The 57,671-nt window shown below is 65.5% G+C and carries 54 protein-coding genes and 1 riboswitch (3 of these 55 cut by a window edge); of the genes, 32 read left to right on the top strand and 22 right to left on the bottom strand.

Features of this window, described 5'->3' with window-relative positions; genetic code table 11:
- On the bottom strand, window positions 1-33 hold the start of the coding sequence (locus MB901379_RS24360; protein ID WP_232022180.1) for a hypothetical protein. The gene continues 138 nt to the left of window position 1, outside the view; only the first 33 of its 171 coding nucleotides appear in the window; it begins with the start codon at window positions 31-33; its stop codon lies beyond the left edge, outside the window.
- Here MB901379_RS24360 and MB901379_RS03195 point away from each other — a divergent pair.
- The 8 genes in view from MB901379_RS03195 to MB901379_RS03160 are tightly spaced (at most 54 nt apart) and all read left to right on the top strand, a layout consistent with a single transcriptional unit that may run on beyond the window.
- On the top strand, window positions 1-406 hold the 3' portion of the coding sequence (locus tag MB901379_RS03195; protein ID WP_158018904.1) for an MmpS family protein. The gene continues 14 nt to the left of window position 1, outside the view; only the last 406 of its 420 coding nucleotides appear in the window; the start codon falls outside the window, past its left edge; its stop codon occupies window positions 404-406. The genes MB901379_RS24360 and MB901379_RS03195 overlap by 47 nt on opposite strands.
- Complete coding sequence (locus MB901379_RS03190) at window positions 406-3,300, top strand: MMPL/RND family transporter (RefSeq protein WP_158015334.1); 2,895 nt, start codon at window positions 406-408, stop codon at window positions 3,298-3,300. Before MB901379_RS03195 ends, MB901379_RS03190 begins: the two co-directional genes overlap by 1 nt.
- A 54-nt stretch (window positions 3,301-3,354) precedes the next feature.
- On the top strand, window positions 3,355-4,671 hold the full coding sequence (locus tag MB901379_RS03185; RefSeq protein ID WP_158015333.1) for an NAD(P)/FAD-dependent oxidoreductase: 1,317 nt from the start codon (window positions 3,355-3,357) through the stop codon (window positions 4,669-4,671).
- Window positions 4,665-5,381 (top strand): DUF1365 domain-containing protein, encoded by a 717-nt coding sequence (locus tag MB901379_RS03180; protein ID WP_158015332.1) that lies wholly within the window; start codon window positions 4,665-4,667, stop codon window positions 5,379-5,381. Before MB901379_RS03185 ends, MB901379_RS03180 begins: the two co-directional genes overlap by 7 nt.
- A gap of 20 nt (window positions 5,382-5,401) precedes the next feature.
- Window positions 5,402-6,694: a class I SAM-dependent methyltransferase gene (locus MB901379_RS03175; protein WP_408632356.1), complete on the top strand. Its 1,293-nt coding sequence runs from the start codon at window positions 5,402-5,404 to the stop codon at window positions 6,692-6,694.
- Window positions 6,691-7,485 (top strand): DUF1295 domain-containing protein, encoded by a 795-nt coding sequence (locus MB901379_RS03170; RefSeq protein ID WP_158015330.1) that lies wholly within the window; start codon window positions 6,691-6,693, stop codon window positions 7,483-7,485. Before MB901379_RS03175 ends, MB901379_RS03170 begins: the two co-directional genes overlap by 4 nt.
- A gap of 45 nt (window positions 7,486-7,530) precedes the next feature.
- Window positions 7,531-8,106: a sigma-70 family RNA polymerase sigma factor gene (locus MB901379_RS03165; RefSeq protein ID WP_158015329.1), complete on the top strand. Its 576-nt coding sequence runs from the start codon at window positions 7,531-7,533 to the stop codon at window positions 8,104-8,106.
- Window positions 8,103-8,801: an anti-sigma factor gene (locus MB901379_RS03160; protein WP_158015328.1), complete on the top strand. Its 699-nt coding sequence runs from the start codon at window positions 8,103-8,105 to the stop codon at window positions 8,799-8,801. The genes MB901379_RS03165 and MB901379_RS03160 overlap by 4 nt, the downstream gene beginning before the upstream one ends.
- Before the next feature lie 51 nt (window positions 8,802-8,852).
- Here the strand turns inward: MB901379_RS03160 and MB901379_RS03155 are convergent, their stop codons facing one another.
- Together MB901379_RS03155 and MB901379_RS03150 are read right to left on the bottom strand one after the other, a co-directional pair.
- Entirely contained in the window at window positions 8,853-9,701 is an 849-nt protein-coding gene (locus MB901379_RS03155; RefSeq protein ID WP_158015327.1) for a hypothetical protein, read from the bottom strand.
- Between the two features lie 10 nt (window positions 9,702-9,711).
- The gene (locus MB901379_RS03150) at window positions 9,712-10,227 is read right to left on the bottom strand and encodes a mycothiol transferase (protein WP_158015326.1); all 516 of its coding nucleotides are present in this window, start codon (window positions 10,225-10,227) and stop codon (window positions 9,712-9,714) included.
- 65 nt (window positions 10,228-10,292) lie between these two features.
- Here MB901379_RS03150 and MB901379_RS03145 point away from each other — a divergent pair, with 65 nt between their 5' ends.
- From MB901379_RS03145 to MB901379_RS03135, 3 genes are all read left to right on the top strand, one after another.
- Window positions 10,293-12,041, top strand: a complete 1,749-nt coding sequence (locus MB901379_RS03145) for an N-acyl-D-amino-acid deacylase family protein (RefSeq protein ID WP_158015325.1) — start codon at window positions 10,293-10,295, stop codon at window positions 12,039-12,041.
- A gap of 94 nt (window positions 12,042-12,135) precedes the next feature.
- Window positions 12,136-13,632 carry a PPE family protein gene (locus tag MB901379_RS03140; protein ID WP_158015324.1) on the top strand — a complete coding sequence of 499 codons (1,497 nt, stop codon included), beginning with the start codon at window positions 12,136-12,138 and terminating at the stop codon, window positions 13,630-13,632.
- A 41-nt stretch (window positions 13,633-13,673) separates the two neighbouring features.
- Window positions 13,674-14,099 (top strand): pyridoxamine 5'-phosphate oxidase family protein, encoded by a 426-nt coding sequence (locus MB901379_RS03135; RefSeq protein WP_158015323.1) that lies wholly within the window; start codon window positions 13,674-13,676, stop codon window positions 14,097-14,099.
- A gap of 66 nt (window positions 14,100-14,165) precedes the next feature.
- On the opposite strand, the gene groL is transcribed toward MB901379_RS03135, so the two are convergent.
- The gene (groL, locus tag MB901379_RS03130) at window positions 14,166-15,791 is read right to left on the bottom strand and encodes a chaperonin GroEL (RefSeq protein WP_158015322.1); all 1,626 of its coding nucleotides are present in this window, start codon (window positions 15,789-15,791) and stop codon (window positions 14,166-14,168) included.
- A 246-nt stretch (window positions 15,792-16,037) separates the two neighbouring features.
- Here groL and MB901379_RS03125 point away from each other — a divergent pair, with 246 nt between their 5' ends.
- The 5 genes from MB901379_RS03125 to MB901379_RS03105 all read left to right on the top strand — a co-directional run bounded on the left by MB901379_RS03125 (window position 16,038) and on the right by MB901379_RS03105 (window position 21,753).
- On the top strand, window positions 16,038-16,532 hold the full coding sequence (locus MB901379_RS03125; RefSeq protein WP_158015321.1) for a cupin domain-containing protein: 495 nt from the start codon (window positions 16,038-16,040) through the stop codon (window positions 16,530-16,532).
- Between the two features lie 103 nt (window positions 16,533-16,635).
- Window positions 16,636-17,841, top strand: a complete 1,206-nt coding sequence (moeA, locus tag MB901379_RS03120; RefSeq protein ID WP_158015320.1) for a molybdopterin molybdotransferase MoeA — start codon at window positions 16,636-16,638, stop codon at window positions 17,839-17,841.
- Between the two features lie 125 nt (window positions 17,842-17,966).
- Window positions 17,967-18,713 carry a phosphatidylserine decarboxylase gene (locus tag MB901379_RS03115; protein ID WP_158015319.1) on the top strand — a complete coding sequence of 249 codons (747 nt, stop codon included), beginning with the start codon at window positions 17,967-17,969 and terminating at the stop codon, window positions 18,711-18,713.
- A complete protein-coding gene (gene pssA, locus MB901379_RS03110; RefSeq protein WP_158015318.1) occupies window positions 18,710-19,585 on the top strand; it encodes a CDP-diacylglycerol--serine O-phosphatidyltransferase in 876 nt (291 codons plus the stop codon). The genes MB901379_RS03115 and pssA overlap by 4 nt, the downstream gene beginning before the upstream one ends.
- Complete coding sequence (locus tag MB901379_RS03105) at window positions 19,582-21,753, top strand: AAA family ATPase (RefSeq protein WP_158015317.1); 2,172 nt, start codon at window positions 19,582-19,584, stop codon at window positions 21,751-21,753. The genes pssA and MB901379_RS03105 overlap by 4 nt, the downstream gene beginning before the upstream one ends.
- Here MB901379_RS03105 and MB901379_RS03100 read toward each other — a convergent pair.
- A complete protein-coding gene (locus MB901379_RS03100) occupies window positions 21,750-22,400 on the bottom strand; it encodes an LON peptidase substrate-binding domain-containing protein (protein WP_158015316.1) in 651 nt (216 codons plus the stop codon). The two genes, MB901379_RS03105 and MB901379_RS03100, sit on opposite strands and share 4 nt — an antisense overlap.
- 170 nt (window positions 22,401-22,570) lie before the next feature.
- The gene (locus tag MB901379_RS03095; RefSeq protein ID WP_158015315.1) at window positions 22,571-23,833 is read right to left on the bottom strand and encodes an MFS transporter; all 1,263 of its coding nucleotides are present in this window, start codon (window positions 23,831-23,833) and stop codon (window positions 22,571-22,573) included.
- An 80-nt stretch (window positions 23,834-23,913) separates the two neighbouring features.
- Between MB901379_RS03095 and MB901379_RS03090 the strand changes: the two genes are divergently transcribed.
- Window positions 23,914-24,585, top strand: a complete 672-nt coding sequence (locus MB901379_RS03090; protein ID WP_232021972.1) for a FadR/GntR family transcriptional regulator — start codon at window positions 23,914-23,916, stop codon at window positions 24,583-24,585.
- Window positions 24,586-24,687: 102 nt separating this feature from the next.
- Here the strand turns inward: MB901379_RS03090 and MB901379_RS03085 are convergent, their stop codons facing one another.
- The 4 genes from MB901379_RS03085 to MB901379_RS03070 all read right to left on the bottom strand — a co-directional run bounded on the left by MB901379_RS03085 (window position 24,688) and on the right by MB901379_RS03070 (window position 27,458).
- Window positions 24,688-25,839, bottom strand: a complete 1,152-nt coding sequence (locus MB901379_RS03085) for a glutamate--cysteine ligase (protein WP_158018902.1) — start codon at window positions 25,837-25,839, stop codon at window positions 24,688-24,690.
- The gene (sodC, locus tag MB901379_RS03080) at window positions 25,820-26,536 is read right to left on the bottom strand and encodes a superoxide dismutase[Cu-Zn] (RefSeq protein ID WP_158015314.1); all 717 of its coding nucleotides are present in this window, start codon (window positions 26,534-26,536) and stop codon (window positions 25,820-25,822) included. The genes MB901379_RS03085 and sodC overlap by 20 nt, the downstream gene beginning before the upstream one ends.
- Before the next feature lie 73 nt (window positions 26,537-26,609).
- Window positions 26,610-27,086: a LytR C-terminal domain-containing protein gene (locus MB901379_RS03075; protein WP_158015313.1), complete on the bottom strand. Its 477-nt coding sequence runs from the start codon at window positions 27,084-27,086 to the stop codon at window positions 26,610-26,612.
- A gap of 63 nt (window positions 27,087-27,149) precedes the next feature.
- On the bottom strand, window positions 27,150-27,458 hold the full coding sequence (locus MB901379_RS03070) for a DUF3263 domain-containing protein (RefSeq protein ID WP_158015312.1): 309 nt from the start codon (window positions 27,456-27,458) through the stop codon (window positions 27,150-27,152).
- Window positions 27,459-27,707: 249 nt separating this feature from the next.
- On the opposite strand from MB901379_RS03070, the gene MB901379_RS03065 reads away from it, so the two are divergent.
- The 10 genes from MB901379_RS03065 to MB901379_RS03020 all read left to right on the top strand — a co-directional run bounded on the left by MB901379_RS03065 (window position 27,708) and on the right by MB901379_RS03020 (window position 39,889).
- Window positions 27,708-28,301: a peptide deformylase gene (locus MB901379_RS03065; RefSeq protein ID WP_158015311.1), complete on the top strand. Its 594-nt coding sequence runs from the start codon at window positions 27,708-27,710 to the stop codon at window positions 28,299-28,301.
- 2 nt (window positions 28,302-28,303) lie between these two features.
- Window positions 28,304-29,212 (top strand): N-acetylglutamate synthase, CG3035 family, encoded by a 909-nt coding sequence (locus MB901379_RS03060; RefSeq protein ID WP_158018901.1) that lies wholly within the window; start codon window positions 28,304-28,306, stop codon window positions 29,210-29,212.
- Window positions 29,213-29,229: 17 nt separating this feature from the next.
- On the top strand, window positions 29,230-30,045 hold the full coding sequence (locus MB901379_RS03055) for an exodeoxyribonuclease III (protein WP_174237071.1): 816 nt from the start codon (window positions 29,230-29,232) through the stop codon (window positions 30,043-30,045).
- 147 nt (window positions 30,046-30,192) lie between these two features.
- Window positions 30,193-30,639, top strand: coding sequence for a hypothetical protein (locus MB901379_RS03050; RefSeq protein ID WP_158015309.1), 447 nt, complete (start codon window positions 30,193-30,195; stop codon window positions 30,637-30,639).
- Between the two features lie 49 nt (window positions 30,640-30,688).
- Entirely contained in the window at window positions 30,689-35,278 is a 4,590-nt protein-coding gene (locus MB901379_RS25155) for a cation-translocating P-type ATPase (RefSeq protein WP_174237070.1), read from the top strand.
- Between the two features lie 49 nt (window positions 35,279-35,327).
- Window positions 35,328-35,603, top strand: a complete 276-nt coding sequence (locus tag MB901379_RS03040) for a hypothetical protein (protein ID WP_158018900.1) — start codon at window positions 35,328-35,330, stop codon at window positions 35,601-35,603.
- A gap of 301 nt (window positions 35,604-35,904) precedes the next feature.
- Window positions 35,905-36,654 carry a hypothetical protein gene (locus MB901379_RS24945; RefSeq protein WP_158015307.1) on the top strand — a complete coding sequence of 250 codons (750 nt, stop codon included), beginning with the start codon at window positions 35,905-35,907 and terminating at the stop codon, window positions 36,652-36,654.
- A 63-nt stretch (window positions 36,655-36,717) separates the two neighbouring features.
- A riboswitch (TPP riboswitch) is annotated at window positions 36,718-36,827 on the top strand.
- Complete coding sequence (gene thiC / locus MB901379_RS03030) at window positions 36,817-38,439, top strand: phosphomethylpyrimidine synthase ThiC (protein WP_158015306.1); 1,623 nt, start codon at window positions 36,817-36,819, stop codon at window positions 38,437-38,439. Its footprint overlaps the riboswitch before it by 11 nt.
- The gene (gene thiD, locus MB901379_RS03025; RefSeq protein ID WP_158015305.1) at window positions 38,436-39,263 is read left to right on the top strand and encodes a bifunctional hydroxymethylpyrimidine kinase/phosphomethylpyrimidine kinase; all 828 of its coding nucleotides are present in this window, start codon (window positions 38,436-38,438) and stop codon (window positions 39,261-39,263) included. Before thiC ends, thiD begins: the two co-directional genes overlap by 4 nt.
- The gene (locus MB901379_RS03020; RefSeq protein ID WP_158015304.1) at window positions 39,260-39,889 is read left to right on the top strand and encodes an alpha/beta hydrolase family protein; all 630 of its coding nucleotides are present in this window, start codon (window positions 39,260-39,262) and stop codon (window positions 39,887-39,889) included. The genes thiD and MB901379_RS03020 overlap by 4 nt, the downstream gene beginning before the upstream one ends.
- Here the strand turns inward: MB901379_RS03020 and MB901379_RS03015 are convergent.
- Window positions 39,792-41,105, bottom strand: coding sequence for a TetR/AcrR family transcriptional regulator (locus tag MB901379_RS03015; protein ID WP_408632355.1), 1,314 nt, complete (start codon window positions 41,103-41,105; stop codon window positions 39,792-39,794). The genes MB901379_RS03020 and MB901379_RS03015 overlap by 98 nt on opposite strands.
- 130 nt (window positions 41,106-41,235) lie before the next feature.
- Here MB901379_RS03015 and MB901379_RS03010 point away from each other — a divergent pair, with 130 nt between their 5' ends.
- Entirely contained in the window at window positions 41,236-41,460 is a 225-nt protein-coding gene (locus MB901379_RS03010) for a hypothetical protein (RefSeq protein ID WP_158015302.1), read from the top strand.
- A 46-nt stretch (window positions 41,461-41,506) separates the two neighbouring features.
- Entirely contained in the window at window positions 41,507-41,821 is a 315-nt protein-coding gene (locus MB901379_RS03005) for a hypothetical protein (protein ID WP_158015301.1), read from the top strand.
- 33 nt (window positions 41,822-41,854) lie between these two features.
- Here MB901379_RS03005 and MB901379_RS03000 read toward each other — a convergent pair whose 3' ends face one another.
- On the bottom strand, window positions 41,855-43,363 hold the full coding sequence (locus MB901379_RS03000; protein WP_158015300.1) for an adenylate/guanylate cyclase domain-containing protein: 1,509 nt from the start codon (window positions 43,361-43,363) through the stop codon (window positions 41,855-41,857).
- 538 nt (window positions 43,364-43,901) lie between these two features.
- Here MB901379_RS03000 and MB901379_RS02995 point away from each other — a divergent pair.
- The gene (locus MB901379_RS02995; protein WP_408632330.1) at window positions 43,902-47,057 is read left to right on the top strand and encodes an MFS transporter; all 3,156 of its coding nucleotides are present in this window, start codon (window positions 43,902-43,904) and stop codon (window positions 47,055-47,057) included.
- A gap of 297 nt (window positions 47,058-47,354) precedes the next feature.
- On the opposite strand, the gene MB901379_RS02990 is transcribed toward MB901379_RS02995, so the two are convergent.
- The 5 genes from MB901379_RS02990 to MB901379_RS02970 form a co-directional block, all read right to left on the bottom strand.
- The gene (locus MB901379_RS02990) at window positions 47,355-48,851 is read right to left on the bottom strand and encodes a neutral zinc metallopeptidase (protein ID WP_158015298.1); all 1,497 of its coding nucleotides are present in this window, start codon (window positions 48,849-48,851) and stop codon (window positions 47,355-47,357) included.
- 111 nt (window positions 48,852-48,962) lie between these two features.
- A complete protein-coding gene (locus MB901379_RS02985) occupies window positions 48,963-50,432 on the bottom strand; it encodes a M28 family peptidase (RefSeq protein WP_158015297.1) in 1,470 nt (489 codons plus the stop codon).
- Window positions 50,432-51,934, bottom strand: a complete 1,503-nt coding sequence (locus tag MB901379_RS02980; protein ID WP_158015296.1) for a M28 family metallopeptidase — start codon at window positions 51,932-51,934, stop codon at window positions 50,432-50,434. The genes MB901379_RS02985 and MB901379_RS02980 overlap by 1 nt, the downstream gene beginning before the upstream one ends.
- A 90-nt stretch (window positions 51,935-52,024) precedes the next feature.
- Complete coding sequence (locus MB901379_RS02975; RefSeq protein ID WP_158015295.1) at window positions 52,025-52,450, bottom strand: DUF2752 domain-containing protein; 426 nt, start codon at window positions 52,448-52,450, stop codon at window positions 52,025-52,027.
- A 14-nt stretch (window positions 52,451-52,464) separates the two neighbouring features.
- A complete protein-coding gene (locus MB901379_RS02970) occupies window positions 52,465-52,797 on the bottom strand; it encodes a CD225/dispanin family protein (RefSeq protein ID WP_158015294.1) in 333 nt (110 codons plus the stop codon).
- 546 nt (window positions 52,798-53,343) lie between these two features.
- On the opposite strand from MB901379_RS02970, the gene MB901379_RS02965 reads away from it, so the two are divergent.
- Window positions 53,344-53,865, top strand: a complete 522-nt coding sequence (locus MB901379_RS02965) for a serine/threonine protein kinase (RefSeq protein WP_158015293.1) — start codon at window positions 53,344-53,346, stop codon at window positions 53,863-53,865.
- A gap of 15 nt (window positions 53,866-53,880) precedes the next feature.
- On the opposite strand, the gene MB901379_RS02960 is transcribed toward MB901379_RS02965, so the two are convergent.
- The 4 genes from MB901379_RS02960 to thiO are packed head-to-tail and all read right to left on the bottom strand — an operon-like array spanning window position 53,881 to window position 56,624.
- Window positions 53,881-54,651, bottom strand: coding sequence for an SGNH/GDSL hydrolase family protein (locus MB901379_RS02960; RefSeq protein ID WP_158015292.1), 771 nt, complete (start codon window positions 54,649-54,651; stop codon window positions 53,881-53,883).
- Window positions 54,648-55,406, bottom strand: coding sequence for a thiazole synthase (gene thiG, locus MB901379_RS02955; protein WP_158015291.1), 759 nt, complete (start codon window positions 55,404-55,406; stop codon window positions 54,648-54,650). Before thiG ends, MB901379_RS02960 begins: the two co-directional genes overlap by 4 nt.
- Entirely contained in the window at window positions 55,399-55,596 is a 198-nt protein-coding gene (gene thiS, locus MB901379_RS02950) for a sulfur carrier protein ThiS (protein ID WP_158015290.1), read from the bottom strand. The genes thiG and thiS overlap by 8 nt, the downstream gene beginning before the upstream one ends.
- The gene (gene thiO / locus MB901379_RS02945) at window positions 55,593-56,624 is read right to left on the bottom strand and encodes a glycine oxidase ThiO (protein WP_158015289.1); all 1,032 of its coding nucleotides are present in this window, start codon (window positions 56,622-56,624) and stop codon (window positions 55,593-55,595) included. Before thiO ends, thiS begins: the two co-directional genes overlap by 4 nt.
- A 161-nt stretch (window positions 56,625-56,785) precedes the next feature.
- Here thiO and thiE point away from each other — a divergent pair, with 161 nt between their 5' ends.
- Window positions 56,786-57,448, top strand: a complete 663-nt coding sequence (gene thiE / locus MB901379_RS02940; protein ID WP_158015288.1) for a thiamine phosphate synthase — start codon at window positions 56,786-56,788, stop codon at window positions 57,446-57,448.
- Here the strand turns inward: thiE and MB901379_RS02935 are convergent.
- A protein-coding gene (locus MB901379_RS02935) for an NUDIX hydrolase (RefSeq protein ID WP_174237069.1) crosses the window boundary here: on the bottom strand, window positions 57,420-57,671 show its 3' portion. 372 nt of this gene lie beyond the right edge of the window; only the last 252 of its 624 coding nucleotides appear in the window; the start codon falls outside the window, past its right edge; its stop codon occupies window positions 57,420-57,422. The two genes, thiE and MB901379_RS02935, sit on opposite strands and share 29 nt — an antisense overlap.

The raw sequence follows: 57,671 nt of genomic DNA, 5'->3' as shown, positions 1-57,671 counted from the left end.
GTGGATCGTCCTGGTGATCCTGGCGGTGGTCATCGTCGGGGGGTTCGCCGTCCACCGTGTCCGCGGCTTCTTTGCCTCCGAGAAACGCGAGTCGTACTCCGATAGCAACCTCGACAGCAAACCATTTGACCCCAAACGAATCACCTATGAGGTCTTCGGACCGCCCGGAACCGTCGCCGACATCAGCTACTTTGACGTCAATTCCGACCCGCAACTGGTCGAGGCGGCGGTGTTGCCCTGGTCGCTGCACTTCACTACCAACTTGGCCGCAGTGATGGGCAACCTGGTAGCACAAGGTAATACCAACAGCATCGGTTGCCGGATCACCGTGGACGGCAAGATCAAAGCCGAACGGATTTCCAATGAGGTCAACGCCTACACCTACTGCCTGGTGAAATCCGCGTGATGCCCACATACGCAAACGACCGTGGCCCCGCCACCCACGCCGAGAAGCCATTCATCGCGCGGATCATCCACGCCTTTGCGGTACCCATCATCCTGGGCTGGCTGGCGATTTGCGTCGCAGTCAGCGTGTTCGTCCCATCGCTGGAAGTGGTCGGGCAAGAACGTTCGGTGTCGCTCAGCCCCAAGGAAGCGCCCTCTTACCAGGCCATGAAGCGCATGGGCCAGGTGTTCAACGAAGGGAGCTCCGACAGTCAGGCGATGCTCGTCCTGGAGGGCAACGAACCCCTCGGCGACGCCGCGCACAAGTACTACGACGTGCTGATCCGCAAACTGAAGGCCGATACCAAGCACGTCCAGAGCGTGCAGGACTTCTGGGGCGATCCCCTGACCGCGGCGGGGGCACAAAGCAACGACGGCAAGGCCGCATACGTCCAGTTGAATCTGGCCGGCAACCAGGGTGAGCCGCTGGCCAACGAATCCGTCGACGCGGTGCGCCAAATCGTCTCGGACACACCGGCGCCGCCCGGGGTCACCACCTACGTCACCGGGGCCGCGGCGCTCGTCGCCGATATGCACGACAGCGGCGACAAATCCATGATGAAGATCACCATGACGACGATCGCGGTCATCTTCGTCATGCTGCTGCTGGTCTACCGTTCGATCATCACGGTGGTCGTGCTGCTGCTCACGGTGGGTGTGGAGATGACCGCCGCGCGCGGCGTCGTGGCACTGCTCGGCCACACCGGCGCGATCGGGCTGTCCACCTTCGCGGTCAGCCTGCTCACTTCGCTGGCGATCGCGGCCGGCACGGACTACGGGATCTTCATCTTCGGTCGGTACCAGGAGGCACGCCAGGCCGGCGAAGACAAAGAAGCCGCCTTCTACACGATGTACCGCGGAACCGCGCACGTGATCCTGGGCTCTGGATTGACGATCGCCGGCGCAACTTTCTGCCTCAAGTTCGCCCGCATGCCCTATTTCGAGACGCTGGGCATCCCCTGCGCAGTGGGGATGCTGGTGGCCGTGCTGGCCGCGCTGACCCTGGGGCCCGCGACTCTGACCGTCGGCAGCCGGTTCGGCTTGTTCGACCCCAAACGCCGACTCAGTTTTCGTGGCTGGCGACGGGTGGGCACCGTCGTGGTGCGTTGGCCCGTGCCGGTGCTGGCCGCCACCTTGGCCGTCGCGCTGGTCGGGCTGCTCGCCCTGCCCGGCTACCGGACCAATTACAACGACCGGGCATATCTGCCCAACTTCATACCCGCCAATGAAGGGTTCATCGCCGCCGAACGCCATTTCTCCCAGGCCAGGATGAAGCCCGATGTATTGATGATCGAGTCGGATCATGACATGCGAAACCCGGCGGACTTTCTGATCCTAGATAGGCTGGCTAAAGGCATCTTTCATGTTCCCGGAATATCGCGGGTGCAAGCCATAACTAGACCCGACGGAACGGCGATGGACCACACGTCGATACCGTTTCAGATCAGCATGCAAAACGCCGGTCAGATACAGACCCTGAAATACCAGCGTGACCGGATGAACGACATGCTGACCCAGGCCGAGGAAATGGCCAGAACCATTGCCCTGATGAAGCGCATGTACGGCCTGATGAGCGAGCTGGCAAACAACACTCACAAGATGGTCGGCGATACGATCGAGATGCAGCAGATCACCAAAGAGCTGCGGGATCACATCGCTGACTTCGATGACTTCTGGCGTCCCATTCGCAGCTACTTCTACTGGGAAAAACACTGTTACGACATTCCCATCTGCTGGTCGTTCAGGTCGCTATTCGACGGACTGGACGGCATTGACCAGATCGACGAGAAGCTGGACAACCTGGTAGGCGACATCAAAGAGCTCGACCGGCTGATGCCGGAGATGATCGCGACGTTCCCGCCGATGATCGAAACCATGGAGAGCATGCGCATCATGATGCTCACCATGCACAGCACCATGTCGGGTCTCTACGATCAGATGAGCGAGCTGAGCGAAAACGCGAACGCCATGGGGAAAGCGTTCGATGCCGCCAAAAACGACGACTCGTTCTATCTGCCACCCGAAGTATTCGAAAACGCTGACTTCAAGCGCGCCATGAAGTCGTTCCTGTCCCCCGACGGCCACGCCGCGCGCTTCATCATTTTGCACCGGGGCGATCCCCAATCCGCCCAAGGAATCGCGAGCATCGACAAGATCCGAACGGCGGCCGAAGAATCGCTCAAGGGAACTCCGCTCGAGGATGCCAAGATCTACGTGGCGGGCACCGCGGCCGTATTCAAAGATATTGCCGAGGGCGCCAACTGGGACCTATTGATTGCGGGAATTTCGTCACTCTGCCTCATTTTCATCATCATGCTGATCCTCACGCGCGCCTTTGTAGCGGCCGCGGTGATCGTGGGCACGGTCGCGCTCTCGCTGGGTGCCTCGTTCGGGCTGTCCGTGCTGCTGTGGCAGCACATTCTCAGTATCGATTTGCACTATATGGTGCTCGCGATGTCGGTCATCGTGCTGTTGGCCGTGGGATCGGATTACAACCTGCTACTGGTCTCGCGGTTTAAAGAAGAGATCCATGCCGGGCTGAACACCGGCATCATTCGCGCCATGGGCGGCACCGGCAAAGTCGTAACGAACGCGGGGCTGGTGTTCGCGTTCACCATGGCGTCCATGGCGGTCAGCGATCTGCGGGTGATCGGCCAGGTCGGGACCACTATCGGCCTAGGACTGCTGTTCGACACATTGATCGTGCGGTCGTTCATGACACCGTCGATCGCCGCCCTGCTGGGCCGCTGGTTCTGGTGGCCGATGCGGGTACGTTCCCGGCCCGCCCGAGCCCTGCCACCTACCCGGGACGACCAGCACCTCGATCGGGAAATGGCCCTGAGCGCCGAGCACTAGGGCTATTGGCAGGCCACCCACCATCCAAACAACCGACGGCTCCGAATACCTGATGTGCAACAGACACATCTCGAGGGACGCTCGGTCGCGGTCATCGGCAGCGGCGTCGCCGGCCTGACCGCGGCCTACCTGCTGTCCGGACGTGACCGGGTCACCTTGTACGAGGCAGACTCCCGGCTGGGCGGGCACGCCCACACCCATTACGTCGATCGCGGCGACGGCACGGTTTTCGGCGTCGACACGGCGTTCTTGGTTCACAACGACCGGACTTATCCCACGTTGCGCCGACTGTTCGCCGAACTAGGTGTGGCCACCCAAGAGTCGGACATGTCTATGTCGGTGCGAGCCGACGCCATCGGCCTCGAATATGCCGGGGCGCTGGGGCTGCGGGGACTGTTCGGTTGCCGACAGACACTGCGACCCCGCTATCTGGCCATGCTCGCCGAGATCCTGCGCTTTCACCGCACCGCCACCCGAATGCTGCGCGACGATGCATCCCTCGGCGCGGCGGCGAACCTGGAAACGCTGGACTCATTTCTCAAGCGGCACCGCTTCTCGGCGTTCTTCGTCGACTACTTCATCACGCCTCTGGTGGCCGCGGTCTGGTCGTGCGCCAGCGAGGATGCGTTGCGCTACCCGGCGCGATATCTGTTTGTCTTTCTCGATCACCACGGCATGTTGTCGGTCTTCGGCTCGCCGACATGGCGCACCGTGGTCGGCGGCTCGGCCAACTACGTTCAGGCCATCGCCGCCCGGCTGGCCGAGGTGTCCACGGGCACACCGGTACATGCACTGCGTCGGGTGGCCGACGGCGTACAGATACAGGCCGGTGGCAGCGCCCCGCGCCATTTCGATGCCGCGGTCATCGCCGTGCACCCCGACCAGGCGCTGCTGCTGCTTGCCGAGCCGACCGCGATGGAGCGCCGCATACTCGGCGCGATCCCGTACTCCACCAACCGGGCCCAACTGCACACCGACGACTCGGTACTGCCCCGCCGACACCGCGTCCGCGCGTCGTGGAACTACCTGGTGACACCGGACAGCGATCACGTGGTGGTCAGCTACGACGTCAGCAGGCTAATGCGCATCGACGGGAGCCGACGATTTGTGGTCACCCTGGGCGGCCACAACCGCGTAGATCCCGCGACGATCATTGCCGAAATGACCTACAGCCACCCGCTGTACACACCGGAATCGGTTGCCGCCCAGCGCGAATTGCCGACGCTCGATGACGATCGGCTGGTTTTCGCCGGCGCCTACCACGGCTGGGGATTTCACGAGGATGGCGCCGCCTCAGGTGTGCACGCGGCGCGGCGGCTGGGGGCCGATTGGCCGGCCGAAACTCGGCGACGGGCGGTGGTGGCGTGTTGACTCAAACCCGGCTGCCGACCCCGGCGATCTATCGCACCACCATCACTCATTCACGGCAGGCGCCGGTGCACCACTCGTTCGAATACCGAAGCTATAGCTGGTATATCGACATCGACCACTTGCCCCGGCTGCCGTGGTGGCTGCGACCATTCGCCCGATTCCGCGCCGACGATCATTTCGTCAGCCCGGCTCGTGGCTCATTGCGCGATCGCCTGGAAGCCTTCTTTGCCGACTGCGACATCACCGTTCCCGACGGCCACATCACCGCTCTGGTACAGGCTCGCGTCCTGGGATACATCTTCAATCCGCTGAGCATCTTTTGGTGCCACGACAGCGACGGCCGGGTGCGACACGTGATCGCCGAGGTGCACAACACCTACGGGGGACGCCATGCCTATCTGCTGCCACCGGCCGACCTGCCGGTGGTGACCGCCAAGGAGTTTTATGTGTCGCCGTTCAATCAGGTCGACGGCTACTACCTGGTGCAAGCGCCGCGGCCCGAGGACCAGGCCAACATCACGGTGACGTTACACCGGGAGAACCGACAGGCCTTCGTGGCCAACCTGCACGGGAAGCGACGCAAGGCAACGACCAGACAGGTCGCGATCATGCAGTTCATAGCACCACTGGCCCCGCTGGTGGTGGCCGCTCGTATCCGGATACAGGGGATCAAGTTGTGGTTACGTCGAGTTCCGGTGGTGCCGCGATGAGCGTCGAGGCACTGCAGGAGATGGTCCGAAACGGCACGGCGCCCATCGACGCGCAGCGCTGGCCGGCGGTTGCGACGGTGCCGTCCGGTCCGGTCGCCGCACTGTCGTCGGTCATCGCCGATCGGCTGCTGCGCCGCGCGGCTGCCCGCCTGCCATTGCGTGTACGCTACCCGGACGGAACCGTGGTGGGCGCCGGGGATCCGACCCGCAAGAACCATGGGCCCACGCTGATCATTCACCAACCCGAGTCGATGGCACGACGCATTGGGCGGCACGGATTGATCGGCTTCGGTGAGTCCTACATGGCCGGCGAATGGTCCTCCGACGATCTGGCCGGGGCGTTGACGGTGTTCGCGCAGTCGGTGGCCGAACTGGTGCCACGCTGGCTGCACTGGTTGCGACCGCTCGCCCCGGCGTTCGCGCCGACCTGGCGGGACCCTAGCCGAGAGCAAGCTCGCCGTAATGTCGCCGAGCACTACGACTTGTCCAACGAATTGTTCGCCCACTTCCTCGATGAAACCATGACGTATTCATCGGCGCTGTTCGACGGGCCGCCGGCCGGTCAACCCGTGGGTTGGCCGGATTTGGCTGCGGCCCAACGACGCAAGACCGACCGGCTACTCGATCTGGCCCAGGTTCGGCGCGGCAGCCGGGTTTTGGAGATCGGGACCGGATGGGGCGAGCTGTGCATTCGGGCTGCCTCGCGCGGAGCGCAGGTCCGATCGATAACCCTTTCCGTCGAGCAGCGGCGGCTGGCGCGCGAGCGCGTCGCAGCGGCGGGCCTGTCGAACCTCGTGCAGATCGATCTGTGCGACTACCGTGACGTTGATGCCGGGCAAGACCTCTATGATTCGGTACTTTCGGTCGAGATGATCGAGGCAATCGGGTACCGTTCGTGGCCACGGTATTTCGGCGCGCTGGAGCGGCTGGTGCGGCCGGGCGGCCGAGTGGCGATCCAGGCGATCACGATGCCGCACGACCGAATGCTGGCCAGCCGCAACACCGTCACCTGGATCCAGAAGTACATCTTCCCCGGCGGCCTGCTGCCCTCCGCGCAGGCGATCCGGCGGATTACCGAACGCGACACCGGGTTGCGCACAATCGATACCGCTTCGCTGCGAGGGCACTACGCCGAGACGCTGCGCCTGTGGCGAGAGCGATTCCTACAGCGGCACAATGAGTTGGCTCGGTTGGGATTCGACGATGTTTTCCGACGAATGTGGGAGCTGTACCTGGCCTACTCGGAGGCGGGATTCCGGTCGGGCTATCTGGACGTCTACCAGTGGACGTTCGAACGGCAGGGTGTTCGATGAACGAAGCCGCAATTCTGCTCGTATCCGGCGCTTCAGCAGGGGCGCTGGCCGTGGTGCATTCGATCGCGTTCGCGATCGGCCGCAAGATCGGTCGCTACAACGTCGTCGACGTGGCCTGGGGCTTGGGATTCGTTGCCGTCGCGGCCGTCGCTGCGATACTCGGTACCGGTGATCCGACGAGGCGGTGGCTCCTGCTGGTGCTGGTGTCGATCTGGGGTCTGCGCCTGAGCTGGCACATCTACCGCAAGTCAGCGGGCAAGGGTGAAGATCCCCGCTACGCCGACCTACTGCGGGGCGCCACGGCGGGGCAGGTGCTGCGCAAGGTGTTTCTGCTACAGGCCTTCTTGACCCTGTTCATTTCGTTCCCGCTGCAGCTGTCCGCGGTCACCGGGCCGACACCGAGGCCGTTGCTGGTGGTCGCCGGGATCGGCTTGACATTTTGGCTGGTCGGCGTCTTTTTCGAAACGCTCGGTGACCGCCAGCTGCGGGTGTTCAAGTCCGACCCGGCCAATCGCGGGGCGATTATGGACCGCGGCCTATGGGCTTGGACGCGCCACCCCAACTATTTCGGCGACGCCTGCGTTTGGTGGGGATTGTGGCTCATTACCGTCACCGGCTGGGTGCCGTTGATTACGGTGGGCTCGCCGCTGCTGATGACCTACTTCCTGGTGGACGTCAGTGGGGCACGGTTAACCGAGAAGTATATGAAGGGGCGTCCGGGTTTCGCCGAATATCAGCAGCGCACAGCGTATTTCGTGCCCCGACCTCCGCGACCTGTGCAATGCAGATAACCGGCCTAGCGATTTCGATGCACCCTGGCGATAGGCTACCGATCGATGACCGGACCGCCGCAGCGCAGCAACGACCTCAACGCCCTCTTGCGCCGGATCGCGCGAGGGGACAGCGAGGCGTTCGCGGCGTTCTACGACCACACCAAAACCCGGGTGTATGGACTGGTGACACGGGTGTTGCGTGATGCTGGCTACAGCGAAGAAACCACGCAGGAGATCTATCTCGAGGTGTGGCGGACGGCATCGGACTACGACGCCGCCAAGGGTTCCCCACTGGCCTGGTTGCTGACCATCGCGCACCGGCGCGCCGTCGACCGGGTACGTACCGAGCAGGCCGGTAGCCAGCGGGAATCACGCTACGGCGCGGCCAATGTGGTTCCCACCAGCGCGTCCGGACACGACCCGGTCGCGGACTCAGCGATCGCCGGTGACGAGCGACGTCGGGTCACCGAGTGTCTGGACAGGCTGACCGATGCGCAGCGACAGTGCATCGAGCTGGCCTACTATGGCGGCCTGACTTATGCCGAAGTGTCGCAGCGGTTGGCCGCCAATCTGTCGACGATCAAATCCCGCATGCGCGACGCGCTGCGCGGTCTACGCCAGTGCCTGGATGTGTCATGACCGAGCCGACCGACTTCGAGCTGCTTGAACTGGCAACGCCCTATGCCTTGCACGCGATGTCCGACGATGAGCTAATCGACATCGAGCGGCGGGTCGGCGCGGCACCGGCGGCGGTGGCCGCGGCATTCGACGAGGAAGTCCGCGCGGTACGCCAGACCATGGCGGTCGTTTCGGCCGCGACCGTCGCGCAGCCCCCTGCGCACCTGCGGGCGGCGGTGCTAAGTGCGGTGAATCCGTCTCTCAACAGTCGCCAGACTCGTTGGCGTACAGCTGTTTTCGCGTCTGCCGCGGCAATCGTCGTGGGGCTGGGCGCATTCGGCTTAGGGGTCGTCGTGCGCCCGTCGGCGGCACCCACCGTCGCCGATCAGGTGCTAGCGGCGCCGGATGTGCAGACCGTGTCTCGCCCGCTCGGAAACGGCACGGCCACGGTGATGTTCTCTCGCGACCGCAACGCCGGTGTGCTGGTGATGAACAATGTCCCGCCCCCCTCACCCGGCACCGTGTATCAGATGTGGTTGCTGGGCGCCAACGGCCCGACATCGGCGGGCACCATGGGTCCCTCAGCGGTCGCGCCGTCGACGAAGGCGACGTTGCCCAACCTCGGCGATTCGACGACGCTGGCGTTCACCGTCGAACCCGGCGCCGGCTCGACGAAACCGACGGGCGCGATCCTGGCTGAGCTGCCCCTGCGATAACTGGGGCCGGGCCCGCGAAAGGCAGGACCGGCACCGCGATGTCGCCGGGCGCTATCGCCAAAGGCTGCCCAGCATCGCAGCCAGCACACCCAGCACCACCAGCGCGGCACCAGTAATCAGCGTCATGTCCAGCCACATGTGCAGGCTGGCCTGTGCGGTTCCGACCATGGCGTCGGCGATCCGGCGGATATTTCCCACCGTCCGATCAAGCGCATCGTTGACATACCGGTCGCCGACCTCGATTCCCGCCCAGCCGACAGCACCGACGAGCAACGCCGAGACGCCCAGACTGGTTATCGCCTTGCCGCGACGGCGCGCCGCGGCCAATGTGAGCAGACCGCAGACCGCGCTCACCGATGCCGCGCCGATGCTCACCCAAGGGCCCCAAACCGCTAGCCGATGCAGTTCGCCCTGTCGCACTCGCTGCGGCACCGACACCGTCAAGGGAACCTTCAGCGTGGTGGGCGCCTTCACGTTGTGGGCGCGCAGCACCTCCTGCATAGTGCTGTCTTTCAGCATCGGGGCTACGTCAACCACCCATTGCTCACCGTTGTCACCGAGTCGCGGAGGGCTGAACAACCAGCTGTGCGCAACCCGGTTGGCCTGGGCGAACAATGGCGGAAACGACGGGCTGGCGGTGAATGCGATGGCAGCATCGTGGACCGTCGAGCTGTCGATCGTGGAGTGCCGCGCGCCATGCTCGGCGATGAGCGACATCGCCCGGGCGGTAAGTTCGGCCGCCATGGCCGACTGTAGAGCCGGATCAGCGGCGGCCGTTTGGGCCAAGGCGGCATAGCCGTCCTCATCGACGATGTTCACCTGCGCCCACGCCGCCGGAACCGCCACCGCCAGCGCGACCGTGGTGGCCACCCACAACACCACCGCCGCAAGCCATCGCACGCCGTAAAACCTACTGCGTAATTCCTCGCAGGTAGGCGGCCTGCCCCAGGTGTTGCGCGCAGTCGTCGATGATGCTGACCAACCGCGCGCTTGCGGTCACCGGCGGATCCCAGTTGGTGTCGACAATGCGAGAGAGTTCGGCCGCGGTCAGCCCGGCGACGTACTCGCAGGTGAGCTGGTGCACCGCCCGGTAATAGCCGGAAAGCAGCTCCGGGGATGCCCGCACCTTGGCCACGTCCTCGGGCCGATGACCATAGCCGGTGTCGTGGCGCGGCAGGTCGAGCCCAAACCGGTCCACCCAGCCGTCGCGGGTCCAGACCTCCTCGACCTCGGCCAAATGGGCCACTTGGATGTCTTGCACCCGCGCACTGTGCCAGAGCAACCAGGCGATGCTGTTGGCGCTCGGTGTCGGCCGGTGGTTGGCGATCTGGTCGGTCAGGCCGTCGGTGAGGTCGTCGGCGTGTTCGATCAATCGGGTGAACGCATCACGCAATAGTTCTCGCGCCGCGCCGTCGGTACTGGCCATACCCGCGACTTTACGAGCGCGCACGAGCCTGGCACCAGCAACCGACGCGGTCGTAGATTAGTTAGATGATCTACGACCTCGTCATTCGCAACGGCACCATCGTCGACGGGCTGGGCGGTGAGCCCTACGTCGGCGACGTTGCCGTGCAAGACGGCGTCATCGCCGCGGTAGCAACCACGGCGGGCCCGATTGACGGTCCCGTCGCCAAGCGAGTGATCGACGCGACCGGTCTGCTGGTCACACCGGGCTTTGTCGATCTGCACACGCACTACGACGGCCAGGCCATCTGGTCCGACCGGCTGACCCCGTCGTCGGCGCACGGGGTTACCACGGTGGTGATGGGCAATTGCGGGGTCGGCTTTGCGCCGTGCCGCCAACAAGACCATGACGTCCTGGTCGACGTGATGGCGGGCGTGGAGGATATTCCCGGTGTCGTAATGACCGACGGCCTGCCGTGGACCTGGGAGACGTTCCCGGAGTTCATGGATGCGCTGGATGCCGGCAGTCGCGATATCGATGTGGCCGCCTACCTGCCTCATTCCCCACTTCGGGTTTACGTGATGGGTCAGCGTGGTGCCGATCGGGAGCCGGCCACCGCGCAGGACCTCGCCCGGATGCGGGCGTTGGCCAAGGAGGCGATCGAGGTCGGTGCGCTGGGCTTCGCGTCCTCGCGCCTGGCAATCCATAAGACCGAGAGCGGGTCGCCGATCCCCAGCTACGACGCCGCCCGTGAGGAGATCGAGCAGATCGCCAGAGGCGTCGTCGACGGCGGGGGTGGCCTGCTGCAATTCGTGCCCGACATTCCGGCCGGCGGCTACCAACCGGTGCTGCAGACGGTTTTCGACGTCGCCGACGATGTTGGGCTGCCGGTGACCTTCACCCTGGTCGTCGCCAACTCCGGCGACCCGACCTGGCAGGACGCCATCACCATGATCGAGAAGGCGAACAAGAATGCCGGCGCCGCCGGCGACGTCACCGCCCAGCTGCTGCCCCGGCCGATCGGCCTGATCATCGGGCTGCAGCTCACCGGCAACCCGTTCGTGCTCTATCCGAGTTACCGCGAGATCGCGCAACTGCCGCTGGCCGAGCGGGTGGCCCAGATGCGCAAGCCAGAAGTGCGCGCCCGCATCCTGGCCGACAAACCCGGCGTCGGGCATCCGATCCTGTACGTCGCCCAGGCCTGGGATTGGATCTTCCCGCTCGGCGACGAGCCCGACTACGAGCCCGACCCGTCGACCAGTATCGCCGCCCGGGCCCGGGCCCGGGGGGTGAGCCCGATGGAGGAGGCCTACGACCGGCTGCTCGACGACGACGGGCGCGCCATGCTCTTGGTGGCCACCAGCAATCTGCAGAACAACTCGCTGGATACCGTCGGTGAACTGCTGCACCGCGACGACGTGGTGCTTGGGCTAGGCGATGGCGGTGCTCACTACGGGATGATCTGCGACGCCAGCTATTCAACGTATTTTTTGGCGCATTGGGCACGCGACCGGGAGTCCGGGCGATTCACGGTGGGCGAGGCCGTCCGCGAGCTCACTTCCGTCCCCGCGCGCGTGGCCGGGCTCGCCGACCGTGGGCGCATCGCCGCGGGCTACAAGGCCGACCTCAACGTCATCGACCATGCGGCGCTGCGGCTACACAAGCCGGTCATCAGCTACGACCTACCGGCCGGCGGGCGCCGCTTGGACCAGACCGCCGAAGGCTACGTCGCCACCGTGGTCTCGGGGCACGTAATCGCCGAGAATGGCGTTCCCACCACCGCCCGACCAGGCAAGTTAGTTCGCGGACGGCAGAGCGCCCCGGTCTCCGCCTGAACGACTTGGGACTTCCTGTGGACCGGCTACCGATACGCAGGTTTCCGATGCCGATACCGCCACTTTAACGGGCGCTGGCGGGTAGTTTGAGCTGGTGACAAACCCGCATTTCGCGTGGTTGCCGCCAGAGATTAATTCGGCACAAATGTTCGCCGGTCCCGGAGCGGGGCCGCTCCTTGCCGCGGCCGCGGCATGGGGGGCTTTGGCCGAGGAATTGGCGTCGTCGGTAGCGTCTTTCAGCTCGGTGACCTCCGAGCTGACCAGTGGTTCCTGGCTGGGACCATCCGCGGCGGCGATGATGGCCGTCGCAACCCAGTACATGGCGTGGCTCGGCGCGGCCGCCGCGCAGGCGGAGCAAGCGGCCGCGCAGGCCGCCGCCACGGCTGCCGCGTTCGAGGCGGCGCTGGCGGCCACGGTGCAGCCTGCGGTGGTCGCGGCCAACCGCGGATTAATGCAGGTGCTGGCCGCCACTAACTGGTTGGGGTTTAACACCCCGGCGATCATGGACATCGAGGCCGCGTACGAGCAGATGTGGGCCTTGGACGTGGCTGCGATGGCCGGTTACCACTTCGACGCGTCGGCCGCGGCCGCGCAACTGGCGCCCTGGCAACAAGTCCTGCGGAATCTTGGCATCGACATCGGCAAGAACGGCCAGATCAACCTGGGCTTCGGCAACAGCGGCAGCGGGAACGTCGGCAACAACAACGTCGGCAACAACAACTGGGGCAGCGGCAACACCGGCAGCAACAACCTCGGCAGCGGCAATAGCGGCAGCAACAACCTGGGCGTCGGCAACACCGGCAGCAACAACCTCGGCATGGGCAACCTGGGCAACAACAACGTCGGGTTCGCCAACAGCGGTAATGGGGACTTCGGGTTCGGACTGACCGGCGATCACAAATTCGGCTTCGGTGGCTTCAACTCGGGTAATGGCAACGTCGGCTTCGGCAACTCAGGCACCGGCAACGTCGGCTTTTTCAACTCCGGCACCGGGAACCTGGGCGTCGGCAACTCCGGGGCCCTCAATAGCGGCCTGCTCAACTCGGGCAGCGACAACACCGGTTTCGGCAACGCCGGCTTCATGAGCAGCAGCATGTGGTCGTCGGGGATGCAAAGCGGCGCCATGGCTACCTCGGCCACCACGGGCGCAAGCTTGGCCGCCACCGCCAGCTACGCCACCGGTGGCACCGCAACGTTATCGTCGAGCCTGCTCAGCTCCGCCGCTGCGCACACCGGTGGCCTGAATCCAGCGTTGGCCAGCCCGTACACCCCGACCGCGACGACCCCGGCCGCCGCGGCTCCGGCCGCCGCCGCCCCGGCCGCCCGATTCGACACCGGAACCGCCAACCTCAATAGCACCGCTGCAGCCAACAGCCCCGCGGCCGTTGCAGGCCTGCGGAACGCCACCGCCGGATACCCGGGCGCCTTCAACTCCGGCAGCGACACAATTTCGCGCAGCGCCCCTGGCCGTGAACCGGGCATCGGCAACCCGGATGCCGCCGGTTCAGGCATCCCCAAGTCGACCTTCTACCCCGACCGCGAGACCGGTGAACCTGACCCGGGCCTCAAGCTGCCGTTGCGGTCGGAGTAGGCCCCACCCGGTCGCCACACCGGGGGCCTATCCTCGAATTTGTGGGTGCCAAGAAGGCCAAAAAGGTCGATCTCGCGCGATTAGCCGCCGCCTTAGCCGACTACCCGTTCGGCTACCTGATCACTGTCGATGACGACCATCACGTGCACACGGTGGCCGTTGAACCGGTGCTGCGTGAGCTTCCTGACGGCCCCGACGGGCCACGCGCAATTGTCGACATCGGGCTGATCGGCGGGCACACCTGCACAAACGTGGCTCAGCACCGTGACGTCACGGTGTTGTGGCCCCCGCCGGAGCCGGGCGGCTATTCGTTGATCGTCGACGGCCGGGCGGAGTTATCCGAGGCCGACGCCGGCGCCGCGCGCTGCGCCGTGGTGCCCGGCCGCGCGTTGCTGCATCGCAACGCCGACGCGCCCGCCGCCGCCAAGGGCTGTCTGCACGACTGCGTGGTGCTCAGCCAACCTTAGTATCCGGGCGCGAAAAAGCCCGGTCCCGCAGAGCTTTCGAGGGACCGGGCTTTTCCGCTGAACTTCTTAGAAGTCCATACCGCCCATACCGCCGGTCGGGTCGCCCGCGGGAGCGGCCGCCTTCTCCGGCTTGTCGGCAACGACGGCCTCGGTGGTCAGGAACAGCCCCGCAATGGACGCCGCGTTCTGCAGCGCCGAACGGGTCACCTTGACCGGGTCGGCAACGCCGGCCTTGAGCAGGTCCTCGTACTCACCGGTGGCGGCGTTTAGGCCGGTGCCGGCGGGTGAGTTGCGGACCTTCTCGGCCACCACGCCGGGCTCCAGCCCGGAGTTGAAGGCGATCTGCTTCAGCGGAGCCTCCAGCGCCACCCGGACGATGTTGGCGCCGGTGGCCTCGTCGCCGGCGAGGTTCAGCTCGTCCAGCGCCGGAACCGAGTGCAGCAGTGCCACGCCGCCGCCGGCGACGATGCCCTCCTCGACGGCCGCCTTGGCGTTGCGGACCGCGTCCTCGATGCGGTGCTTGCGCTCCTTGAGCTCCACCTCGGTGGCAGCCCCGGCCTTGATCACCGCAACACCGCCGGCCAGCTTGGCCAGACGCTCCTGCAGCTTCTCGCGGTCGTAGTCGGAGTCGCTGTTCTCGATCTCGGCGCGGATCTGGGCCACCCTTCCGGCGATGGCGTCGGAGTCACCGGCGCCCTCGACGATGGTGGTCTCATCCTTGGTGATGACGACCTTGCGGGCCTTGCCCAGCAGCGAGATGTCGGCGGTCTCCAGGGAGAGGCCAACCTCTTCGCTGATGACCTGGCCACCGGTGAGGATGGCCATGTCCTGCAGCATCGCCTTGCGGCGGTCACCGAAGCCGGGGGCCTTGACCGCCACCGACTTGAAGGTGCCGCGGATCTTGTTGACGACCAGGGTGCTCAAAGCCTCACCCTCGACGTCCTCGGCGATGATCAGCAGCGGCTTGCCGCCCTGAATGACCTTCTCCAGCAGCGGCAGCAGGTCCTTGACGGTCGACACCTTGGAGCTGACCAGCAGGATGTAGGGATCCTCCAGGACGGCTTCCTGACGCTCGGCGTCGGTGACGAAGTAGCCCGAGATGTAGCCCTTGTCGAACCGCATACCCTCGGTGAGCTCGAGCTGCAGGCCGAAGGTGTTGGACTCTTCGACGGTGATGACGCCCTCGTTGCCCACCTTGTCCATCGCCTCGGCGATCAGGTCGCCGATCGACTGGTCACCAGCCGAAATGGCCGCGGTGGCAGCGATCTGCTCCTTGGTCTCGACCTCCTTGGCCGACTTGAGCAAGGTCTCGGTGACCTTCTCGACCGCCTTCTCGATGCCGCGCTTCAGGCTGAGCGGGTTGGCGCCGGCTGCGACGTTCCGCAGACCCTCCTTGACCAGCGCCTGGGCCAGCACAGTTGCCGTCGTCGTGCCGTCACCGGCGACGTCGTCGGTCTTCTTGGCGACTTCCTTGACCAGCTCGGCGCCGATCTTCTCGTACGGGTCCTCCAGCTCGATCTCCTTGGCGATGGATACACCATCGTTGGTGATCGTGGGAGCACCCCACTTCTTCTCCAGGACGACGTTGCGGCCCTTGGGACCCAACGTGACCTTTACCGCGTCGGCGAGGGCATTGAGGCCCCGCTCGAGGCCGCGACGGGCCTCTTCGTCGTACGCAATTGTCTTGGCCATTGCGAAGTGATTCCTCCGGATTGGGAATGAAACTGGGGTCACCGGGTGACGGCCACCCCATTACTTACGCTGGCCGGGTGCAGTGCCCGCGACGGACGACCAAAGTTGGCCTCACCGTCCCGACCTAGCACTCGCGGGTCGCGAGTGCCAAAGTCATTCTTAGCACTCGCCTATGCCGAGTGCAAGGACACCCCGCCCGCGGGACCAAGACCACCGGTAAGCCAGGGGCTGCGGCAGACTGGATTGATGTCGCTTGCGCTGCCGCCCTACCCGCCGTCCCGCTACTCCGGCGACGAAGGAGAAGTCAGTGCACGGCTCAAACACGCGGATGAACCGCCGGACTACGAGCTAGGCGGCACCAAATACCGCTACCTGGCCACCCAGGCCTCTACAGACGGCGACTTCGGCTTGTTCCGGGTAGATATCGCCCCAGCTGGCGGCGGGCCCGGTCCGCACTTCCACAAGACGATGTCCGAGTCGTTCTTCATCTTGTCCGGAACGATGCGCATGCATGACGGCCGGGACTGGGTGCACGCATCCGCCGGTGACTACCTCTACGTTCCGCCCGGTGGCGTGCACGGTTTCCGTAACGACGCCGACGAGCCGGCATCGATCTTGATCCTGTTCGCTCCTGGCGGACCCCGTGAAGCTTATTTCGAAGGTTTGGCGGGCCTGGGCGACATGACCGACGAGGAGCGCAGCGAGTTTTTCATCCGCCACGACAACTACTGGGTTCAGTAATTTTGCTGCGGGCGCCAGTCTTCCACCTGGGGCACCCCACCGCGGCCACGCCCGGCACGCGGCCACGTCAAGGCGCCAAATGGCCGGGACCGATAATGGCCGCATGCGGTCGGTCGATGAGCACCAGCGGGTCGTAGGGCAGACGATTCGGGCGCGTCCCGCGGCGACGGTGTCGCTCACCGACGCACAAGGCCTGGTACTGGCCGATGATGTGGTCGCCCGGCTCTCGTTGCCGGTGTTCGACAACTCCGCAATGGACGGGTACGCGGTGCGCGCCGAGGACACCGCACCGGCGACGCCGGAACATCCGGTGGTGCTGCCGGTGACCGAGGACATTCCCTCAGGACGCATCGACACGTTGACCCTGCAGCCGGGAACCGCGCACCGCATCATGACCGGGGCGCCGGTGCCGACCGGCGCGACCGCCATCGTGCCGGTGGAGGCCACCGACGGCGGCCTGGGGTCGGTGCAGATTCGCCAGCATGCCACTGCCGGCAAGCACATCCGCCGCGCGGGCGAAGACGTCGCGGCGGGCACCACCGTCCTACAAGCCGGCCAGCGGGTGACACCGGCAGCACTGGGTTTGGCCGCCGCCCTGGGACAATCCGAGCTGACCGTGATTCCGCCCCAGCGCGTGCTGGTGATCTCCACCGGGTCGGAGTTGGTCTCGCCGGGCACCCCGCTTCAGCCGGGACATATCTACGAATCCAACTCGGTCATGCTGGCCGCCGCGGTCCGCGAGACGGGCGCTGTCGTGGTGGCCACCGGCACCGCCGGAGACGACGTCGCGCAGTTTCGCGCGCTCCTGGAGAAATATGCCAGCGACGCCGACCTGATCGTCACCACAGGCGGCGTCAGTGCGGGCGCCTATGAGGTCGTCAAAGACGCTTTCGGCCGCGAGGGTGCCCAGGGCGTCGAATTCGTCAAGGTGGCGATGCAGCCGGGAATGCCGCAGGGCCTCGGTCACGTCTCGGGCACGCCGATCGTCACCCTGCCGGGCAACCCCGTCAGCGCACTGGTGTCCTTCGAAGTGTTCATCCGACCCGCGCTGCGCAGGGCGATGGGGTTTCCGGATCCCCAGCGTCCACTGCGGGCCGCAGTGCTCACCGAGACGGTCACATCGCCGCGCGGCAAGCGGCAGTTCCGGCGCGCAATACTCGACTCCAGCACCGGGCACGTCACCAGTTACGGCCCGCCGGCATCACACCATCTGCGTTGGCTGGCTTCAGCCAACGCACTGCTGGAAATCCCGGAGCACGTGGAGGAAGTGGCGGCCGGAACCGAGCTGCTGGTATGGGATCTGACCTGACTCCCCATCGTGGGCGCGCCGACCGTCGCTTCCTGCAACCGCCATAGCGGCGCAATTCGGCCGGGAGGTCCGACCGAGTGGATTGCCGTGACACATCGGATTCCCGCCTTCCGTAAGATGACCGCGTGGCACGACGCCCCCGCCTCGACGGCCCGTCCTCCGCGGCACCGACTCTTAGCCCGCAACACCTGCTGGCGCTGATTCGCTCCACCATCCCGCCGGTCCACCCCGCCGGACGCCCGTTCATCTCCGCAGGCCTCGCCGTGGCCTCGGCCGGGGTTCTGGGCCAGGCCGCGACCGGACGCAGCCTGCGTTGGATACGCGGGGCGGGCTTGCTCACGGCGGCGGCCTGCGCGGGCTTCTTCCGTCATCCCCCACGGGTCCCACCCAGTCGGCCCGGCGCCATCGTCGCGCCCGCCGACGGAGTCGTCTGCGTGATCGACGCCGCGGCACCGCCCGCCGAACTCAGCATGGGCGACACACCGCTACCCCGGGTGAGCATCTTCCTGTCGGTGTTCGACGCTCACGTCCAGCGCGCGCCGGTGAGCGGGGAGGTGGTCGCCGTACAACATCGCCCCGGTCGGTTCGGATCCGCCGACTTGCCGGCGGCGAGCGACGACAACGAGCGCACCAGCGTGCGCATCCGCACGACCAGCGGCACGGAGGTGGTTGCCGTGCAGATCGCCGGGCTGGTGGCGCGCCGCATCGTCTGCGAGGCGCACGTCGGCGACAAGCTCTCGATCGGTGACACCTACGGTCTGATCCGATTCGGCTCGCGGCTGGACACCTATCTCCCACCGGGCACCGAGCCGGTGGTCAGAGTCGGCCAGCGGGCAATCGCCGGCGAGACCGTGCTGGCTGACCTGCCATGACGACCAAGCCTCGGGGCCGGCGAGCGGTGAACCTGCAGATACTTCCGAGCGCGATGACGGTGCTTTCCATCTGCGCGGGAATGACGTCGATCAAGTTCGCGCTGGAGCACCAGCCGATACCCGCCATGGCCCTGATTGCCGCGGCGGCCATCCTCGATGGCCTGGACGGTCGGGTGGCGCGCATCCTGGACGCACAGTCACGAATGGGCGCGGAAATCGACTCATTGGCCGACGCGGTGAACTTCGGCGTGACACCCGCGCTGGTGCTCTACGTTTCAATGCTGTCGAAATGGCAGGTCGGTTGGGTCGTGGTGCTGCTCTATGCGGTGTGCGTCGTGCTCCGACTGGCTCGCTACAACGCGCTGCAGGACGACGGAACCCAGCCCTCCTACACGCGTGAATTCTTCGTCGGAATGCCCGCCCCCGCCGGTGCGGTCTCCATGATCGGTCTACTGGCCCTGAAAATGCAGTTCGGCGAGGGCTGGTGGACGTCGGTGTGGTTCCTGTCCTTCTGGGTCACCGGGACCTCGATACTGATGGTCAGTGCGATTCCGATGAAGAAGATGCATGCCGTGGCGGTGCCACCCAAATACGCGTCCGCGTTGCTGGCCGTGCTGGCGATTTTCGCGGCAGCCGCGGTCCTGGCTCCCTACATCTTGATCTGGGTGATCATCATCGCCTACGTGTGCCATATTCCGTTTGCGGTGCGTAGCCAGCGCTGGCTGGCCGCGCATCCCGAGGTGTGGGACGACAAGCCCAAGCAGCGGCGTGCCGTGCGGCGCGCAATTCGCCGAGCGCAGCCGAGCCGGCGGTCGGTGGCTCGTCGTTCGGTGGCACGGCTGGGGCTGCGCAAGCCCGGCGGGCGGTTGTGATCAACCCAGCCGGGGCCCCGCGGCTTACGCTGACCGCCCGATTGAACACCTCAGCAGTCGATTCGCGGCGCGGCGTCGCCCGGTTACACCCCAGCGCCATAGCGGCCCTCGGCATCCGGGAGTGGGATGCGGTGTCGCTGACCGGCTCCCGCACGACCGCGACGGTGGCCGGCATGGCAAGCCTACAAATCCCGGTCGGCACCATATTGCTCGACGATGTCACCCTGTCCAACGCGGGGCTGCGAGAGGGAACCGCGGTGCTCGTCGACTCGGTCACGGTCTGCGGCGCCCGAACGGTGACGCTGAGCGGCTCGTCGCTGGCCACCCAGTCGCTGTCGCCGGTGACGCTGCGCCAGGCCCTGCTGGGCAAGGTGATGACCGTGGGCGACGCGGTTTCGCTGCTGCCACGCGACTTGGGGCCCGGCACCTCCACCTCGGCCGCCAGCCAGGCATTGGCGGCGGCGGTGGGCATCAGTTGGACATCGGAGCTGTTGACCGTGACCGGCGTCGATCCCGAGGGACCGGTCAGCGTGCAGCCGAACACACTGGTCACTTGGGGTGCCGGGGTACCCTACCGCGCCTCGACGGCTGCGGAAAAGGCCAGTGTCGCCACCCCGGAGATCCAAGTCGAAGAACTAAAGGGCACCCAACCTCAAGCCGCGAAGCTCACGGAATGGCTCAAGCTTGCCCTCGATGAACCGCACCTACTCAAGAGCTTGGGGGCCGGCGCCAACTTGGGCGTGCTGGTGTCGGGTCCGGCCGGAGTCGGGAAGACGACCCTGGTGCGCGCGGTCTGCGCCGGCCGCCGGCTGGTTGAGCTCGACGGCCCGGAAGTCGGGGCACTAGCCGCCGACGATCGGCTCAAAGCGGTGTCCTCGGCAGTGACATCGGTCCGTAGCGGCGGCGGGGTGCTGTTGATCACCGATGTCGACGCCCTGCTGCCGGCGACCGCAGAACCGGTGGCGACGCTGATTCTCGGTGAGCTGCGCACGGCGGTGGCCAGCGATGGCGTGGTGCTGATCGCCACCACCGCTCGGCCTGACCAAATCGATCCGCGCCTACGTGCGCCCGACCTTTGCGATCGGGAACTGGGCTTGCCGCTGCCCGACGCCGCCACTCGCAAGGCACTGCTGGAAGCGCTGCTGAAGCCGGTGCCTGCTGGCGACTTGGATCTCGACGAGATTGCCAGCCGTACACCGGGTTTCGTTGTTGCTGATCTGGCTGCGTTGCTTCGCGAGGCGGCGCTGCGGGCCGCCTCGCGAGCCAGCGCCGATGGGCAACCCCCCAAGCTAGACCAGGAGGACTTGATCGGCGCGTTGACCGTCATCCGGCCGCTTTCCCGCTCGGCCAGCGAAGAGGTGGCCGTCGGCAGCATCACGCTCGATGATGTCGGCGACATGGCCGCGGCCAAGCAGGCACTGACCGAGTCGGTGCTGTGGCCGTTGCAGCACCCGGACACCTTCGCCCGGTTGGGTGTCGAACCGCCACGGGGGGTATTGCTCTACGGCCCGCCCGGGTGCGGCAAGACGTTCGTGGTCCGCGCGCTGGCCAGCACCGGGCAGCTCAGTGTCCACGCCGTCAAAGGCTCGGAGTTGATGGACAAATGGGTGGGTTCCTCGGAGAAGGCCGTTCGCGAGTTGTTCCGGAGAGCCCGAGATTCGGCTCCTTCGCTGGTGTTTCTCGACGAGGTCGACGCGCTGGCGCCCCGGCGTGGTCAAAGCTTCGACTCGGGCGTGGGCGACCGGGTGGTGGCCGCGCTGCTGACCGAACTCGACGGCATCGAACCGTTGCGCGACGTTGTGGTGCTGGGTGCGACAAACCGACCCGACTTGATCGATCCGGCGCTGCTGCGTCCGGGTCGGTTGGAACGTCTGGTGTTCGTCGAACCGCCCGACGCCGCGGCGCGTGGTGACATATTGCGCACCGCCGGCCGGTCGATCCCGCTCAGTGACGACGTCGACTTGGATGAGGTGGCCGGCGAGCTCGATGGTTACAGCGCCGCCGACTGCGTGGCCCTGCTGCGCGAGGCGGCGCTCACCGCGATGCGCCGTTCCATCGATGCCGCCGACGTCACCGCCGCCGACCTGGCCGCCGCGCGCGAAACCGTGCGACCTTCGTTGAATCCGCTGCAGGTGGATTCGTTGCGTGCGTTCGCCAGCGCCCGCTAGTCCGACAGCTGGAACTCGATCATCGCAGCGACCGAGTCCACCGCCTCGCACAGCGCCGCCAACCGGTCGGCAGCCGACGGTGCCGACAGCACAGCGTAGCTATCGGCCGGACCCATCGGGACTCGAGACGCCAACGTGTACAACAACTTGTCCACGTCGCCGTCGCCGCCCAACTGGTAGCCCAGCAACACATCGCGACCCGACAACCGCACCCCGCGGGCGTTCGCGATTCGTTGGAACAATGCCATCACCCGGTCTTCGATCTCGCGAAACTGTGTCTGGGTGACCGGATCCCCCGGTTCGTCCGGCCAGATCTGCACCGTGGCCCGCGGGTAGGGATCGTCGGGCAGCCAGTCGCAAACCCGGATCCGCTCGTCTGTTCGGCAGCGCAGCAGATAGTGCCCGTCGCCCTGGTCGACGCAATCGCTGATCCTGGCCAGCGTCCCGACATCACACCGCGCGTCACCGCCGCCCACTTCGCGGCCCTGTGCGATCAACACGACTCCAAAAGGTTCGCCGGCGTCGAGACAGTGGCGCACCAGCGCGCCATAGCGCGGCTCAAAGATGCGCAACGGCAAGTCCTGTTGCGGCAGGATCGCCGTTTCGAGCGGGAACATGGCTATTTCCCTGGGCTTCGGAGCCGTCATCGCGCCGCCTCAATCCGTCTCAGCCGAAGCCTGCTCACAAATCACCGGCCCACGGCCACTGCCGGGTACACACCGACCCAGCGACTACCTGGGTACTGTCCACCGCACGGCACCATCGCAGCGTATCGCGCGGAAAGGCCGTCGCGGCCAAGCCCGGAAAGTCCGGGAAGTCACCGCGGCGGCCCCGCCAACGTGTCTTCCAGATAGCGGGGCTTGCAGGCGTGGTACCCGCCGACCAGCAGTGCGATGAGCGGAACCAAGAGAAACCCAAAGGACAGTTCCCACCGTCCGGTGATGTTGTAAAGGATTCCGAAGATCAGCGCGCCCGGGCTGGCCAACAGATAGCCCATCCCTTGGGTGAAGCCGGATAGCGCCGCTGAACCGGTTTCGGTGCGTGACCGCAGGTTGATGAGGGTCATCACGGCCGGGAAGGTGCTCGGGCCAAACCCGAGAATGATCGCCCAGACGATGGGAGCGGTCAACGGAGCCCACAGCAATCCCGCGAAACCGACGAGAAAGCTCAACGCCGAAGCGGCGACAACGGGAAACGGGTTGCAAACTCTGGCGCACAGTTCCGGCGTGATGAGTGTGGTGAGGAACCCGACGCACGAGAAGGTCGCAACCATGGCGCCGCCGAGCGCCTCGCTGCCGCCGGACGATGTCGCTATCACCGGAAGCCAGGCAAACATCGCATAGGTAATCAGCGATGTCATGCTGAACATGAAGGTCAGGCCCCAGGCGATCGGCGAGCGCCAGATCGGCCCGATCCTTTTTCCCGTCGGGGCATTTTGATCACCGTTTTGACCTCCGTTTTGACCACGGATGTCGTTGTCGCGGCGGCCGACGACGGATATCCATGGTAGAAGCGCAACCGCGGGAATCAGGGCCCAGACCGCGAGCGACGCACGCCAGCCACAGGAGTCGGCGAGCGGCACTGCGACGACGGCCGGCACGACGGTGCCGAGCTGGAGGCAGCCGAGGTAGACCGCGCTCATCAAGGCAACGCGATCGTTGAAGAACTTCTTGACCAGTGGTGGGATCACAATGTTGGCAATGCCCATGCCGACGAGGGCAAGTATCGTGCACGCCATCAGCTCGGCCACGTCGGACGCCATTGCGCGGCCGGCGGTACCTACGGCAGTGGCCAAGACGCTGAGCAGAGCCATGCGTTCAAGCCCGAATCGGCGGCTTAGGGGCGCGGCGAAACCGGCCAGGGCGAACATCGCGGTGGGTAGCATCCCAAAGACGCCGATGACGGTGCTACCGAATCCCATCGTGTGGGCCACCCTCGCCAGCAGGGGCGTCATCGATGTGACGGCGGAACGCATGGTGAAAGCGGACAGCGCGATCGCCAGTAAAACCGCCGTCCTGCTGGCAAACAACGACCGGCCGGAGGTTGGGTTGCGGACCGGCGGTGCCGCCACAGTGCTCATCAGAATTCCCCCAATCAGTCAGACAACCACAAAATCATAGGATGAATGGATGTATTGAGCAAATTGCTTATGCTGGTCGCATGCAGACAGTGCGCCGCCGGACGCTGATCGCCCAGGTAAGCGATCAGCTACGCGATGAGATCACCTCAGGGAGGTGGAGAGTCGGTGACCGCATCCCGACCGAACCGGAACTCTGCGAGATGACCGGCACCGCGCGCAACACGGTGCGCGAAGCCGTGCAGGCATTGGTGCACGTAGGCATCCTCGAGCGACGACAAGGGTCGGGTACCTACGTCATTGCCGACGTCGAACAGGGCAGCGCCCTGGCCGAATATTTCGCGGCCGCCCGAGAACGTGATCTCTGGGAGCTGCGCGAAGCGGTAGAGGTCACAGCCGCCGTCCTGTCGGCACGGCGACGTGATGCCGCTGACATCGAGGACCTGCTGGCCCTGCTCGCCCGACGAAACGAGCTGTGGAGCCGAGAGCCCGAGACCGAAAACGAACGCGCCGAAATGACTTCCGCCGATACGGCGTTGCATCGAGCCATCGTCGCGGCCAGCCATAACGAGATATATCTACAGTTCTATGACTTGCTGTTGCCGACGATCCATCGAGCGGTGGCGGCGGGCCCGGTGGGAACATGCACCTCATTCGAGCGCGAACACACCGAACTGGTCGAGGCCATCGTCGCTGGTGACCCGCAGCGGGCGGAGGCGGCGGCGCAGGTGTTCATCGCGCGGCTGCGCCCCTGAATCGGGCGGCGCTGCGGATCCAGTTGGTTGGCCGACAGCCGTACTAGTCAGGGGCACGGTGTCCGCCGTGTGCCGGCACCACATGCACGCGCGCAGCGCTCGCTAGATGTCCAGCTCGCCCACCAGCGCGTCGACAACCGCGCGCAAGTCGCCGTCGTGTTCCTCGGCCACCCGCCGCTGCCGTTGATAGGAGGCACCCACGCGGGGAATGTCGGCCACCGCCGCCAGCTCGTCGACACAACTCAACGATCTGGCTACCGGCTCCAGCCTGGTCAGCACATCGTCGAGGTGATCGGTAACCAATCGCTCGTTGCTGTCGGCGTCCAGGATTATCACCGCATCCAGTCCGTAACGCGCCGCCCGCCACTTGTTTTCCTGGACATGCCAGGGAGGCATGGTCGGTAACATCTCGCCTGCGTCGAGCCGGCGGTCCAGGTCGACCACCAGACAATGCATCAGCGCGACCAACGCGCCCAGCTCGCGCAAGTTGGAAACCCCGTCGCACACCCGGATCTCAATGGTGCCCAGATGCGGCGAAGGCCTTATATCCCAACGGATTTCGTTCATATGATCGATGATGCCGGTCTTCTTCTGGTCGTACACGAAGCCTTCGAACTCCGTCCACGTCTGAAACTGAAACGGCAACCCGGCGGTAGGCAACTGCTGGAACATCATCGCCCTGTTGCTGGCATACCCGGTGTCATCGCCGCCCCACCAGGGCGACGACGCCGACAAAGCCAACAGGTGGGGATAGTAGTTGAGCAGTGCGGAAATGATCGGCATCACCTTGTTCGCCGAGGAGATGCCGACATGGACGTGGACGCCCCAAATCAACATCTGACGGCCCCACCATTGGGTCCGCTTGATCAGCTCGGCGTAGCGCGGCGCATCGGTGAGCTTCTGGGTGGACCATTGCGCGAACGGATGGGTGCCCGCACAGAACAATTCCATGCCGCGGTCGCGGACGATGCGCCGCGCAGGCCCCAGGGTATTCCGCAAATCCTCCATGGCCTCCCCCGCGCAGGTACAGACACCGCTGACCACTTCGACGGTGTTGCGCAGCAGTTCTTTGTGCACACGCGGGTTTTCGCCGATTTCGGCGATGACTGCAGTCGCCTCGTTGCTCAGATCGCGGCTGTGCGCATCGACGAGAGCAAACTCCCATTCCACGCCCACCGTCGAGCCCGGTGAACGAGCAAAATCGATCCGGGATGCCGCCCGTCCGGCCGGCGAGCTAGCCGGAACCGATGACACCGCACGCCACCCGCTTACCGGCGTCACCGGTGGTCAGTGTGGTCTGGTCGGGGCCGGGCGTGCCGTTGGCCTGGCTATAGCGATCGGTCGGAATGTTGCCGAAGTTATCCGCACCGGCGTGAATGATGATCGCGGTTTTCTGCCCGGTCAGCAGATCGTCCATGGTGAATGCGTCGGTCGTGGTGACCAGCATCCCGCTACCGTCAGCGCGAACCTGCAGCGACGTCAGGTCACCATTGGAGTTTGCGGCCACGGAATGTCCGGGCACCTGCAAATGCCCCCCGGCGGACAGAAAGTCGCCGGGCGCACCGCCCGTCGGGGCCACCGAGTTCGGCTCACACTTGCCCACCTTGTGGATGTGTACTCCGTGGAAGCCGGGCGCAAGGCGGCCGCTGGTGGTTGTCTGAATCGTGATGGTCGCGTATCCATTGGCGAACTCGAACTTCGCCGTTGCCACCTGAGTGCCGTCGGGCGCCCGCAGCTGGCTGATCAGACCTTGCGAACCCGATGTCGCGCCCTCGTCACCCGCCATTCCGGACGGCGCGGGTGATCCGGTCCAGACCGACGGCGTGGTGCCCGGCGTCGTCGAGGCGTGTTGCGGCGACGAGCACGCGCTCACCAGCGCGACGCAAGCGGCCGCGGATAGGGCGGACAAACTGACAGCAGCGACATTGCGATGACCGGCGTGCTTAGGCATAGCGAGAGCCTAGCTTGGCGACCCGAAACCCATTGAACGGGTTCGAAACGACGGTGTCGATGTCGCGTCAACCTCAGCCGGTCACCAAGACGATGACACCGGGTGGCTGATCGGATATTTCGGCGATCCGGCGCTCGACCGGGGCCCCCAGCTTTGCGCCAACGGCGTCCGCGGTGGCCCGCTCGCCCTCGCCGTCGCCGTAGTAGACAGTGGTGACCGCGACCTCCGAGACCGCGAGATTGGTGACTTCAGTCACATTGAAACCGGCCGCCTTGAGCTGGTCTGCGGCGCGCCCGGCAATGCCTTCTTCGCCGGAGATGTTGTACACACGCACCTCGGCCTGCGCCGCAGGCGGTTTGGTGCTAGTCGAGGTTGGCGACGTGGTGGTGGCGGTCGTCATGCTGGCTATCGAGGACGAGTCATCATCGGATTGTCCGGACGAGCCCAGAGCTTGCCAGCCCAGCAGCAAGAAGATGACGCCCAGGAACAGCAGCACCATCACCATGGCCCGCAGGGGAAGCCCAGAAGAGTCGGGTACACGCTCATTCATCGAGCCCACTGTAGCCACGGGAGGGCCAGAAGCTGCAAACGCACGTGTGAAAACGAACGGGTGTCAGGTCACCTCGAAGCCGAGGCGCCGCGCCGCGCGCGCCTTCTGACGGCTGGCACGCAACCGCCTAAGTCTCTTCACCAACATCGGGTCGGCGGCCAATGCCTCCGGCCGATCCACCAACGCATTAAGCACCTGGTAGTACCGCGTAGCCGACATCGAGAACAACTCTTTGATGGCTTCTTCCTTAACGCCCGCGAACTTCCACCACTGGCGTTCGAAAGCCAGTATGTCGTGCTCGCGACGGGTCAGCCCATCGGCGACCTCGGAGTCGTCCCCCACTCGATTTGCCCGCGCCATGGCGCCGTCCATATAGCTTCCCCTGGACCCTTCCGGCGAATACTCAATCAGCTCGTAATAGTTGACCTACAAAGGGGCAGTTCCGGCGAATATTGAACCACGCCGGGAACTGTTGCCCGGTAACCCTGACCCGCGAGTCGGCCGATTTGGGGCGAATTGCCTTGCGACAGGTCCGCAGATCGGGGTCGGCGCTCAACCCTATCGGCCTTCTGCTCCCGCCGCCCTGCGGCGGGATCGTCGGCGCGCCTAAGCTAGCCGACCATGGCAGTCGTACCAATACGCATCGTGGGCGATCCGGTCCTACACACTCCGACCAAGCCGGTCCCCGTTGGCGAGGACGGATCACTGCCATCCGATCTGCCTGAGCTGATCACCACCATGTACGACACCATGGATGCCGCGCACGGCGTCGGCCTGGCCGCCAATCAGATCGGGGTCGGACTGCGGGTATTTGTCTACGACTGCGCCGAGGATCGCGGCCTGGCCGCCCACCGCCGAGGCGTGGTAATCAATCCGATGCTCGAAACCTCCGAAATTCCCGAAACCATGCCCGACCCGGACCACGACGACGAAGGTTGTCTGTCGGTGCCCGGCGAGTCTTTCCCCACCGGGCGGGCCAAGTGGGCGCGAGTCACTGGGCTCGACGCCGAGGGCAACCCGGTCGACATTGAAGGCACGGGTCTGTTCGCCCGCATGCTGCAGCACGAAACGGGACACCTGGACGGATTTCTCTACCTGGACTGCCTCATCGGCCGGCACGCCCGCGGCGCGAAGCGGGCCGTGAAATCGCACGGCTGGGGTGTCCCGGGCCTGTCCTGGTTACCCGGCGAGGGACCCGATCCGTTCGGTCACTGATGATGGTGTCGTGGCCGGACCTCGGTACGCGGGTGACGGTTCGCTACCGCCGGCCCGCCGGGTCCGTCCCCCCGCTGACCGACGCGGTCGGACAGCTGCTGGCGGTCACCCCCACAGTGCGGGTTCGAACGAAGACCGGCGCGGTCGTCGAATTCGCATCCGTCGACGTGGTGGCGCTGCGGGTACTGACCGACGCGCCGGTACGCACTGCCGAGATCCGGGCTCTCGAACACGCCGCGGCCGCGGGTTGGCCGGGCGTCGAACGGACCTGGCTGGACGGCTGGCTGCTACGGACCGGCTACGGCACCGATTCAGCAGTGCCACTGGATATTTCAGCCACGATCAGTGACATCCCGGCGATCCTCGACTGGTTCGCACAGCGCAACGTGACCCCCCTGCTGACCATCCCCGATCGGCTCCTGCCACAGCCGACCGGCGGTGCGGGCGAACGCACAGAACGGGTCATGGTGCGTGACGTGCGCGATCTGCGCGCCGCGGAAGCCGACCGCTCGATCGCGCTATCGCCGCACCCCGACGACGCCTGGTTAGGGCTCTTCGATCACCACCAACGCCACGACAAACAAGGGGCTCTCGTCGACGCGCTCACCGCCGTCGTCGACGGCGAACTCGCATTCGGCACCTACCCAGGAGCGGCGGTCGCACGCGCGGCCGTCACCGATGCGCCCGACGGCACCCGTTGGGTGGGGTTGTCGGCGGTGCACACGATCAATGAGAACTCGGGGTCCGGCCCGGCCGCACGGTTGTACGAGGCGCTGTTGAGCTGGGGCGCTCGACGCGGAGCCACCCGCGGCTACCTGGGCATGCCCGATGCCGGCGCCGAACCGGCCGAGAGCCTTGGGTTCCGGCTGCATCATCGCCGCCGCTATGTTCGGCCACCCGATAGCCTCTAGCCATGCCCGATGGCGTCGTGCGGCTGGCTACGTGGAACGTGAATTCGATTCGCACCCGTCTGAACCGCGTCCTCGATTGGCTCGCGCGTGCTGACGTCGACGTGCTGGCCATCCAAGAGACGAAGTGCACCGACAGCCAATTCCCCGCCCTCCCGCTGTTCGAACTTGGCTACGAGGTGGCGCACGTGGGCTTCAACCAGTGGAACGGGGTGGCGATTGCATCCCGCGTCGGGATCGACGATGTCCAGGTCGGCTTCGACGGCCAACCCACCTGGACTAGCAAGCCGGAGGTAGCCGCGACGGCAGAGGCGCGCGCGTTGGGCGCCACCTGCGGCGGCGTGCGGGTATGGAGCCTCTACGTGCCCAATGGTCGTGCAGTGGACGATCCACACTATGCCTACAAGTTGGATTGGCTTGCTGCGCTAAAGAATACGGCCGAAGGCTGGCTTCGCCGCGACCCCGCTGCTTCGATTGCTCTGGCCGGCGATTGGAACATCGCACCGACTGACGAAGACGTCTGGAGCACCGAATTCTATGCCGGGGCCACGCACGTCTCCGGGCCGGAACGCACGGCGTTCAACGCTATTGTGGATGCGCATTTCGCAGATCTGGTAAGGCCTTTCGCCCCCGGGCCCGGTGTGTACACGTATTGGGATTACACGCAACTACGGTTTCCGAAGAAGCAAGGAATGCGCATCGACTTCATCCTCGGCTCACCGCCATTGGCCAGCCGTGTGGTCGACGCGCAGATCGTGCGCGACGAGCGCAAAGGTAAGGCGCCCAGTGATCACGCGCCGGTTTTCGTCGATCTGCTGGACCGGTCGGTTCGGTGACCCGAAGACACTTTCCGGTCACCATTCGTTGTCTACGCGTTTATAACGTGGCAGGCTTTTCATTGACACATGCTGAGAACAGCTTTTGTTGTTGCTGTGAGCGTGCGGCCTAGATATACCTAACCAGCGACAAGGCAGGGAGCCATTATGGGATTCGTCGGCGGAGCGTTGCGCAACGTTGGTCGGACGGTGAGTCAGGCCGCCACGGCGACCACGGCGGCGGCGGGCGCGATAGGAGGCGCGGCGGTCAATGGTGTTGTCGGTGGGGTGAAGGGCGCCGCGGAGGGCGTTCAGCGCGGACTAAGCTCCGGCACCAAGTCGACTCCGGCCGCCGCGCTGGCTATCGGAGCGCTGGGCGTCGCCGGCATCGTCGAATGGCCAATTCTGTTGGCCGTCGGCGGCGGCGCGCTAGTGCTGCGGCGGATGAACCAGAAGCCCGAAATGAGCGCACCGCCGGTGAAGACCAAACTGACCCCGGTACCCACCAAGGCCGAGCCGCAAGAAGCCGAGCCCGCGAAGACACCCCGCAAGACACCAGCGAAGAAGACGGCGGGCCGTCGTGCAGGCGCCGCCGATTTGCGCAGCACCAATTGATGGCGGTGTTGAGCACCCATTGACCATTGCCAAATCCATAACACGGTCGCTGCCGCTGCGCACGCTTGCCGCGGGTGTCCAGGCGACCACCGCCCTCACCACAGCATCGGCCATGACCGCGGCGGGCGCCGCCGGAACCGTGGGCAAGGCGGCAGGCTGGGCCACCAGGATGTGTTTCCAGGCTGGCACCGCACCGCTGCGCGAAGGAGCAAAGGCGGCTTCCGGCGTTTCCCGCGAAACGCTCAGCCGGCATTGTTGGCGAGGTGACGGCCGTGCCTGGATCGAAGTCCGCGACCTCGACGGCGAGCTCGGACCCATGGTGCTCGAAGCAATACGGGCCCACCCTGGAGTCGCGACTGCCTGTCTGAACTATCCGCTGTCTCGCGTCGTGGTCGGCGTCCACGGTCGGGACGCCTCGCTGCGAGATCTGTGTCGAATGGTCGAGAACACCGAAAACCGTTATCGCTCAACCCAAGAATCTCGTCGGCCCGTCGCCGCACCCAGTCTGCCCGGTGACGGTGTGGTTCTAGCGACGCGAGCGGTCAGCTTGGCGGCCAACGCCGCCGGCCTTGGGCTGGCGCTCGCCGGACGAGCCTTGCGCTGGCCGCGATTGCCGATCAGCGTGCTCGCCGGAGTGGTGGCCGTCGACTACCAGCCCCGACTGCGCGGCCTGCTGGAGGACCGCATCGGCGGCCCTGCCACGGATACGGTTCTGACCCTAGCCGTCGCCGCCGCCGAAACCGTCACCCAGGCCCCGGCGTCGCTGTCGGTGGGCCTGGCGATGCAGACCCTCAAAGCCGCAGAATGCCGCGCGGCGTTGCGCGCCTGGCGACACCGCGAACCACAATTGGCCGAGCACGCCGACCAACCACCGATCGACCCCCCGTCGGGGTTGCCGCCGCCGAAAGCCGCACCCGCCCGAGCCGTGGCGCGCCACGCCGATCGGTTCGCGCACATCCAGACCGTCAGCGCCGGACTAGTTGGTCTGAGCACCCGCAATATGGATGCTGCCGCGACCGCCGCTCTGGTGGCTACGCCGAAGGCCAGCCGAACCACGCCGGAGGCATTCGCGGCTGTGCTTGGGCAGGGACTGGCCGAACGGCATGGGGTACTGCCGTTGCGTCCGGAGAGCCTGCGTTGCCTCGACAAGGTGGATGCGATCGTCATCGACCCCAGGGTGCTGTGCACCGACAATTTGCGGGTGGCCCGCATTCGCGGCGCCGAGGAGGACCGACTCTCCGAAGCGTGGAACCGGGCCCAACTTCTTCTGGACCACAATGGTTGGCATCCGGGCTGGCATCCGATAAATGGAATACCCGCCCGCGCCAACGATTCTCAAGTCTCCGCACTGGTTCTGCCCGCGCACGATCCATTTGCCTCGGCCGTTGTCGCTGCGGCCCGTCGCAGCGGAGCCGATCTGGTGTCGGTCGATGTCGAGTCGCTCGGCGAGCTGCGGCCCGCATTCGACGACGTCCGCCCGCTAGCTAACGGCGGGCCAACGGGATCCATCGATGACGCCCTCAGCGATGCGGTGGTCGTGCTGAAAAAGGCGGGCCGCACCGTCGCGGTGTTGTCATCGGTCTGCGGACAAGCGATCGCAGCGGCCGACGTTGCGTTGGGCATGCTGCCCCGGGATGGCGCCGCCCCACCCTGGCACGCCGATGTGCTGCTGCCCGACCTCGCGGCTGCCTGGAGGATCATGCATGCGATTCCGGCGGCCCGCGACGCGCGTCGACGTGGTATTGAAATATCCGGTGGTGCTTCGGCTTTGGGCGCCTTGTTGATGCTTCCGGGTGTTCGTGGACTTGGTCCCGGCCCGGTGACCACCGGCGCGGCCGCCGGCCTACTTTCGGGCTACCTGCTGGCGCGCAAGGTTGTCGGTGCGCAACCACCTCGACCGGCCGCCTTCCACGAGTGGCACACCATGTCCGTCGAGCAAGTGCGCGAGCTCTTGCCGTCACCGGGTGACCAGGCACCCGGGCTACCACACCACTCGACCTTCGCCACCCGCGCCATGGCCGGAGGCATTCAAACCGCCAGGCATGGCGTACAACTCACCGCGGCACCCATGCGGGCGATCGCGCAGCTCTTCGGCGCCGTACGCGCGGAATTGTCCGACCCGCTGACCCCAATGCTGGCGTTGGGCGCCACCGCAAGCGCGGTTCTGGGTTCCCCCGTAGATGCGGTGATGGTCGGATCGGTGCTGACCGGAAACTCCATCCTCGCGGCCACCCAACGACTCCGTGCCGAGAGCCGGCTCAACCGTCTGCTGGCGCTGCAGGTGCCGCCCGCCCGAAAGGTGGCGACCGATCCGGACGGACAACCGATCTATACGGACATCATCGCCGAGCAACTTCAACCCGGCGATGTCATCGAGGTGCGCACCCACGAGGTGGTCCCCGCCGATGCCCGGGTGATCGAGGAAATCGATGTCGAGGTGGACGAATCCGCGCTCACCGGCGAATCACTGTCGGTAACCAAGCAGGTCGAAGCCACCCCGGGCGCGGAATTGGCCGAACGGCACTGCATGCTGTACGCCGGCACGACCGTCGTCGCCGGAACAGTGATTGCGGTGGTGACCGCCGTCGGCGCCGACACGCAGGAACGCCGCGCCGCCGACTTGGTGTCGGCCGACCTGTCCAACGTCGGTTTGCAGTACCAGCTCAGTCAGCTGACCAACCGCGCGTGGCCGATCAGCATGATCGGCGGTGCCGCGGTGACCGGGCTCGGATTGTTGCGACGCCAAGGCCTACGCCAGGCAGTGGCCAGCGGTATTGCCGTCACAGTGGCCGCGGTCCCGGAGGGCATGCCTCTGGTGGCGACACTGGCGCAACAAGCCTCGGCGCGCCGGCTGACCCACTTTGGCGCCCTGGTCCGCATCCCCCGTTCGGTGGAGGCACTCGGTCGTGTCGACATGGTCTGCTTCGACAAGACCGGAACGCTCAGCGAAAACCGGCTACGGGTGGCAGAAGTGGCCCCGGCTCCCGGGTGTTCGGCCGAAGACGTTCTGCGCTGGGCGGTGCACGCGACCCCGGCAACCAACGGCGGCCCACAGGTGCACGCCACCGATGTCGCCATCGTCGAGGCGGCGTCATCGGCATCGCCCGCCCGTGCGGACCAACCGGACGCGCACCTTCCGTTCCGATCGGGTAGGTCGTTCTCCGCCTCGGTGTCCGGCACCGACCTAAGCGTCAAGGGCGCGCCTGAGGTGGTGTTGGCTGCATGCGCAGCCGAGGACTCGAGCTTGGACCGCACGGTCGCCGATCTGGCTTCCAAGGGACTGCGCGTGATCGCCGTGGCGCGGCGCCAGCTGAACCCGGACCAGTCTCGAGAGGTTCTCGACGACCCCGACGACATCGCTGACTTCTGCCACGACGGCCTGTCGCTGGTGGGGTTCCTCGGGTTGTCCGACACCCCACGCGCCGCGGCGGCCGGTCTGCTCACGGACCTGCGCGACCACGGGCTCGACGTGCGCTTGATTACTGGCGATCACCCGATTACCGCCACTGCCATCGCACAGGAGTTGGGCATTCCGGTGCGGGCCGATCAGATCATCAGCGGCGCCGAATGGGATGCCCTGTCTCGCAAAGACCAGGAGCGGGCGGTCGCTGAGCGGATCATCTTCGCCCGCATGTCGCCCGAGAACAAGGTGCAGATCGTACAGACGCTGGAACGCAGCGGACGGGTGTGCGCCATGGTAGGCGACGGCTCCAACGACGCCGCTGCGATACGCGCCGCCACCGTGGGTATCGGTGTGGTCTCGCATGGCAGTGACCCCGCCCGGGTGGCCGCAGACATGGTGTTGGTCGACGGTCGCATCGAATCGCTGCTTCCATCGATCCTGGAAGGGCGTGAGCTGTGGCAGCGGGTGCAGGCCGCGGTGTCGGTCCTGCTGGGCGGCAATGCCGGCGAGGTGGCGTTCGCCATCATTGGCAGTGCAATCACCGGGACGTCACCGCTGAACACCCGGCAGCTGTTACTGGTGAACATGCTGACCGATGCGCTGCCGGCGGCCGCGCTGGCGGTCAGCAAGCCGCGCGGCCAGGCAGATCCCGACGCCCGCGGCCCTGATCAGCGTGCGCTGTGGCGAGCGGTTGGGGTCCGCGGAACAACCACCGCCGCGGCAGCCACCGCGGCGTGGATGATGGCTGGTGTCACTGGGCTACCGCGGCGCGCCGCCACGGTGGGGCTAGTCGCATTGGTCACAGCGCAGCTGGGTCAGACCCTGCTGGATTCGCATGACTGGCTGGTTGTTCTGACCGCGTTCGGCTCACTGGCCGCGATGGGGACCTTGATCAGCGTTCCGGTGATTAGCCAACTGCTCGGTTGTACCCCGATCGGCCCGGTCGGGTGGGCGCAGGCCCTGGGAGCTGCCGCGGCCGCGACCGCCGCGATGGCTGTGGTGGACCGTATTCTGGATAATCGTGATGAGCGACCGGAACCACCGATCCCTCAGCCGCCCGACACGAGCATGCCAGCCGCATCGCACCAGGTGCAGTTTCGCACTCCACAATCTCCACGACGCCGACGCGCCACAACAGGGCGTAAAGCTCCCGCAAGGGCACGGTCAGCAACGCAGCAAACGACGAAATTAGGGGATCGGCCAGGGCGTCGGTCCTCGACATACTTCAGACGGTGACCGCACCACCCTGCTTAGCGGCAAACCCTTCGTTACTGAAAGGCAAATGATGGTGGAAAAGCAGGCGCGCCGGGCAACATCCCAGCGTGACGCCGTAGCAAGAATAAAAGAAGCCGAAACGTTTGTGGTGAATCTGCCGATGTTGGGTCGGCTGGAAGTACCGCGGCCCGAGCAGCTGGCCTACTTCGGCGGTCTGGCCGCCCTGGCGGCCTTCGAACTCATCGACTGGCCGATCGCTGCGGTCATTGCCGCCGGGCACCTGCTGGCGAACAACCATCACAATCGGTTGCTGGAGGAGCTCGGCGAGGCGATGGAGGAGGCCTAGCCAGTCATCGCGGCGCGGAAAGGGCGGGGTCGGGTCGGCTGGATCGCGACGTACCGGACCCACCGCAGTCGAGGAGGTACTGGGCCTCGGCGGGGTCGTCGGGATGCCGGTGCGATCGCAGCAGTCTCGCCCCCGACTTTCGGTGTTGAGCCGGCTGGCTCCGCGACGTCCCGGCGTCAAAACGGGCGGTAGCAGCGGATTCAACGAATTTCCAGGGTCTGCCCAACACCCGCGCGAGACAGTTACGCACGTTGGCCGCGTCCACAGTCACTCACCGAGGCGCGGCAGGCGGTGCGAGCTGTTGGGCAACGGCGGGGCCGGCGGGACCGGTGGGATTGGTGCCTCCACCAACGGGCCCGGCGGTGCGGGCGGAGCCGGTGGCAGCGCTGGCCTATTGGGCGACGGCGGCGCCAGCGCGATGGCCAGCGCCACCGGAGCCAACGGTGGACCAGGCGGCGACGGCGGCCACGGAGGGTTCTTCTGGGGCAATGGCGGCGCCGGCGGTGATGGCGGTGCCGGAGGTGCGTCCACGGTCGGCAGCGGAGGCAGCGGCGGCAACGGCGGTTGCGGCGGTCTGAGCGGAATGATCGGTAATGGGGGCGCCGGCGGGAACGGTGGAGATGATGGCGCCACCATCGACGCACCCGCCAACGGCGGATCCGGCGGCTGGGGCGGCTTCGGCGGTGACGCCAAGATTATCGGCTTTGGCGGGATCGGCGGTGCCGGCGGAACCGGTGCTGCCGGCGGGATCGGCGGCATCGGCGGGGGCGGCGGCACCGGCGGGAACGGCGGTCACGGCGCAGTCCTATTCGGCAACGGTGGAGCTGGCGGGCCGGGTCGGGCCGGCGGCGGCGGCTTGTTCGGCGGGCAAGGCGGCTACGGAGGCGAGGGCGGCGACACCGGGCTACTGGGCAATGGCGGTGACGGCGGGGCCGGCGGGGCCGGCGGTGTCGGAGGCCCCGCCGGCCCCAAGCCAGGCTCGGACGGCGGTAACGGAGGCGCTCGTGGGCTGTTGTTCGGCACCGCGGGCACGTCCGGCGGACACGGCTAACTCCGACAGCCGCGCCGCCTCTGCACACCGCGGCTCCGCTGCGCTAGCGTGGGAGGCGGCCGAATAAAACCACGCGGGAGCGCACGCCGAGAGCGCTGAGAGGACGGCTGGGGCCGTCGACCGTAGGAACCTGACCGGGTAATGCCGGCGTAGGGAGATGAAATGACCGTCACTATCGAACCTTCCGTCACCACCGGGCCTATCGCGGGTAGCAGCAAGATCTACCGACCCGTCGACGGATTCCCCGGTGCACACGTCCCGTTCCGGCGGGTACACCTATCCACCGGAGACCACTTCGACCTCTACGACACCTCCGGGCCTTACACCGACCCGGACGCGGTGATCGACCTCAAATCCGGCCTCACACCGCGGCCCGGGGTGGTCAGTGACCGCGGCACCCAGCTGCAGCGCGCCCGGGCCGGCGAGATCACCGCGGAGATGGCATTCATCGCCGCCCGGGAAGGCATGCCCGCCGAGTTGGTGCGCGACGAGGTGGCCCTGGGCCGGGCCGTGATCCCGGCCAACCACAACCACCCCGAGAGCGAGCCGATGATCATCGGCAAGGCGTTTGCGGTCAAGGTCAACGCCAACCTGGGCAATTCGGCGGTGACATCGTCGATCGCCGAGGAGGTCGACAAGATGGTGTGGGCTACCCGCTGGGGCGCAGACACCATCATGGACCTGTCCACCGGCAACAACATCCACGAAACCCGCGAATGGATCCTGCGCAATTCGCCGGTTCCGGTCGGCACCGTCCCGATCTACCAGGCGCTGGAGAAGGTCAAGGGCGATCCGACGCTGTTGACCTGGGAGCTCTACCGCGACACCGTGATCGAACAGTGCGAGCAGGGCGTGGACTACATGACCGTGCACGCCGGGGTGCTGCTGCGGTACGTGCCGTTGACCGCAAAGCGGGTCACCGGCATCGTCAGCCGAGGCGGGTCGATCATGGCGGCCTGGTGTCTAGCGCACCATCAGGAATCGTTCTTGTACACCAACTTTGACGAACTCTGCGAGATCCTGGCGCGCTACGACGTCACCTTCTCCCTGGGCGACGGTCTGCGGCCGGGATCGATCGCCGATGCCAACGATGCCGCGCAGTTCGCCGAGCTGCGGACCCTGGGCGAGCTGACCAAGATCGCCAAAGCCCATGGCGCACAAGTCATGATCGAAGGACCGGGGCACGTTCCGATGCACAAAATCGTCGAGAACGTGCGACTGGAGGAGGAACTGTGCGAGGAAGCACCGTTCTATACGCTGGGCCCGCTGGCCACCGACATCGCGCCGGCTTATGACCACATCACCTCCGCGATCGGGGCTGCCATCATCGCCCAGGCCGGTACCGCCATGCTGTGTTACGTCACCCCGAAGGAACACCTCGGGCTACCCGATCGCAAAGATGTCAAGGACGGGGTGATCGCCTACAAGATCGCTGCGCACGCAGCCGACTTGGCCAAAGGCCATCCGCGCGCCCAACAACGAGATGACGCATTGTCGACGGCTCGCTTCGAATTCCGCTGGAACGATCAGTTTGCCTTGTCGTTGGATCCCGACACCGCCCGGGAATTCCATGACGAGACGTTGCCCGCCGAACCGGCCAAAAGCGCCCACTTCTGCTCGATGTGCGGACCAAAGTTCTGCTCGATGCGTATCACTCAGGATGTCCGCGACTACGCGGCGCAGCACGGGCTCGATAGCGAGGAAGCCATCGAAGCAGCGATGCAGGAAAAGTCGCGCGAGTTCGCCGAGCAGGGCAACCGGGTGTACCTGCCGATCACGCAGTGAACCGGCTGCCGCTGCCACCTCCGGGAAGCACACCTCGGCGGGTGCTCACGATCGCCGGGTCGGACTCGGGAGGTGGTGCGGGCGTTCAAGCGGACATGCGCACCATGACGATGCTGGGCGCCCATGCCTGCGTTGCGATCACCGCCGTCACAGTGCAGAACACGTTGGGCGTCAAAAGTTTTCATGTGGTACCCGACGAGGTCGTAGCCGGTCAGATGGAAGCCGTAGTTTCCGATATCGGTATTCAGGCCGCCAAGACCGGGATGCTGGCGTCGTCGGCGATCGTTTCCACCGTGGCGGCAACCTGGCGGCGACTTGAATTGACCGTGCCCCTTGTGGTCGATCCGGTGTGCGCGTCCATGCACGGCGACCCGCTATTGGCACCATCGGCCCTGGATTCGCTTCGCGACCAACTGTTCCCGTTGGCCACAGTGGTCACACCCAACCTCGACGAGGTGCGTCTGCTCGTCGACATTGCGGTGGTAGACAGCGAATCTCAGCGTGCGGCCGCGAAGGCCTTGCACGCGTTGGGTCCCCGGTGGGTGCTGGTCAAGGGCGGACACCTGCGATCTTCAGAGCACAGCTGCGATCTGCTCTTCGACGGCTCGGACTTCCACGAGTTCGACGCCCCGAGGATGCCCACCGGCAACGATCACGGTGGCGGCGACACCTTGGCCGCCGCGGTCGCCTGCGCCCTGGCGCACGGGTTCAGCGTGCCGGACGCGGTCGGATTCGGAAAACAATGGGTCACCGAATGTCTACGCGCCGCATATCCGCTGGGTCGTGGCCACGGCCCGGTCTCGCCCCTGTTTAGGTTGTCGTGAACCTCGATCAGATTGCGGGGGTCGCGCACCGGCCCGATGGTGCCCCCGCCGGAGTGGCGGTACTGACCCATGGCGCGGGTGGTAGCAAGGAATCCCCACTACTGCAACGTATTTGTGACGAATGGGCGCGGCGCGGCTGGCTGGCGGTCCGATACAACCTGCCCTACCGCCGGCGTCGCCCCAAAGGCCCACCATCTGGCTCGGCGGCAAGTGACCAAGCAGGCATTGTCGAGGCGCTCGAGTTGTGCCGCGGGCTTGTTGACGGTCCGTTGATCGCGGGCGGACACTCCTACGGTGGCCGGTTGACCTCCATGGCGGTGGCCGCCCACCAGGTTCCGGTACGCGTCCTGACCTTGTTCTCCTATCCGGTCCATCCACCGGGTAAGCCAGAACGCACCCGCACCCAGCATCTACCGGACATCACGGCGCCTACGGTGTTCACTCATGGAACGTCCGATCCGTTCGGCACGCTCGCAGAGGTGCACGCTGCCGCGGCGCTGCTGGCCGCACCGACCGAGATCGTCGAGATTAGCGGCGCGAGACACGATTTGGGTTCGAAGACGGTCGACGTCCCCGCTCTCGCGGTCGACGCGGCACTGCGCCTGTTGGGGAACCAAACAGCGTGAGTTCCATGAGCTGTCGCACGCACGCCTGCACGTAATCCGACTCCGCCGAGTCGTTCAGCCGCACCATCCGGCCCAGATCGACGACCAGCGCCATGGCGGCCTGCACCAGGTACCGCGCTTGCATCGGGGTCAGCGACGGGCGCACCGAGGTCAGCAGCCGCACCCACGAATCGATCGTCGACAACTGCACGTTGCGCAGCAACATTTGGTCAGCGGGCGTCAGATTGACCCGTTCGGTGAAATAGACCGCCGCTAGTTCAGGATTGGCGAACGAAGTTGCCACGTAGGCGTCGATCAGCAGTGTCAATGCCTGGCGGGGCTCGGTGAGGGTACTAAGGATCGGCGAAAGCTGTCCGGAGACGCGGTCGGCCGCCCGCCGCAATCCGGTCGCCAGGATCTCGCACTTGCCGGAGAAGTACCGGTAGATTCCCGAAACCGGTACACCAGCGGCCGAGGCGATCTGCGCCATGCTGGTTTCGGCATAACCACGGTCTTTGAACAATGCCATCGACGCGTGCAGCAAGGTTTCGTAGACGCCGGCATCTTCGGCGAAGATGCGCCACGATGCCCGCCGCGGGGCGACATTTCCCGGCTCGGGAAGGTCCGCAGCAAGGATCGCCGCGGCCGCCTGACCCAGCAGCGCACGAATCACATCGGCCGGCAGCCGCCCGGGGTGGTCGACGATGCTGCCGATAACGCTGAGCACCCCCGCCGACAGCATCCACCGCTGAACGGGTCGCAGCGACGGCCGAATCACCTTGAGCGGCTCTTGAATTCGCCGATTCACCAATTTCAATTGAGCGGCCAGCACCGCCTGGTCTTCGGCCCGGAGATAGCGAGCCTGCCAGCGGTACAGGCCGCCGGATACCCGGTTGTCCAGGGTTGTGTCAACGAGTGCGGTAACCAGCCGATCCAGCATCGCCGACGGATCGTTGGCCTCCTCCGCTTCCGTCTTTACTTGCGTGCAGTCGACCAATTGCTGCCCCAGATCCAAGACCGCACCGCGGAAGAGGTCATATTTGCCGCTGTAGTGGCGGTACAACGCGGGCGCCGAGACCCCCACTTTCGCCGCGATGTTTTCCATGCTGACCGCGTGATAGCCCTGCGCGCTGAACGCCTCGGCGGCCGCGCGGGCAATTTGGGCTTTGCGGTCCTTGGGCCGCCGCCGGACGCCGGCTACCGGATCAGCAGAAACGCCGGTCCCCGGGCTAGCGATCGTCACCGCCCCACTGTAGCCCGGATGGGCCTGTCCGAAACCTACCGCGGTCTACCAGTCAGCCAGAATCTGCATTAACATAATGGCGAGTCTGGGGGATCCTCAACGCCCTGGCTGGAGGGACCGAAACATGTTGGCAATGGCTCGTAGGGTGCTGAGCTACCAGTTTTCGGTCGGCCAACTGATAGTGGCCGGTTTAGCGTTGGGCACACCATATCTGCTGGTTGGAACCGTTTGGTCGACAACGCACACCGACCATCTGGACCGGCTGCACGGTATCGATCTGGCGGTGTCCTACCTGGGATCGATCGTGTCGTGGCCCGTCCTGCTGTTCGCGGACGTGTGCATGACATGAGCAACTGGACAGCTACATTGGGTATTCACATCGGGAGGCTGCAACCGTGAGTCGTCGGCAAAGGTACATCGGGATCGCCGGCCTGTTGTTGGCGGTGATCGGGCTGGCGGCCCTATTTTTTCCGGTCTACCTGGATCAATACGACGTTTACGGCGTCAAAATCACCTGTGGCAATGGCTTGAATTCCGATCTGACCCAGGCCGTCCAGTCCAACGGCGCCGATCTCATCACGCGCTGCGACACCGCGGTGCTCGTTCGGCGCGCCTGGGCAATACCGGCCGTTGCCTGCGGATGGTTGCTGGTCGCTGGATTTCTGGTGGCCTGGGTGCACAGCGGCCAACAGCAGGAGCAGGCCGTTTAGCAACCGCCACGCACACCGCAGGTCCGACGGCTACTAGCTCGCCTTCGGGGCCAGCGCGCGCCGCACGTCGTCGGCAACCGAGGTATACACCGCAACCACGTCGTAAACACCGTCCCGGAAACTACACTCGATGGCCTTCGCGAACACTTGCGCACCCGAGACGTCCAAGACGAGATCGCTGAACGGCGAGATCTCCGTGTCGGTGCGAATCTGGACGGCCTCCTCGCCGGTGCCGGTCACTTCCGCCGGATGCACGGCGCCGATGATCTTGTTCTTGATGACCGCGATGCCAATCGGCCTGGGCACGGCAAGGTGTGTCACCGACCGGTTGACGATGGGGAGGTGGAGGTCGTATTTGCCGCCCAAGCCTCGGATGTCATAGACGTCGATAGGCTCGGTGAGTCCTTTGACGCGCACCTTGAAGGTCCCCGATGTCTGTGAGATGTGGCAGATCTCGCGATGTGTCGACTGCGAGACCAGCACCTGTCCCCCGACGGTATTTGACTCGATCCGGGCAACCAGATTTACGTTCTTGCCGATCGCCGTGTACTTTTGCCGCCGCGGTGAACCAATGGTGCCGACCACCGCCTCGCCGGTATGCACACCGATGCCGATCCCCAGTTCGGGCAGTCCACGTTCGCGGTGGCTGACGTTGAGTTCATCCATGGCCAGCTGCAACTCGAGGGCGGCCGCGACCGCATGCTCCGCGGCTTCGCCATCGCTGTTGGGTACGCCGAAGAAAACCAATAGGCCGTCACCGAGGATTTCGTTTATCGTTCCGTTCCAACGGAGGACGACATCGGTCGCGCGCTCGAGGTAGGCGTTGAGCACCTGCAGCGCTCGCTCCGGTGAAAGGATCTCCGACAATCGAGTAAAGCCGCGGATGTCGGCCATCAGCATTGTGAGCGTGCGCCGTTCACTGTTCTGGTGCCCTTCGGGACATGCCAGCAGATGCGTCTTCACCTCTTCGCTCACATAGCGGCCGAAGATATTTTCTACCCGGCGATTTTGGTCCGCCAACTCCAAGGCACGCTGGTGGGCTGCCTCGCCCGCTTGTAGTTCCCGCACGATGGTGACGGCCTTGGAGATCGTGACTCGCAGATCCTCGAGATCAAGCGGTGTCAGCTGAAAGTCAAAGGCGCCGCGCATCATTGCCGCTCGTATGTTCGCTAGGTCGTTGCAGGCGGTAAGCACGATCGTTTTCAGCGGGCGTCCGAGCTTGGCGACCTCCGTGAGTAAGTCGAGGCCGTTCATTTGCGGCATGTTGAGGTTGGTGACAAGAACCTCGATATCGGGGCTATTACCGACGATTTGCAGCGCCTGGACCGGGTCCTTCGAGAAGCTCAATTCATACTCCCCGCGCCGCAGCTCCTTGCGAAAACGGCCCCTGAACAGCGCTTCGACCCCCTCTCCGTCGTCAACCACCAGAAGTCGCGCAGGCTGCTGGCTATTGAGAGCTGCCGACCCGTTGTCCGTATCCCCGCGGCGCGCCGGCCCTGCGGCCAGCTGGGCGCCTTCTTGGCAAAAACCGTGCACGTGCATCACACGCTCCCTACGGCCCGTTGGGGTTCCCACTCGATCGCAGCCACCCTCATTAGTTGCTGCGCAGAATACGTTCACCGTGAGCCAAATTCCAGCGGAAGCAAAGGTTTTTAATTCTCACTTCGGTGAATTTTTAATTCCCGATTGGGTGAATTACTCGAATCGAGTGTTGCCGCCACTTTTGGTAATCACATTGGCCGGCAAGACAATTCAACAAACAAAGAATTTGAGAATTGTATAAAAATGCCCAAACTAACGTCGTTAAACGTAGACTATCATCCACCCAGTCCGATTCACGAAAGACACGAGGTGAATGGCGACAATGGCGAAATTGATTAGCTCGACGACTGGTCTCGCAGTATCGGGTGGAGAAGTCAAGATACCAAGTGCACCGACGTTGACGGCAGATAAAGTCCAGCCCCGACACCGTACGAGCGCCGGTGGAACACCGGTACGAACACACCTTTCGTCGCCAACCCGACCGGGCTATGCGGCACTCACTCGCCGCCGCCAACCATCCTCGACGGCTGTGTTGCTGGTGGCGTCTTTCGGGGCATTCCTGGCGTTTCTCGACTCCACGATCGTTAACATCGCCTTCCCGGACATCCAGAGGTCGTTCCCGTCCTACGACATCAGCAGCCTGTCCTGGATCCTCAACGGCTACAACATCGTCTTTGCGGCGTTCCTCGTCGCGGCGGGGCGATTGGCCGACGTGCTCGGCCGCAAGCGAACGTTCATATTCGGCGTGGTCATCTTCACCATCTCGTCTGGGTTGTGCGCGGTTGCCGCCGATGTCGAGCAGTTGGTGGGCTTCAGGTTGCTGCAGGGCATCGGGGCGGCGGTGCTGGTGCCGGCGTCGCTCGCCCTGGTCGTCGAGGGTTTCGACGCGTCGCACCGGGCGCACGCTGTCGGGCTTTGGGGAGCGGCCGCGGCCGTCGCGTCCGGCTTGGGCCCACCTGTCGGCGGGATGCTGGTCGAGGCGGCCAATTGGCGGTTGGTGTTTCTGGTAAACATTCCGCTCGGCATCGCTGCGGTGCTGGTTGCCGGGCGCGTGCTCACCGAAAGTCGTGCGTCGGGGCGGCGGCGGGTACCCGACCTGCGGGGCGCGATGCTGCTCGGCGCAGCGCTGGGTCTGCTGACCCTCGGATTGGTCAAAGGCCCGGATTGGGGCTGGGTAACCCCGGGAACCGTCGGATCGTTCGTTGCCAGCTCGGTTGCGCTGATCGGGTTCGTGGCCAGTTCGCGGTCGCATCCTGCGCCGCTGGTCGAGCCCGCGTTCCTGCGTGTCCGGTCGTTCGTGTCGGGCAACCTGCTGACGCTCGTGGCTGCCGCCGGCTTCTACTGCTACGTACTAACTCACGTGCTCTATCTCAACTACGTGTGGCACTACTCGCTACTCAAGGCGGGTTTCGCGATTGCGCCGGCCGCACTGGTGGCCGCCGTGGTCGCGGCCGTGCTTGGCCGCATCGCCGACCGCTACGGACATCGGATAATCGTCACCGCCGGCGCGCTCATCTGGGCCGGGAGCCTGGGCTGGTACCTGCAGCGGGTGGGTACCGAACCCGACTTCCTGGGCGCCTGGCTGCCCGGCCAGCTGCTGCAAGGAATCGGAGTGGGCGCGACGCTGCCGGTGCTGGGTAGCGCCGCGCTGGCCAAGTTGGCAAAAGGTGGCAGCTACGCCACGGCTTCGGCCGTGGTCAGCACCACTCGCCAGCTCGGCGCGGTGATCGGCGTAGCGATCTTGGTGATCCTGATCGGGAAGCCGGCCCCGGGAACAGGCGTCGAAGCGCTCCGGCACGGCTGGGTCATGGCCGCGGTGTGCTTCATCGCGGTCGCAATCTTAGGCATGCTGCTGGGCCGGACCCGCGGCGACGAGGGCCCGGCCGATGCACCCGAACCCGAAGTCACCCGAAACCCCGTCGCGCCGCGGATCGCGAAACCACCGATGATCGCACCAACCGATCAGACGGTGCGGACGACCGGGCAAGGCGATCTGCTCAGGCAATTGCCACTGTTCGCCGGACTGGCCCCGGCCGCTCTGGCCCGGCTCAGGCACCAAACCGATGAGGTAGAGCTGGAAGCGGGCTCGTATCTCTTTCACGCGGGTGATCCATCGGATGCTCTCTACGTGGTGCGCAGCGGCCGCCTGCGGGTGCTGCAGGACAACATCGTGATCAGAGAACTGGGTCGTGGCGAAGTCGTCGGCGAACTCGGACTGCTGATCGACGCGCCCCGCTCGGCATCTGTCCAGGCCATGCGCGACTCGGTGCTGGTGCGGCTCAGCAAGTCCCAGTTCGATGAGATCGCCGACCGCAGCGTGTTGGCGGCGCTGGTGGGCACGCTGGCGACTCGGCTACACACCGCGCCACCGCCTACCATTGCCCGGCCAGCATCGCCCGAGGTGGTGATCGCAGTAATCGGCCTGAGTCCGGCCGTGCCGGTGCGGGCGGTGGCCCAGGCACTGCTGGACGCGCTCTCGGCGCGGGTGCGTGCAATCAATCCCGGTCGCGTCGACCGCTACGGACTGGAACGTGCGGAGGCGACCGCGGACAAGGTGGTACTACACGCGAGCGCCACCGACGCCAGCTGGCGGAATTTCTGCCTGCGCGCCGCGGATCGGATCGTTCTGGTGTCCGAGGGGCCGGCACCTCGGGGTGCGCAGCTGCCGGCGCGCGCGGCGGGTGCCGACCTCGTGCTGATCGGCGCTCCTGCCGACCAGGAGGACCGACGACAGTGGGAAGAGCTGATCTCACCGCGCTCGGTTCAAACGGTCGGCTATCGAAGCCTGCGAGACGACGTGCGCCCACTCGCCGCACGAATCACCGGCGCCTCGATTGGACTGGTGCTCGGCGGCGGAGGCGCGCGCGCATTCGCTCACCTTGGGGTTCTCGACGAGCTGGAGGCCGCCGGGATCGTCGTCGACCGGTTCGCCGGCACCAGCATGGGCGCTGTGATTGCCGCGCTGGCGGCCAGCGGCCTAGACGCGGCAGGTGTGGACGCGCACGTATACGAATACCTCGTCCGGCACAACCCGCTCGGCGACTACACGCTGCCAAGCAAGGGGTTGGTTCGTGGCCGGCGAACGATGGCTCTATTGCGCGAAGCCTATTCCGGACGTTTGGTCGAGGAACTGCCGAAGGAATTCCGCTGCGTCAGTGTCGATTTGCTTGCCCGTCAGCCCGTGGTGCACCGCCGGGGGCCGGTCGCCGATGTCGTTGGGTGTTCCCTAAGGGTGCCCGGGCTCTATCCGCCCCAGGTCTACAACGGCCAACTTCATGTCGATGGCGGCGTGCTGGACAACCTGCCCGTCGCCGCGCTCGGAAGCGCCGACGGCCCGGTGGTTGCGGTGAGCGTCGGGTTTGGCGGCAATCCGTCCGGTGGCCCGGCCCGACCTAGCGGACCACTGCATGTGCCCGGCATCGGCGACACCTTGATGCGCACGATGATGATGGGCAGCCGCACCGTGGCCGACGCCGCACAGGCTCAGGCTCTTGCCGTGATACGGCCCGATACCCGCGCCGTCGGACTCCTCGAGTTCCACCAGATCGACGCGGCCCGCGAGGCCGGGCGCCTCGCGGCTCGGGCGGCGCTGCCCCGCATCATTTCGCTGCTGGGTTCCGCAGCGCCCGGGATCACCAATGGCGCCGTCAACGGAAATGTGCGCACCCGCACGTACTCCAGAGCGCCGAGCTGACATCGCCGCTCGTCGCACCACCGCAAATGTTGCCACTCCCAGGCAGCACCCTGGCGCTGGGTGTCCGGCTGGCCTGGCTTAGACCCCAACGGCGCTCCCGCTCCCGGGGGTCCAGCGGGCGCCGGGGGCCGGCGGAGCCTTCGGTCCGGCGGCCCAGAATTTCCCGGGAACGGTACCCCCGGAACTGACGGCCCCGCGGGTCTTGACGGCGCGCCCGGCCATCCTGGCTAGGCCTACGGGTCGACGACTGACCATCCCGCCAACTGGGCTGCGGACAGCATCAGCGTCCGCCTGTCGCTATCCCGGGTACCGCGTGTAGCAGGCCTCCATGTCGCCACCAACGCCGGCGCGGAAGGCGGCGATCCGGGTAAACCCGGCCGGCACGCTGATGCCGTCGGCGTCACTGGCGACCATGTGATTGGTCAGCAGTCCGGCGACGGCTTCGTCCAAATCGCCGGCGGTCAGGACGAGTTGCTCACCGGATTCCAGGTCGATGGGCTCGGCCATCTTGCGATGCACATAACCGGTCAGGCACGCCGTCCGCAACGCGGTCCATGGGCTCTGCATCGCAAGACCCCGTTCGTGCTGCATTGCCAGCGCGTATCTCGACATCACGATCGACAACGCGGTGTCGTCGCCCTGCGGCAGGGTGTGTTCGTTTTCGTCGGCGACCTTGCCCATCGCCGCCAAGGCGGACAGGTCGACCGTGATGGTGTTGGTGGCCGGGCAGTAGGACGCCGGTGGGCTGGGTTTGGCGTCCGGGCAACCGGCCGCCTGGTAGGACAGCGTCGGCGGATTCTTCGGCGAGAAGATCTTGCCCATCAGCTCCATCAGCGTCTTGAGCGTGTCTTGGTTGATCGGTACTTCGCCGGTCTCGGCGGTGCCGCTGCTATCGACCCGCAGGCTCGTCGGCAGATCACCACGGCGCCGCTCGATCTCGGATTTGTTGATCTCCGCACACGCCGCGGTGCCGCTGAGAAATCCCATCTGAAAGGCGCTGACCCGATCCAGGGCGGACCCGTGTTCGTCGTCGTTTTCGGTCTCGGAGTCCATCACCGGGTCTCGCGTGGTGATGATCCCGGCAAGGACATGGTCGAGCCCGTCGGCGGTGCTCAACTCGAATCGCGACGACTTGCCTTCGGCCACCCAGTACAGATAGACCCCGGCCAGGCAATCCGCTTGCTGCTCACGGACGATGGTGGGGTCTTTTCTGGTTACCAGCTCCGCCATCACCTGCAGGGCGTGCCCATACTCGTGTGCGAGCACGCCGGTTACCGAAATATCACCGAAGTACTGTTGCGCCACCGGCATGAATACCCCACGGTCCCAGGCGATCAAGTTGCAGCGAGACGTGTAGAACGCGTTGACGAGTTGGTAGGTCTCGTTGTGGCACACGATCGGACTGTTGGGGTCATTGGAATCGTAGGACACCAATTTGCCGACGGGCTTGAACGCGCCCTTCAGGGGCTCGTTGTAGTTGTCCTTCCAGTAATCCTGAATGTCATTGATCGACAGCAACGACAGCTTGTCGATCTCTCCGTTGTTGGTGTTGATCACCGTGCCGGTTGGCGCCGGTCCATTCGGACGGGGACCGCTCGGCCCATTCGTTGCGGGCAGACCACCGACCCGGAATGGATCGTTGAGGATCGACAGCGCGCGGCCGTCCACCAGCGTGGTGCACCCGGCCACCACAGATACCGCGCCCACGCAAACCGTCACCGCCCGCAGCGCTCCAGCCAGCGTCCGCGAACGCAGCCGCCGCAGCCGACTACTTTTCTGCCTGCGGTTTCCCATCTGACCACCCCGTCCCAACTGGCCTGCAAAGCGGCAACAAAGGTAATTATGGTAAATCCGGAGAAGCGCAGCCAGTGCCCAAATGCCATGACCGGGCACGCTGCTCCACCGCTATGACACCTTTGTGCGATGACGCTTGTCATACGGGGTGACGCCGTTGACGCCACTGATGGATTCCGCATAACTACCCACCGCAAACGCCACGGCCGAACCCATAACCGATAATGCCGCCCGGTTGATGTTGTCCACCGTATCGCGCGGGCTGCGATTATTGGGGTCGAACGCGACACCGGGCTGTCCACCCCAGAGTCGAGCTTGCACAGTCGTTTTCAGCTGAGACGCGCCGGAGGTCAGGCCCCCGATCGGCACCCCGGAAATCAAGAACGGATGGTAGTCAGCGGCGACGTTCAACGGCATATCGGCGGGCCGGCTACCGGCAAGGTTCAGGTATCCAGCCAGGGTACGTTCGATGGCGGCCGAACCTTCCGGCACGTCCGCGGCCGCAATGCCACGCGCCGGCGGGCCAGACTGGTCGCCGTCGTCGGTGAAGAAACCCGCATTCGGCGACCCCAGCATGGTGAAATTCAGGTAGAGCGCGATGTTGTTGAGCTGTTCGCCATCCAGCCCGAACACGTAATCCATGGCGCCGTGGAGTCCACCTCCCCAGAAGGCGAACCGAACCGCGTTGTTCACCGGTGGCAACGGCCCCAATTGCAGCGCCGTATCCAGCACTGCGGCCACCCCGGAACCATTGTCGTTGATACCCGGACTTCCAGTCGGGCTATCGAGGTGAGCACCAGCCATGATCACCTCATTGGGCGAACCGGTCTTGGTCTGGGCCAGCACGTTTCGCGATGTGATCTTGACGTTCTCCGTATCCAGGACCAGGTGTACCGGCGCGCTGGCGCGCAGCAGCGCGCCGGCGCCGTTGGCGCCGATCACCGCGACCGGCACCTTCAGCTGGTTGTAGTAGCCGGAGCTGAACAAATTGGGCGGACCGCCCTGCCCCTTGGGCACGCTAATCACGATCAGTGCGACAGCACCTTTTGCCACAGCGCTGTTCTGTTTGTCGACGACTGAGCACTCGGTGTCGTCGACCACAGCGATCGCGCCCTTCGGTAGGACCGAAGGGTAATCGGCAACGGCACAGCCCGCCGGTCGCGTCGGCTGGACCGGCTGGCCGGTCAGCCCGCTAGCCGGAGTTCGGACCAGCAACGACGCCTGGTCGACGGGATAGCCGCGGCCGGCGACTGTCAGTGTCGGCTGACCCTGTGACGCGGTGTAGAGCCAGTCGAACTGAGGCGTCGCTACTTCAAAGCCTCTGTCACGCAAAACTTTCGCCACATAATCAACGCTGGCATCGTAGCCCGGTGTCCCGGTGGCCCGGTTGCCGTTGTGGGCGTTGGCGATCTCCTGCAGCGCGCGCAGGTGGGTGAACATCCCGTCCGCGCTGACCTTTCCGGCCAACGTGCGCCCGAGGTCGGGTGCGGCGGCCGGTGTCACCGGTTTGGTGGACAAACACCCGGCCAACAGACAGATCAACACCAGCGTCCCACCGAGTCGCCGAACCGCGGTACGCATTAGGGCTTGACAAGCACGTGGCGCGTGCGATCCTCGATGGCCGGGACACCATTTCGTCCGGTCAAATCCTGGGAGTACAAACTCACAACGTAGGCGACACCGGCGCCTTGGATGCCCAGTGACGTGCGGTCGATGTGTTCGAGGGTGTCGCCCTTCTGGTGATAGTTGGGATCAAACGGCTCGTTGGCGGCGCCGCCCCACAGCTTGGCCTGTTCCTCGGACTTCTTTGCTTCCGCACCAGCGAACAGGCCACCCGACGGGATTCCGGCCAGCGAGAACCCGTCGTAGTCTGAGCGGCCGTCGAAAGAGGTGTCCTGCGCTACCTTGCCGGCCAACTTCAGGTAGGCCACCAGGGTGCGTTCAATGCCTGCCGAACCCTCGGGTACCACGGGCTGGCCGCGGGCGTCCATTGGCAGCGACTGGTCGCCGTCGTAGGTGAAATAGCCCGGGTTGGGTGACGCCAGCATGTCGAAGTTGAGGTAGAGCGCGATGTTCTTGAGCTGCTCGAGACTGAGCGACTCTACGTAATTCCGGGATCCGATCAGCCCTAGTTCCTCCGCTCCCCAGAACCCGAACCGCACCGCGTTATGCACCTGTGGTGAATTACCCAGTTGCACTGCGGTTTCCAATACCGCTGCCACACCGGATCCGTTGTCGTTGATGCCTGGGCCCTCCGGCACGCTATCCAGGTGGGCTCCGGCCATCACAACATCGGTGGCCGATCCCGTCTTGGTCTGCGCGATCACGTTGCGCGCCTTGAAACTCTGGGTGCTTGCTGCCAGCTTCACGGTTGCCGGCCCGGATTTTCCACGCAGCTGCATACCCACCGATTTGGTCACGCTCACGACCGGGATCTTCACGTCGGTGTTCACCCCCAACGTGCCGCCCATCGACTGCTCGTCGACGTTGTCGACAATGATGAGCGCGACCGCGCCTTGCTGCGCCGCCACGTCCTCTTTCTGGGCGAACTGGCACTCGCCGCGGTCCACCAGCACCACCGCTCCCCGCACCGGCAACTTGTCGTAGTCGGCCGCGGTGCAGCCCGGGCTGTCGTCGGAGGGTGCGACCAGCAACGGCCCGCTAACCCCGTCTGGCGAAGTACCGAGGCTGTACTCCAACGCGCGCGCTTCCACGGTCAAGCCCCCGGCCGCCACCGACCCCTTTTCGGCATGGAAGACACGGGCGGAAAATTCGGGCGTTTGCACGTCAAATCCGCTGTTGCGCAACGTGTTGACCACATAGTCGACGCTGGCTTCGTAACCAGGTGTGCCCACCGCCCGGGTGCCGTTGTTGGCGTCGGCGATCTCCTGAAGCTTCGTCAAGTGCGCCATCATCGCGTCGGTGCTCACCCGGGTGCGCAATGTATTGGCGAATTCGGCGGCGGCCGGGCCACTGGCATTGGGCTGCGAATGACTCGACCAAAGCCCGCAACTCGCAACCGCTAGGGTGACGACCGCGGCTATGGCCACCACCGCGGGCATGGTTCTAGATTTGTTCACCATCGCGCCCAGACTAGACCGCGACTCCCCTGTGGCGCCGCCTGACCACCGGTGCCGCCCCGAAGTAACCCCGCTGCAACGAACGCCCACCGATCAGACGAACAGCGCGTTGAACGGCGCAACCGGGATATTGCGCACAACGAACCAGACCAACACCAGCGACAGTGTCGCCACGGCTGCCCAACGATTGCGTTGCCAGCCCCGCATCCGTCGCCCCACTAGCCGACCGTAACTCCAAACAAAGTAAGCCCACACCAAGAGCACCACCGCCGCCAGGCCTAAGGCGTTAAACCTGGCGGCTGCCAACAGATTGCCGTGCATCAGGCTGTAGAGCATTCGCAGGCTGCCACAGCCTGGGCAATCAATTCCCAGCAGTGCCTTGGTGGGGCATACCGGCAGGGGCCCGCTCGGAGTTGTCGGATCACCCACCCAGATCGCGGCGCACACCAACGTCGTGGACGCCGCCACCAACAGTGGCGCACCCAAGCCTGGCCGCGCCGACCCCGGACGGGTGATCATGAACGCAACCCGGCTTAGAACAATCCCGCCGCGAGCATCGCCGCGTTGGTGTCCCCGGCGTTGAGCGCACCCACCGCCATCAAGATGCCGTAGATGACGAAAACGATCACCCCGGCGACGGCCGACCAGATGCAAAACTTCTTGGCCGCGTCGGAAGCCGCCTGGGCCTCCGCGTAACGGCCCTGCGCCCACAATCCACTGACCTGCGTGGACTTGACGATTGCCACGATTCCTAATGGAAGACAGCAGAACAACGTCACCAGAATGGACCAGACCAAATAGTTGTCCGGCTGCTGCCCGGCGGGCGGCTGCTGCGGCGGGTAACCAGGCGGTGGTGGTTGTGTCATGGATTCTCCAGTTGAGAGAAGTTAGCTGGCGTAAAGCGGTGCTTACCATACCGGAGTGCCGTCCCGATGGCACCACCTAATGAAAAATTGCGGATCCGTGTATTCCTCCCGCACAAGCCACCCGAGAAACCGGTTTCAATCGGCACCGTCAGTAACGGTCAAACGGCTGCCAGCGAAACCGTCCGGGACGGTCGGAGCAGGGCGGGACGGGCGCCGCCGTGTGCGCGAAATAGCTTCGCCTCCTGATCATTACAGTCGATTCCAGATCGTTCCAGATCGTTCCAGCTCGTTGCAACGCCCGACGCGCCGATAAATCGCGGCGCGCCGGTCAACCGCGCTAGGAAGCCGGACCCAGGCAGCGTCTCCCGGCGCATCGAAATTAATTCCAGCACAGACAATTTCTAGCGGAATTTATCGCGCGGCGCGATATCGTCACGGTGATCGCAATCGACCGAAAGACCCTGTTTTCGGGTGGATCACCCAAATAGACTGCTTTGATGTCAGCGCGGCCGTATCGTCGGTCCAACAACCCTTAAGGAGTCAAGGATGTCTCACCTCAGGGCCGTACTGCGAGCCGCCACGGCAGCGGCAGCCGTGGGTAGCCTCGCCTGCGTGGGCACCGCCACGGCAAGCGCGGATCCCACCGGCACCGCCTCCGACGTCAATACCCTGGCCGGTTCGCTGTCGAAGGGCTACGGCCTGAATAATTGCGCCGCCCAGAGCATCACCAGCGGCGAACTGGCCGCGCTTTCTTGTGGCCAGAGCCCGGACTCCGCGGGCCCCGTGCAAGCCAAGTACATCCTTTTCGCCAACCCCGACGACATGAACGGCTCCTTCAAGGCCAGTATCAAAGATGACACCCTGACCGCTTGCGGCGACAGCGGCCAATCACCAACCACCTGGCACCAGGGCTCGGCGACGACGCCGGCCGGGCAGGTGGCATGCGGGACCTATCAGGGGGCCGCCGAGATCATTTGGACCACGGACGCCAAGAACGTGCTGAGCTACATTCGAGCCGCTAACACCGACGTCCCTGCCCTCTACCAGTGGTGGCGCACCAACGGCTGATGTGCGGGCAGCGGGCTACCACCGCGCCGAAACCAATTCCGCGACCGCATGCATGCCGGCTCGATTGGGATGTAGCGGCGCAGGACGACCCGGTAGTGGTATCGGAAATCTTGTGGGCTTGACCGTCCAAGGCTCTGCCGACCACGCGTGATGGTTGCGGCTGGCCGCCGCGGCATGCACGACCTCGCAACCGGTAGCCGTTGCGGCGTCGGCGGTAAGCCGTTCCAGCGTCGCGCCAACGTGTCGACCAAGTTCGGTGTCGGCTGCAGACAAGGGCGGCGCCGGCTCCCCCGTTGGCGGCAATAAGGTCAGGTAGTCGACGAAGAACACCCGTGCCAGTGGGGCGCGCTGTCGTAGTGAACGACCTACCGAACGCAGCGAATCGGATACCTGCGCCAGGGCTTGATCACGTGCCTCACGGTCCAACAGTTCACTCACCAGACCGCCGAGCAGCGGGACGCGTCGGGCGACCCCCACTGGCAGCGACGCGGCCATCAACAGCGGGACGTAGCCCACGTCATTACCGCCGATGGTGACTGTCACCAGGGTTTCCGAGCCGTCCAGTGCCTCGATTTGCGGTGCCACGCCATGTTGTTCATCGTGGAGCACATGGGCAGTGGTTGCACCCGAGTACGTGACATCGACCAAGTCCAGTCCCAGTCGCTCGGCAACCAGATGCGGATAGTTTTGCGCCGATCGCCCTGCCGCCCAAGGCGCACCCGCCGCGCGAGGCCGGATACCCGGACCCGCAGCCATCGAACTACCAAGGGCTACATAGCGTTTCATCGATCTGGACTGGACGCCTGTGCCCAGAAACGCTTCGGGATCCGTCCGGCACGCCGGGCCAGGTGGCCGGCGTTGACGGCGGCCGACATCGCTGCGGCCATCGCTGTCGGGTCCGCTGCCCGGGTTACCGCCGTGGCCAACAGCACGGCGTCACAACCCAATTCCATCGCCATAGCGGCATCGCTGGCGGTGCCGATGCCGGCGTCGAGAACCACCGGAACACCCGCCCTGGCCACGATCATCTCGATGTTGTGCGGGTTCGTGATGCCAAGACCCGTCCCAATTGGCGAACCCAGCGGCATCACCGCCGCGCAACCGATGTCCTCCAGCCGCCGGGCCAGTGCCGGGTCGTCATTGGTGTAAGGCAAGACCACAAATCCGTCGTCCACCAGTTGTTCGGCTGCCCTGACCAATTCGATCGCATCGGGCAATAGGGTGCGTTCGTCGGCGATCACCTCGAGCTTGACCCAATTGGTGTTCAACGCCTCACGCGCCAACTGCGCGGTCAATACCGCCTCGGCCGCACTGCGGCAGCCCGCGGTATTGGGCAGCGGCGTGATGCCCAGCCGGTTGAGCAGGTCAAGTAGTCCGGTGCCGCCCTCGGCGTCCACCCGACGGATCGCGACGGTGGTTAACTCGGTACCCGAGGCAACCAATGCCTCTTCCAACACCGCCAGATTGGTGGCTCCGCCCGTTCCCATGATGAGCCGCGAGGCGAAACTGCGGTCGCCGATCGTCAGCTTGGTCTCAACCACCCTGCACCGCCGTTACCACCTCGAGCCGAGCACCTTCGAAAAGCATTGTTGCCCAGCCGGATCGCGGCAGCAGGGACGAGTCCATCGCCACCGCTATCCCCCGGTCCGGGAATCCCAGCAACTGCAGGAGCCCAGCCACGGTGGTCTGACTGTCGATCTCGATCCGCTGCTCGTTGACAACGACGATCATGCGCGGACTCCGACCGAAATCAGTTCGGACACAATCACCTCAGCAGTCCACGGCGCCAGCAGAAAGCCCGATCGGCCGTGGCCCGTGGCGACCAACGTCCGCGCGTCCAGGCGCTGCACAATGGGCAGATTATCGGGAGTCATCGGGCGCAATCCAGCGGCACACTCGGCCAGCTCGTACTCCGCCAACGCTGGCATCACCGCACAGGCGTCGTCAAGCAGGTCCCGAACGCCCGACACCACCGGGGCGGTATCACGTCCATGCTCATACTGGGTAGCGCCCACCACCACCCCGTCCGCCCGTGGCACCAGGTACACCTGGCGGCCATGAACGCGAGCACGAACTACCCTCTGCAACAACGGCATACATCCCCTTCGCCAGCGAAGCCGCAGCACCTCGCCCTTTACCGGGCGCACCGGCAGTCCGGGCCACAGTGCGGGCGCGTCGATGCCGTTGGCGATCACCACCGCGTCTGCGACGACGACGGACAGGTCGCTCACTGGCGGAGCCCATCCGACGCCAAGGCGCTCGCATTCCGCATCGAGCGCGTCCAGCACCGCCCGATTGTCCACCGCCAGCTCCGTGGTCGCCCGGAAACCGTGCCGGATGCCTTGCGCCAACAGCGGTTCGACCTCACGTGCCGAAGATTCCCAGGCCACCGGATGCCCCTGGTCGGACAGCCAGTCAGCGACGGTGCGCAGGTCGGCGATGTCGGCGCGGTCGACGGCCACTACCAGCGACTCGCGTGCGGTGACCAGGTGCGACGGCAACCCATCCAAAAACCCGCCTTCGCGCCACAGCCGCAGCGACTCCAACCCCAGCCGCAACAACCGTTCCTCACCGGGCCAACCTTCGCTATGCGGGGCGAGCATGCCGCCGGCCACCCAGGACGCACCGTGCTCGCCGCTGCGATGTACCCGCACCGACCATCCCGCCTGTGCGGCCCGGCGCGCCACCGACAGCCCGATCACGCCACCACCAATGACCGCCAACGAGCCGGTCGGTGCGACCGGCGGCCTTAAGGACATCCTCTGCTCCCTTCGCCGGCATGATCCGGATCAGGTGTGACGGTAAGGACAGGTCCAGCTGCGCACTGGCGGTGCCCACTCTCAGCCCCGCTGGGTTACCCGGGACTCCCGTGTTCTTCAGGGTTCTGCTGGCTTCCAAGCTAGCGCGCTAACGTCACACTGTGCACTCCCGTTTGGCAACCGCGAGGCTTTACCTGTGTACCGACGCCCGCCGGGAGCGCGCCGACCTGGCCGAGTTCGCCGACGCCGCGCTGGCCGGTGGCGTCGACATCATCCAGCTACGCGACAAGGGCTCGGCCGGCGAACAGCGGTTCGGCCCGCTGGAAGCTCTCGACGAACTGGCGGCCTGTGAGATCCTCGCCGACGCGGCCCGCCGGCACGGCGCCTTGTTCGCCGTCAACGATCGCGCCGATATCGCCCGGGCGGCCGGCGCCGACGTGCTGCACCTGGGTCAGCGCGACCTACCGTCGGGGCTAGCGCGCGAGATCGTGGGACCTAGCACCGTGGTCGGCCGCTCCACCCACCACCCCGATCAGGTCGCCGCGGCCGCCGCCGGGGATGCCGACTATTTTTGCGTCGGGCCATGCTGGCCGACCCCGACCAAGCCGGGCCGCACCGCGGCGGGTCTGCAGCTGGTGAGTTTCGCCGCTGGCCTGCGCACCCCGAAGCCGTGGTTCGCGATCGGCGGTATCGACGTGCCGCGCCTGCCGGAGGTGCTTGCCGCCGGGGCACGCCGGATTGTGGTGGTGCGAGCCATTACCGCCGCCGACGACCCGAAAGCCGCCGCCGAACAGCTCAGCTCAACGCTGCTAGCAGCGAACTGATCCGCGGGCTCAGCTGCGACGGCGCCTGGTCCATGTCGCCCGGCATGCACCAGATGAACGCCCCCGCCTCGATCTGGATGGTGCGCGGCAAGAGCCGCCTGCGTTGGTCCCCCTGGCGCAGTGGCACGGTGGCCGGGGCGGTGCGCAACAGATGCCAGCTGGCCGCAAATCCGGGATGCAGCGGCAGGTCGACCACCTCGTCCTCGGCAACCCAGCGCAGCTC

It is taken from the genome of Mycobacterium basiliense, from assembly GCF_900292015.1.
GTDB classification, from domain to species: Bacteria; Actinomycetota; Actinomycetes; order Mycobacteriales; family Mycobacteriaceae; genus Mycobacterium; species Mycobacterium basiliense.
The sequence above is the reverse complement of the archived record's forward strand: the minus strand, read 5'-3'. Positions and strand labels throughout refer to the sequence as shown.

Bases quoted from the DNA above. Each gene is read 5' to 3' on its own strand.
- MB901379_RS03190 (WP_158015334.1), top strand. From the start codon at position 406: ATGCCCACATACGCAAACGACCGTGGCCCCGCCACCCACGCCGAGAAG.
- MB901379_RS03175 (WP_408632356.1), top strand. From the start codon at position 5,402: ATGGTCCGAAACGGCACGGCGCCCATCGACGCGCAGCGCTGGCCGGCG.
- MB901379_RS03170 (WP_158015330.1), top strand. From the start codon at position 6,691: ATGAACGAAGCCGCAATTCTGCTCGTATCCGGCGCTTCAGCAGGGGCG.
- MB901379_RS03165 (WP_158015329.1), top strand. From the start codon at position 7,531: ATGACCGGACCGCCGCAGCGCAGCAACGACCTCAACGCCCTCTTGCGC.
- MB901379_RS03160 (WP_158015328.1), top strand. From the start codon at position 8,103: ATGACCGAGCCGACCGACTTCGAGCTGCTTGAACTGGCAACGCCCTAT.
- MB901379_RS03150 (WP_158015326.1), bottom strand. From the start codon at position 10,227: ATGGCCAGTACCGACGGCGCGGCGCGAGAACTATTGCGTGATGCGTTC.
- MB901379_RS03145 (WP_158015325.1), top strand. From the start codon at position 10,293: ATGATCTACGACCTCGTCATTCGCAACGGCACCATCGTCGACGGGCTG.
- groL (WP_158015322.1), bottom strand. From the start codon at position 15,791: ATGGCCAAGACAATTGCGTACGACGAAGAGGCCCGTCGCGGCCTCGAG.
- MB901379_RS03125 (WP_158015321.1), top strand. From the start codon at position 16,038: ATGTCGCTTGCGCTGCCGCCCTACCCGCCGTCCCGCTACTCCGGCGAC.
- moeA (WP_158015320.1), top strand. From the start codon at position 16,636: ATGCGGTCGGTCGATGAGCACCAGCGGGTCGTAGGGCAGACGATTCGG.
- pssA (WP_158015318.1), top strand. From the start codon at position 18,710: ATGACGACCAAGCCTCGGGGCCGGCGAGCGGTGAACCTGCAGATACTT.
- MB901379_RS03100 (WP_158015316.1), bottom strand. From the start codon at position 22,400: ATGACGGCTCCGAAGCCCAGGGAAATAGCCATGTTCCCGCTCGAAACG.
- MB901379_RS03095 (WP_158015315.1), bottom strand. From the start codon at position 23,833: ATGAGCACTGTGGCGGCACCGCCGGTCCGCAACCCAACCTCCGGCCGG.
- MB901379_RS03090 (WP_232021972.1), top strand. From the start codon at position 23,914: ATGCAGACAGTGCGCCGCCGGACGCTGATCGCCCAGGTAAGCGATCAG.
- sodC (WP_158015314.1), bottom strand. From the start codon at position 26,536: ATGCCTAAGCACGCCGGTCATCGCAATGTCGCTGCTGTCAGTTTGTCC.
- MB901379_RS03075 (WP_158015313.1), bottom strand. From the start codon at position 27,086: ATGAATGAGCGTGTACCCGACTCTTCTGGGCTTCCCCTGCGGGCCATG.
- MB901379_RS03070 (WP_158015312.1), bottom strand. From the start codon at position 27,458: ATGGACGGCGCCATGGCGCGGGCAAATCGAGTGGGGGACGACTCCGAG.
- MB901379_RS03065 (WP_158015311.1), top strand. From the start codon at position 27,708: ATGGCAGTCGTACCAATACGCATCGTGGGCGATCCGGTCCTACACACT.
- MB901379_RS03060 (WP_158018901.1), top strand. From the start codon at position 28,304: ATGGTGTCGTGGCCGGACCTCGGTACGCGGGTGACGGTTCGCTACCGC.
- MB901379_RS03050 (WP_158015309.1), top strand. From the start codon at position 30,193: ATGGGATTCGTCGGCGGAGCGTTGCGCAACGTTGGTCGGACGGTGAGT.
- MB901379_RS03040 (WP_158018900.1), top strand. From the start codon at position 35,328: ATGGTGGAAAAGCAGGCGCGCCGGGCAACATCCCAGCGTGACGCCGTA.
- thiC (WP_158015306.1), top strand. From the start codon at position 36,817: ATGACCGTCACTATCGAACCTTCCGTCACCACCGGGCCTATCGCGGGT.
- MB901379_RS03010 (WP_158015302.1), top strand. From the start codon at position 41,236: ATGTTGGCAATGGCTCGTAGGGTGCTGAGCTACCAGTTTTCGGTCGGC.
- MB901379_RS03000 (WP_158015300.1), bottom strand. From the start codon at position 43,363: ATGCACGTGCACGGTTTTTGCCAAGAAGGCGCCCAGCTGGCCGCAGGG.
- MB901379_RS02990 (WP_158015298.1), bottom strand. From the start codon at position 48,851: ATGGGAAACCGCAGGCAGAAAAGTAGTCGGCTGCGGCGGCTGCGTTCG.
- MB901379_RS02985 (WP_158015297.1), bottom strand. From the start codon at position 50,432: ATGCGTACCGCGGTTCGGCGACTCGGTGGGACGCTGGTGTTGATCTGT.
- MB901379_RS02980 (WP_158015296.1), bottom strand. From the start codon at position 51,934: ATGGTGAACAAATCTAGAACCATGCCCGCGGTGGTGGCCATAGCCGCG.
- MB901379_RS02975 (WP_158015295.1), bottom strand. From the start codon at position 52,450: ATGATCACCCGTCCGGGGTCGGCGCGGCCAGGCTTGGGTGCGCCACTG.
- MB901379_RS02970 (WP_158015294.1), bottom strand. From the start codon at position 52,797: ATGACACAACCACCACCGCCTGGTTACCCGCCGCAGCAGCCGCCCGCC.
- MB901379_RS02965 (WP_158015293.1), top strand. From the start codon at position 53,344: ATGTCTCACCTCAGGGCCGTACTGCGAGCCGCCACGGCAGCGGCAGCC.
- MB901379_RS02960 (WP_158015292.1), bottom strand. From the start codon at position 54,651: ATGAAACGCTATGTAGCCCTTGGTAGTTCGATGGCTGCGGGTCCGGGT.
- thiS (WP_158015290.1), bottom strand. From the start codon at position 55,596: ATGATCGTCGTTGTCAACGAGCAGCGGATCGAGATCGACAGTCAGACC.
- thiO (WP_158015289.1), bottom strand. From the start codon at position 56,624: ATGTCCTTAAGGCCGCCGGTCGCACCGACCGGCTCGTTGGCGGTCATT.